Source organism: Corynebacterium sp. UBA2622 (assembly GCF_002339505.1).
Classification (GTDB): Bacteria; Actinomycetota; Actinomycetes; order Mycobacteriales; family Mycobacteriaceae; genus Corynebacterium.
The window spans coordinates 1-56,317 of sequence record NZ_DDJO01000012.1 but is presented as its reverse complement, the minus strand read 5'-3'; the positions used below and the strand labels follow the sequence as shown (position 1 = coordinate 56,317).

At 68.7% G+C, this 56,317-nt stretch carries 54 protein-coding genes (1 of these 54 cut by a window edge); 21 read left to right on the top strand and 33 right to left on the bottom strand.

Translation table 11 applies throughout. The features are described 5' to 3' along the window. The 7 genes from B3611_RS04680 to B3611_RS04650 form a co-directional block, all read right to left on the bottom strand. A protein-coding gene (locus B3611_RS04680; protein ID WP_291313924.1) for a DUF732 domain-containing protein crosses the window boundary here: on the bottom strand, positions 1-154 show its start. 380 nt of this gene lie to the left of the window's left edge; the window shows 154 of its 534 coding nt (coding positions 1-154); its start codon is at positions 152-154; its stop codon lies off the left edge, out of view. Beyond that, a complete protein-coding gene (locus tag B3611_RS04675) occupies positions 154-2,091 on the bottom strand; it encodes an alpha/beta hydrolase-fold protein (RefSeq protein WP_291313923.1) in 1,938 nt (645 codons plus the stop codon). Before B3611_RS04675 ends, B3611_RS04680 begins: the two co-directional genes overlap by 1 nt. 512 nt (positions 2,092-2,603) lie before the next feature. Beyond that, complete coding sequence (locus B3611_RS04670; protein ID WP_291313922.1) at positions 2,604-3,617, bottom strand: alpha/beta hydrolase; 1,014 nt, start codon at positions 3,615-3,617, stop codon at positions 2,604-2,606. Between the two features lie 66 nt (positions 3,618-3,683). Continuing rightward, positions 3,684-5,519, bottom strand: a complete 1,836-nt coding sequence (gene zomB / locus B3611_RS04665; RefSeq protein ID WP_291313921.1) for a flagellar motor control protein ZomB — start codon at positions 5,517-5,519, stop codon at positions 3,684-3,686. Between the two features lie 10 nt (positions 5,520-5,529). After that, positions 5,530-6,513: a decaprenyl-phosphate phosphoribosyltransferase gene (locus B3611_RS04660; RefSeq protein ID WP_291313920.1), complete on the bottom strand. Its 984-nt coding sequence runs from the start codon at positions 6,511-6,513 to the stop codon at positions 5,530-5,532. Then, positions 6,510-7,013 (bottom strand): phosphatase PAP2 family protein, encoded by a 504-nt coding sequence (locus B3611_RS04655; RefSeq protein WP_291313919.1) that lies wholly within the window; start codon positions 7,011-7,013, stop codon positions 6,510-6,512. The genes B3611_RS04660 and B3611_RS04655 overlap by 4 nt, the downstream gene beginning before the upstream one ends. Continuing rightward, positions 7,000-8,994: a glycosyltransferase gene (locus B3611_RS04650; RefSeq protein WP_291313918.1), complete on the bottom strand. Its 1,995-nt coding sequence runs from the start codon at positions 8,992-8,994 to the stop codon at positions 7,000-7,002. The genes B3611_RS04655 and B3611_RS04650 overlap by 14 nt, the downstream gene beginning before the upstream one ends. A 93-nt stretch (positions 8,995-9,087) precedes the next feature. Here B3611_RS04650 and B3611_RS04645 point away from each other — a divergent pair, with 93 nt between their 5' ends. Further along, positions 9,088-9,246 (top strand): hypothetical protein, encoded by a 159-nt coding sequence (locus tag B3611_RS04645; RefSeq protein WP_291313917.1) that lies wholly within the window; start codon positions 9,088-9,090, stop codon positions 9,244-9,246. A gap of 13 nt (positions 9,247-9,259) precedes the next feature. Here B3611_RS04645 and glf read toward each other — a convergent pair whose 3' ends face one another. Next, positions 9,260-10,438 carry a UDP-galactopyranose mutase gene (gene glf, locus B3611_RS04640; RefSeq protein WP_291313916.1) on the bottom strand — a complete coding sequence of 393 codons (1,179 nt, stop codon included), beginning with the start codon at positions 10,436-10,438 and terminating at the stop codon, positions 9,260-9,262. Positions 10,439-10,586: 148 nt separating this feature from the next. Between glf and B3611_RS04635 the strand changes: the two genes are divergently transcribed. After that, the gene (locus tag B3611_RS04635) at positions 10,587-12,467 is read left to right on the top strand and encodes an N-acetylmuramoyl-L-alanine amidase (protein ID WP_291313915.1); all 1,881 of its coding nucleotides are present in this window, start codon (positions 10,587-10,589) and stop codon (positions 12,465-12,467) included. Between the two features lie 3 nt (positions 12,468-12,470). On the opposite strand, the gene glpK is transcribed toward B3611_RS04635, so the two are convergent. The 4 genes from glpK to serS are packed head-to-tail and all read right to left on the bottom strand — an operon-like array spanning position 12,471 to position 16,934. Further along, a complete protein-coding gene (glpK, locus tag B3611_RS04630) occupies positions 12,471-13,946 on the bottom strand; it encodes a glycerol kinase GlpK (protein ID WP_291313914.1) in 1,476 nt (491 codons plus the stop codon). Positions 13,947-13,994: 48 nt separating this feature from the next. Continuing rightward, positions 13,995-14,819, bottom strand: coding sequence for a Cof-type HAD-IIB family hydrolase (locus tag B3611_RS04625; RefSeq protein ID WP_291313913.1), 825 nt, complete (start codon positions 14,817-14,819; stop codon positions 13,995-13,997). Between the two features lie 7 nt (positions 14,820-14,826). After that, entirely contained in the window at positions 14,827-15,681 is an 855-nt protein-coding gene (locus B3611_RS04620; RefSeq protein WP_291313912.1) for a lysophospholipid acyltransferase family protein, read from the bottom strand. Then, positions 15,681-16,934, bottom strand: a complete 1,254-nt coding sequence (serS, locus tag B3611_RS04615; protein WP_291313911.1) for a serine--tRNA ligase — start codon at positions 16,932-16,934, stop codon at positions 15,681-15,683. The genes B3611_RS04620 and serS overlap by 1 nt, the downstream gene beginning before the upstream one ends. Positions 16,935-17,036: 102 nt before the next feature. Between serS and B3611_RS04610 the strand changes: the two genes are divergently transcribed. Genes B3611_RS04610 through B3611_RS04600 form a run of 3 tightly spaced genes read left to right on the top strand, consistent with a single transcriptional unit; the run spans position 17,037 to position 19,194 of the window. Then, on the top strand, positions 17,037-17,759 hold the full coding sequence (locus B3611_RS04610) for a GntR family transcriptional regulator (RefSeq protein WP_291313910.1): 723 nt from the start codon (positions 17,037-17,039) through the stop codon (positions 17,757-17,759). Between the two features lie 18 nt (positions 17,760-17,777). Further along, a complete protein-coding gene (locus B3611_RS04605) occupies positions 17,778-18,836 on the top strand; it encodes a septum formation family protein (protein ID WP_291313909.1) in 1,059 nt (352 codons plus the stop codon). A 10-nt stretch (positions 18,837-18,846) separates the two neighbouring features. Further along, positions 18,847-19,194 (top strand): metallopeptidase family protein, encoded by a 348-nt coding sequence (locus B3611_RS04600; protein WP_291313908.1) that lies wholly within the window; start codon positions 18,847-18,849, stop codon positions 19,192-19,194. 19 nt (positions 19,195-19,213) lie between these two features. Here B3611_RS04600 and B3611_RS04595 read toward each other — a convergent pair whose 3' ends face one another. After that, positions 19,214-19,819, bottom strand: a complete 606-nt coding sequence (locus B3611_RS04595) for a histidine phosphatase family protein (protein WP_291313907.1) — start codon at positions 19,817-19,819, stop codon at positions 19,214-19,216. Continuing rightward, a complete protein-coding gene (pheA, locus tag B3611_RS04590; protein ID WP_291313906.1) occupies positions 19,820-20,719 on the bottom strand; it encodes a prephenate dehydratase in 900 nt (299 codons plus the stop codon). 16 nt (positions 20,720-20,735) lie between these two features. Between pheA and B3611_RS04585 the strand changes: the two genes are divergently transcribed. Beyond that, a complete protein-coding gene (locus B3611_RS04585) occupies positions 20,736-21,449 on the top strand; it encodes a CPBP family intramembrane glutamic endopeptidase (protein ID WP_291313905.1) in 714 nt (237 codons plus the stop codon). A gap of 425 nt (positions 21,450-21,874) precedes the next feature. Further along, complete coding sequence (locus tag B3611_RS04580; RefSeq protein WP_291313904.1) at positions 21,875-22,831, top strand: LCP family protein; 957 nt, start codon at positions 21,875-21,877, stop codon at positions 22,829-22,831. 125 nt (positions 22,832-22,956) lie between these two features. Here B3611_RS04580 and B3611_RS04575 read toward each other — a convergent pair whose 3' ends face one another. The 3 genes from B3611_RS04575 to B3611_RS04565 all read right to left on the bottom strand — a co-directional run bounded on the left by B3611_RS04575 (position 22,957) and on the right by B3611_RS04565 (position 27,065). After that, on the bottom strand, positions 22,957-24,537 hold the full coding sequence (locus B3611_RS04575; protein ID WP_291313903.1) for an alanine/glycine:cation symporter family protein: 1,581 nt from the start codon (positions 24,535-24,537) through the stop codon (positions 22,957-22,959). A gap of 140 nt (positions 24,538-24,677) precedes the next feature. Beyond that, positions 24,678-25,631, bottom strand: a complete 954-nt coding sequence (gene hutG, locus B3611_RS04570) for a formimidoylglutamase (RefSeq protein ID WP_291313902.1) — start codon at positions 25,629-25,631, stop codon at positions 24,678-24,680. A 9-nt stretch (positions 25,632-25,640) separates the two neighbouring features. Beyond that, positions 25,641-27,065 carry an amino acid permease gene (locus tag B3611_RS04565; protein WP_291313901.1) on the bottom strand — a complete coding sequence of 475 codons (1,425 nt, stop codon included), beginning with the start codon at positions 27,063-27,065 and terminating at the stop codon, positions 25,641-25,643. A 223-nt stretch (positions 27,066-27,288) separates the two neighbouring features. On the opposite strand from B3611_RS04565, the gene B3611_RS04560 reads away from it, so the two are divergent. The 6 genes from B3611_RS04560 (at position 27,289) to B3611_RS04535 (ending at position 33,632) form a co-directional block, all read left to right on the top strand. Further along, positions 27,289-28,032 carry an IclR family transcriptional regulator gene (locus tag B3611_RS04560; RefSeq protein WP_291313900.1) on the top strand — a complete coding sequence of 248 codons (744 nt, stop codon included), beginning with the start codon at positions 27,289-27,291 and terminating at the stop codon, positions 28,030-28,032. Between the two features lie 124 nt (positions 28,033-28,156). Further along, positions 28,157-29,707: a histidine ammonia-lyase gene (gene hutH, locus B3611_RS04555; protein ID WP_291313899.1), complete on the top strand. Its 1,551-nt coding sequence runs from the start codon at positions 28,157-28,159 to the stop codon at positions 29,705-29,707. 273 nt (positions 29,708-29,980) lie between these two features. Next, on the top strand, positions 29,981-31,675 hold the full coding sequence (locus B3611_RS04550) for a urocanate hydratase (RefSeq protein ID WP_291313898.1): 1,695 nt from the start codon (positions 29,981-29,983) through the stop codon (positions 31,673-31,675). A gap of 43 nt (positions 31,676-31,718) precedes the next feature. Continuing rightward, positions 31,719-32,906 carry an imidazolonepropionase gene (gene hutI / locus B3611_RS04545; RefSeq protein WP_291313897.1) on the top strand — a complete coding sequence of 396 codons (1,188 nt, stop codon included), beginning with the start codon at positions 31,719-31,721 and terminating at the stop codon, positions 32,904-32,906. Next, a complete protein-coding gene (locus B3611_RS04540; protein WP_291313896.1) occupies positions 32,903-33,340 on the top strand; it encodes a hypothetical protein in 438 nt (145 codons plus the stop codon). Before hutI ends, B3611_RS04540 begins: the two co-directional genes overlap by 4 nt. Positions 33,341-33,413: 73 nt before the next feature. Further along, positions 33,414-33,632: a hypothetical protein gene (locus B3611_RS04535; RefSeq protein ID WP_291313895.1), complete on the top strand. Its 219-nt coding sequence runs from the start codon at positions 33,414-33,416 to the stop codon at positions 33,630-33,632. 356 nt (positions 33,633-33,988) lie between these two features. Here the strand turns inward: B3611_RS04535 and B3611_RS04530 are convergent, their stop codons facing one another. The 6 genes from B3611_RS04530 to B3611_RS04505 form a co-directional block, all read right to left on the bottom strand. Continuing rightward, positions 33,989-35,125 carry an ABC transporter ATP-binding protein gene (locus B3611_RS04530; RefSeq protein ID WP_291313894.1) on the bottom strand — a complete coding sequence of 379 codons (1,137 nt, stop codon included), beginning with the start codon at positions 35,123-35,125 and terminating at the stop codon, positions 33,989-33,991. Positions 35,126-35,134: 9 nt separating this feature from the next. Next, positions 35,135-36,442, bottom strand: coding sequence for an ABC transporter substrate-binding protein (locus tag B3611_RS04525; protein WP_291313893.1), 1,308 nt, complete (start codon positions 36,440-36,442; stop codon positions 35,135-35,137). Between the two features lie 34 nt (positions 36,443-36,476). After that, positions 36,477-37,442 (bottom strand): carbohydrate ABC transporter permease, encoded by a 966-nt coding sequence (locus B3611_RS04520; protein ID WP_291313892.1) that lies wholly within the window; start codon positions 37,440-37,442, stop codon positions 36,477-36,479. Next, positions 37,443-38,399 (bottom strand): carbohydrate ABC transporter permease, encoded by a 957-nt coding sequence (locus B3611_RS04515; RefSeq protein ID WP_291313891.1) that lies wholly within the window; start codon positions 38,397-38,399, stop codon positions 37,443-37,445. It abuts the gene before it with no gap. Between the two features lie 137 nt (positions 38,400-38,536). Then, positions 38,537-39,451: a DUF5926 family protein gene (locus B3611_RS04510; RefSeq protein ID WP_291313890.1), complete on the bottom strand. Its 915-nt coding sequence runs from the start codon at positions 39,449-39,451 to the stop codon at positions 38,537-38,539. A gap of 11 nt (positions 39,452-39,462) precedes the next feature. Further along, the gene (locus tag B3611_RS04505) at positions 39,463-40,296 is read right to left on the bottom strand and encodes a glycerophosphodiester phosphodiesterase (protein ID WP_414646297.1); all 834 of its coding nucleotides are present in this window, start codon (positions 40,294-40,296) and stop codon (positions 39,463-39,465) included. A gap of 88 nt (positions 40,297-40,384) precedes the next feature. Between B3611_RS04505 and B3611_RS04500 the strand changes: the two genes are divergently transcribed. Then, positions 40,385-42,316, top strand: a complete 1,932-nt coding sequence (locus tag B3611_RS04500) for an alpha/beta-hydrolase family protein (protein WP_291313889.1) — start codon at positions 40,385-40,387, stop codon at positions 42,314-42,316. Here the strand turns inward: B3611_RS04500 and msrA are convergent. Then, entirely contained in the window at positions 42,313-42,954 is a 642-nt protein-coding gene (gene msrA / locus B3611_RS04495; RefSeq protein ID WP_291314106.1) for a peptide-methionine (S)-S-oxide reductase MsrA, read from the bottom strand. The genes B3611_RS04500 and msrA overlap by 4 nt on opposite strands. 127 nt (positions 42,955-43,081) lie before the next feature. Between msrA and B3611_RS04490 the strand changes: the two genes are divergently transcribed. Then, positions 43,082-43,684 carry a superoxide dismutase gene (locus B3611_RS04490; protein ID WP_291313888.1) on the top strand — a complete coding sequence of 201 codons (603 nt, stop codon included), beginning with the start codon at positions 43,082-43,084 and terminating at the stop codon, positions 43,682-43,684. A 97-nt stretch (positions 43,685-43,781) separates the two neighbouring features. Further along, the gene (locus B3611_RS04485) at positions 43,782-44,978 is read left to right on the top strand and encodes an MFS transporter (protein ID WP_291313887.1); all 1,197 of its coding nucleotides are present in this window, start codon (positions 43,782-43,784) and stop codon (positions 44,976-44,978) included. A 19-nt stretch (positions 44,979-44,997) separates the two neighbouring features. Here B3611_RS04485 and B3611_RS04480 read toward each other — a convergent pair whose 3' ends face one another. After that, positions 44,998-46,494, bottom strand: a complete 1,497-nt coding sequence (locus B3611_RS04480) for a TM0106 family RecB-like putative nuclease (protein ID WP_291313886.1) — start codon at positions 46,492-46,494, stop codon at positions 44,998-45,000. An 82-nt stretch (positions 46,495-46,576) separates the two neighbouring features. On the opposite strand from B3611_RS04480, the gene B3611_RS04475 reads away from it, so the two are divergent. Next, entirely contained in the window at positions 46,577-47,212 is a 636-nt protein-coding gene (locus tag B3611_RS04475; protein WP_291313885.1) for a DUF6474 family protein, read from the top strand. A gap of 13 nt (positions 47,213-47,225) precedes the next feature. On the opposite strand, the gene B3611_RS04470 is transcribed toward B3611_RS04475, so the two are convergent. Further along, a complete protein-coding gene (locus tag B3611_RS04470; protein ID WP_291313884.1) occupies positions 47,226-47,864 on the bottom strand; it encodes a LuxR C-terminal-related transcriptional regulator in 639 nt (212 codons plus the stop codon). Beyond that, positions 47,861-49,099 (bottom strand): sensor histidine kinase, encoded by a 1,239-nt coding sequence (locus B3611_RS04465; protein ID WP_291313883.1) that lies wholly within the window; start codon positions 49,097-49,099, stop codon positions 47,861-47,863. The genes B3611_RS04470 and B3611_RS04465 overlap by 4 nt, the downstream gene beginning before the upstream one ends. On the opposite strand from B3611_RS04465, the gene B3611_RS04460 reads away from it, so the two are divergent. Both B3611_RS04460 and B3611_RS04455 read left to right on the top strand, forming a co-directional pair. After that, positions 49,098-49,670: a DUF2020 domain-containing protein gene (locus B3611_RS04460; RefSeq protein WP_291313882.1), complete on the top strand. Its 573-nt coding sequence runs from the start codon at positions 49,098-49,100 to the stop codon at positions 49,668-49,670. The two genes, B3611_RS04465 and B3611_RS04460, sit on opposite strands and share 2 nt — an antisense overlap. A gap of 12 nt (positions 49,671-49,682) precedes the next feature. Beyond that, entirely contained in the window at positions 49,683-50,684 is a 1,002-nt protein-coding gene (locus B3611_RS04455; protein ID WP_291313881.1) for a TIGR00730 family Rossman fold protein, read from the top strand. Positions 50,685-50,705: 21 nt separating this feature from the next. On the opposite strand, the gene B3611_RS04450 is transcribed toward B3611_RS04455, so the two are convergent. Beyond that, a complete protein-coding gene (locus tag B3611_RS04450) occupies positions 50,706-50,858 on the bottom strand; it encodes a hypothetical protein (RefSeq protein ID WP_291313880.1) in 153 nt (50 codons plus the stop codon). Then, complete coding sequence (locus tag B3611_RS04445; RefSeq protein WP_291313879.1) at positions 50,859-51,650, bottom strand: class E sortase; 792 nt, start codon at positions 51,648-51,650, stop codon at positions 50,859-50,861. It abuts the gene before it with no gap. A gap of 51 nt (positions 51,651-51,701) precedes the next feature. Between B3611_RS04445 and yidC the strand changes: the two genes are divergently transcribed. Beyond that, positions 51,702-52,895: a membrane protein insertase YidC gene (gene yidC, locus B3611_RS04440; protein ID WP_291313878.1), complete on the top strand. Its 1,194-nt coding sequence runs from the start codon at positions 51,702-51,704 to the stop codon at positions 52,893-52,895. On the opposite strand, the gene B3611_RS04435 is transcribed toward yidC, so the two are convergent. From B3611_RS04435 to B3611_RS04420, 4 genes are all read right to left on the bottom strand, one after another. Further along, positions 52,892-53,554 carry a TetR/AcrR family transcriptional regulator gene (locus tag B3611_RS04435; RefSeq protein WP_291313877.1) on the bottom strand — a complete coding sequence of 221 codons (663 nt, stop codon included), beginning with the start codon at positions 53,552-53,554 and terminating at the stop codon, positions 52,892-52,894. The genes yidC and B3611_RS04435 overlap by 4 nt on opposite strands. A gap of 156 nt (positions 53,555-53,710) precedes the next feature. Continuing rightward, on the bottom strand, positions 53,711-53,980 hold the full coding sequence (locus B3611_RS04430) for a GlsB/YeaQ/YmgE family stress response membrane protein (protein WP_291313876.1): 270 nt from the start codon (positions 53,978-53,980) through the stop codon (positions 53,711-53,713). 145 nt (positions 53,981-54,125) lie between these two features. Continuing rightward, positions 54,126-55,019 carry a universal stress protein gene (locus B3611_RS04425; protein WP_291313875.1) on the bottom strand — a complete coding sequence of 298 codons (894 nt, stop codon included), beginning with the start codon at positions 55,017-55,019 and terminating at the stop codon, positions 54,126-54,128. A gap of 124 nt (positions 55,020-55,143) precedes the next feature. Beyond that, the gene (locus B3611_RS04420) at positions 55,144-55,290 is read right to left on the bottom strand and encodes a hypothetical protein (protein ID WP_291313874.1); all 147 of its coding nucleotides are present in this window, start codon (positions 55,288-55,290) and stop codon (positions 55,144-55,146) included. Positions 55,291-55,337: 47 nt separating this feature from the next. On the opposite strand from B3611_RS04420, the gene B3611_RS04415 reads away from it, so the two are divergent. Then, positions 55,338-56,267 (top strand): pseudouridine synthase, encoded by a 930-nt coding sequence (locus B3611_RS04415; RefSeq protein ID WP_291313873.1) that lies wholly within the window; start codon positions 55,338-55,340, stop codon positions 56,265-56,267. The last annotated feature ends 50 nt before the right edge of the window (positions 56,268-56,317 follow it).

Sequence of the window (56,317 nt, the reverse complement as noted above, 5' to 3'; positions counted from 1 at the left end):
AGGAGGACTCGGACGTCGCCGACGTGGGCGCGGAGGACTTGGTCACGTCCGAGCTGTCCACCGTCTCGCCCCCGCACCCGGCGAGCCCGAGACCCGCCGCGGTGACGGCGACGAGGGCCGCGGCTTTCGCGGATGTCGTGGCTCGTAGCCGCATTAGCGCCTCTTTTCGTTCACGGTGCCGTTGATCTGCTCAAGGGTGCCGTGCTGGAAGTCGATGGTCTTTCCGCCCGCGGGGATGTCCTTCATGTCGGAGGTGGGCCAGCCGAAGCGGCCCTGCTCCCAGCGCTCCTTGCCCCACGCGTCGAAGATGTCGCCGTAGTAGATGACGTGCGCGCCGGTCGCGGGGGACCAGTAGATGTTGCCCTTCTCAAAAGCCTGGAAGGCGCCGCCGTTGACGGCGATTTCATCGCTCGTCGGGTAACCGAGACCGGAGGCCGCGGTGTTCATCTCGCCGTACTTCTTGGCGATCTCACCGTGGACGATGTGGTGGTCCCTGCCGCCCGGGTTGCGGGTGAGGTAGCCGCCCTGGAACTTCTGCACGTAGCCGTCGCCCACGCTCTGCGCCTCGGCGACGGGGTACCCGAGGTCTCCCCTTTCCCAGCCGCTGGCGCCCCAGACCTGCAACATGTCGCCGGGGATGGCAAAAGCACCGGTATTCGGGGTCCAGTAGATGGAGCCGTTTGCGAAGTGGACGAAGCGTCCGACCCCGTCCGGGGTCTTCGTCTCACCGGTCGTGGGGAAGCCCAGCCAGCCGGTCGCACCGCCGAGGGTGTTGTACTTCGCCAGGATCGCGCCGAAGAGGGCGTGCGCGCCGGTCTGGGGGGTCCAGAAGGCCTGGCCGTTGCGGAAGTCCTCGGCCTTGCCACCCGCGAGATCGTACTCGTTGTTGACGCAGGAGCCGATGACACCGTCCTTGGTGGCCTCGGCGATGGCCCCGACGGGGGTGCACTCCGCACCGCGGTCCGCCTGGGACACACCGAGGGTGTCGGCGATGTACGGCCACGCCTGGGCCATCTCGAACTGCCAGAACTCCCAGGAGTGGACGCCGGAGGGGCGGAACTGGGCGATCGGGCTCACCCCGGCCTTGGCGGCGTACTGGAGGAAGGTGTTGGTGGACATGCGGGAGATGACCTCGAGGCCCACGCCGGCCGGGTTGGCCGCGCCCTTGGCCACGGAGTCCGGGTTGCCGAAGTCGTCGCGCCCGGAGCCGGAGGAGACGTAGACGGTCTTGCCCTTGAGGTTCTCAATGCCCAGCTTGGGGTCGTGGTCGATCCAGTCCTGGGAGCCCTCGGGGCCCCACATCGCGTCCGTGTTGTACCCGCCGGCGTCCTTCTGCGCGGCGCGGATCGCCACGGGCATGCCCGGAGTGGTGGTGTCCAGGTAACCGGAGAAGGATCCGACGAAGTCGAACAGGTTGGGGTTGCGCTCACCGAGGTTCATCGCCGCGGTGCCGCCCATGGAGATGCCGGTGACGGCGCGCTTGCCGTTGGAGCGGAACTTGTTGTCCAGGACGGGGACGAGCTCCTTGGTCAGGAACGTCTCCCACTTGTAGTTCTTGCCGTTGTCCGGGCGCTGCCAGTCGGAGTAGAAGGAGGACTCGCCGCCGACGGGCAGGATCACGTTGACGTTCTTGTCCGCGTAGAACTGCTCGATATTGGTCTCGATGGTCCAGCCGTTCTCGTCGTCGCGGGCGCGCAGGCCGTCGAGGGCCCAGACCTCGGGGAACTTGGCGTTCGGGTTCGAGTTCCAGTCGCGGGCCAGGAGGATCTGCACCTGCATGAGCTGCTCCGGCATTGCGGCGGACTTGATGAACACCGCCACGCGGCGGTTGTTGATCCATTCAATGCGGTCCACGGACACACCGGCGGGCAGACCGGGCACCTGCGGGTGCTGGTCGACCTCGATGGGGGTGCGCTGCGGCGGATCGGAGGGGCGGATGTTGTCGGAGAAGCCACCGGAGGAGCTCAACGGGAGGCCGATCTGGGCCATTGCCGGGGTGGCGCCCAGCCCCACGGCCGCCGCGGTGGGGATTGCGGCTGCCACAAGCCACGTGCGTCGCATCTGTCGACGCGGGGAACGGTGATCTCGCATGGTTATCCTGCCTTTTCCTGGATCTGGGCCACGATCGGTGCCGCGGCTGTAAGTCGCGTGAGATTGCTTCCATCGCACCCGGCTTCCGAGGGTTCCCCTCCCCCGGCGGACGCGCACGGTGAAAATATCGGCTACTTCGGTCGTGACGTTACTGTACACGAAACTTTAAGTCTAACTTTAGACTTTAACGCACGACACGCCAGCATTCCCGAAGTTTAGGCCGCGCGCGGCGGCACCCCACCCCGCAACACGGTGCGCAAGGGCCGTACCCGCGCGAGTGCGACGACGAGGAGGGACATCAAGCCGGTGGGGTGGGCCACCCGTCACGGAGCCCACGCTTGCCGGCATCCACCACTCGCGCCCCCGGGCTGCTGCGACCGCGCCGACCCCGTCCGGCACCCCTGGGAGGGACGCACCCCCTGCCGGGCATGCCCCAGGCGCGCGAAACGCCGCCGCCCGAAACGAGGTTGCTCCGGGGGCGGCGGCGTGGGGCTGAACTTTTTCCTGTGTTCTTACCAGGCGTTCATGACGTCGAGGACGCGGTTGCGCGTGGCCTCCATCTGGCCGCCGAACTGCTGCCAGTTGTGCAGGCCGGTCGGGGTGTAGACCTCGGTGAAGTTGAGGCCGGTGGCGCGGGCCTTCAGCGCCCAAACGCGGGTGGTGAGGTTGGAGTAGGACTCCAGTGCGACACCGGAGGCGACGTGCTCCGGCTTGTAACCCGCGTCCGCGGGGCCCGGCACGGCGGAACCGGCGGAGATGTAGACGTCCGAGTTACGCAGGCCCTCCATGTTGAGGAAAGGGTCGTTTTCGAATCGGCGCGGGCTGATCACGGGGCCGTACATCGCGTTGATGTTGTACAGGCCTCCGTCGAGGAGCGCGGCGCGCAGCGCGGTCTGGTTGCCCGGCAGCGTGGTGGTGAGGTAGCCGGAGAAGGAGAGGACTTGGCGGAACTGGTCGTGGTGCTTGGCGGCCAGGTTCATCGCGGCGGTCGCTCCCATGGACAGGCCGAGGATGGAGTTGTTGTCGCGGGCGACGCCGAAGTTCTGCTCGAGGTAACCGGGCAGCTCGCGGGTGAGGAAGGTTTCCCACTCGTAGATGACGGGGTTGTCGAAGTCGTAGGTGGCCGGAGCCTCCCAGTCGGCATAGAAGGAGCTGGCACCACCCACCGGCATCACGAGGGTGATGTTCGAGTTGTCGTAGGTCTGGGCGGCATTGACGTCGTTGACCCAGGCGCTGGTGGCCTCGGTGGCGCGCAGACCGTCGAGCATGTACAGGCCGGCGTTGCCGCCCCGGGTGGCGGGCTGGATCTGCACGGTGATGTTGCGGTTCATCGCGGGTGACCAGACGTCGCAGCGCTGAACCCAGAACTTCACCGGATCCCAGTCACAGGTGCCGGTGTTGTCGGGGCGAAGCCAGTCGCGATTGTCCGCGTGGGCGCTGGGGGCCGTGGCCACCAGTCCGAGCGCAGTTCCTAGCGTGACAAGCAGTGCGATCAGGGCTCGCCTGATGGTACCAGTCGCGTTCACAAGACCCCCTCAGGGTGTTTGACAGACAAAAACTAACGCGATGTTATCAAATCGTTGTTTTTTGCGCTAGCCCCGGCTACGGGGCCACGCCACAGGGGCACCCGCGCGGCCGACATCCTCCCCGTCGGCGATCCTGCGGAGGGTGTCTTCGTCGAGGTAGGTGGAGGGATCGTCGTCAAGCTGGAGCGTGCGACCGGCACCGAGGGAGTAGCGCACGTTGGCCCAGAACCGCGCCGGCGACATCGGCTCGCGCGAGGAGGCGAGCAGCTCGGCGAGGGCCGGGGTGCGCAGCGCGGCGCGTGCCTGCTTCGCCTTTTCCTTGTCCACCCAGTCGGGCAGGCTGTCAAGGTCCGTGGCAGTGTCGGCGACCTGCCACTCGATCTCGAGGGACTTGTCGTGCCCGACGCGCCCCTCGGGGTCCCGGGGCATCCGCGCAGCGAGGGGGGTGGTCAGGCCGACGGTGTCCAGTACACGCGCGTCGAGGTCGGAGTTCATCCCGGTCATCCCGAGGTTGAGGAAGTACGCGGTCAGCGGCTGGTTCTGCAGGTCCGAGTCCCCGTCGAAGCGGGGGCGGTAGAACCAGGCGTACTTCACCGGTTCCTTCTGCACCCGGGCAAGGAACATCTGCCCGCCGTCGTTCTCCTCCGCCTGGGCGAGAGCGTCGGTCCAGTTGGCCATGAGCGTGGAGCTGAGGAAGTCCTCAGCATCCCGGGGCGGGTGGCCGGGATCGCGGTTCACGGCCATCGTCCAGAACTCCCGCTCGTCCACGACCCCGAGGTTGGCCGCCGTGCGCTCCTTCAGGTCGGACGGCAGGGGGTGGCCGCGGACAATGACCACGCCCACCCACAGCACCGCGGCGGCGGTCGCGGCGGCGGTCGCGGCGGCGGTCGCCGGGCGGGCCGGCACGGTCATCACCGGCAGGAGGAGGGTGAAGAGCGGAAGCAGGAGCATCCGGCCGTGCATGAAGTCCCCGCCGAGGCGCAGCACATACAGCACATGCACCAGCGAGCACGCCACCGCAACCAGCACGATTGCCCTGCGGCGTCCGGTCTCACCGCGCAGCAGCCATACCCCGAGCCCGGTGGCGACCAGCAGCGGCGCCCACAGGGCGTAGGGGCCGAGGAAGTCGCCGATGTATGACGCCCCTTGCGCCCACTCGGAATCGGCCGCCGACTTGGCCACCGCCGTGTGCGGGGTGAGCAGGCCGTAGTAGCCCATGCGGAAGATCTCGTAGGCCAGCGGCACCGGCAACGCCGCGCCGAGGATCCCCGCCGCGCGTCGAGGCGTGCTCACCAGGAGCAGGATCCCCGTCACCCCGCCGTAGAGTGCCAGCTCGGGGCGGACGAGCCAGGACAGCCCGCACCAGAAAGCTAGCCCGTAACCGGCCGCGGGTGCCGCCCGCCGGCCCGTCGGGGTGGACCAGGAGACGAGCAGCGCCCACCACCCGGCCAGCCATGCCAGGCACAGACCCCACTCGAGGCCGGAGGTGGAGAAGTCCCGCGCAGGTGGAAGGGCGAAATAGAGGATGACACCGAAGGGAATGACGAAGGTGGATCGGCCCCAGAAGCGCCCGCTGTAGAACGTCGACAAGCAGGCGGCGGCCACCGAGAGGAGCAACGCGAGCCACGTGGCGACGTCCTCCAGGCGCGCGCCGGTGAGCCAGCCCAAGACGGCGATGAGGTACTGCCATAGGGCGGAGGTGTTGGCCTCGACGCGCTCGCCCGCGTTGAACACGGGCCCGTTGCCGGCGAGGATGTTCCGCACCGTGCGCAGGACGATGAGCCCGTCGTCGCTGATCCAGCGCCGCTGCCACCCTCCCGCGAACGCGAAAACGCCCGCCCCCGCTGCGGAAAGCAGCGCGGAGGTGCGGGCGTTGACGGCGGTCCGGGCGTTGAAGTTCACCCGGGAGAGCTTAGTGCGTGAGAACGGGTATGACGTAGACGGCCATGACGATGCAGAAAATCCACAGAAGGGCGAGGAGCTGCAGCACCCGGTCCTCGAGGGCGATCTCGTCGGGCGCGCCGCCGTGGCCGCTGTCGACCTTGGCGGCGTAGCGCAGGATGGCGATGACGAAGGGCACCATCGACACCTGGTACCAGATCCCCGCGGTACCGTGGACGGTGGAGGAGAGCTGGAAACCCCACAGCGCGTAGGACATCACCACAGCGGTGGCCGAGAGCGTCCACACGAAACGCAGGTACGTCGGGGTGTAGCCCTCGAGGGCCTTGCGGATCTTCGCCCCGGTCTCCTGCGCCAGCAGCATCTCGGCGTAGCGCTTGCCGGAGGCCATGAACAGGGAGCCGAAGGCTGCGACCAGGAGGAACCACTGGGAAAGGGCAATGCCCGCCGCCACGCCGCCGGCCATGGTGCGGAGCATGAAGCCGGAGGAAACGAGCGCGATGTCGATCACCGGGATGTGCTTCCACCCGAAGCAGTAGCCCAGCTGCAGCACGATGTAGACGCCGATGACGATGGCCAGCGAGGTGCCGTCGGTGGCCAGGAGCGACAGACCCAGCGCGGCAAGGATGAGCACCACCGCCATCGCGTAGGCCAGGTTGACCGGCAGCACGCCCGAGGCGATGGGGCGGAAGCGCTTGGTCGGGTGTTCGCGGTCGGACTCGATGTCGCGGGCGTCGTTGACCAGGTAGATCGAGGAGGCGCCGAGACAGAAGACGATGAAGGCGAGGGCGACGTCGAGGAGGGTGCGCGAGGTGAAGGAGTCCATGCCCGCCGCAAGGGGTGCCGCGAGGACGAGGACGTTTTTCACCCACTGCTTGGGACGCAGACCCTTGACCATGGCATCCGGCAGGTTCTTCGGCGGGGTGCGCTTCTGGTCCGTCTGCACTCCCTCGGTATGGGGCTCCGACGTGAGTAGTGGCTCGTGGGTCTCGCTCACCGCGTCTCCTTCTCCACCTGAATGGTTGCTGTGGCCACTCCCGCACCCAGGAGGGCTCCCGCGAGGGTGTCGGTCGGGTAATGCACGCCAAGCACCATACGCGAAAGCATCATGATCGGAACCGCGACATACGGCACCGGGGAGCCGGTGATCGCGGCCAGATGCACCGCCGCCGCCGCGGTGTTTGTCGCGTGCGAGGAGGGAAAGCTCAGCTTGGAGGGGGTTTTCACCCCGATGCGCACCCGGGGGTCGTGGGGGCGTTTGCGCCGCACTATGCGCTTGATCACCACGGATGCCGCGTGCGCGGCGAAGGTGCCGGCACCCAGGGCCGCCCACTGCCGCCTCCGCCGCTCGTCGACGGCCACCCCGACGCCCGCCACGGCCAACCAGCCGAGGTCGTGCTCGCCGAAGTGGCTGAGGGTCCGCGCCACGCGGGTGACCCCGGACCGGAACGCCAGCGCCTGAAGGTCAACGAGGAGGTCGGTTTCAGTTCTGCTCATCAAAGACCTTTCCCCAGTTCTCGTGGCTGGTCAGCTCGGGCATGGCGTCGCGGTAGGCGCGCTTCAGCTCGGGCCAGCGGTCCTTGATCTGCTTCTGCAGGTCCTTCGTTTGCGCCAGGAGGTCGTCGGCAAGCTGCTTGTCGCGCTTGCGGAAGGCCACGCCCGTGCCCCCGGCGGTGGAGACGGTCGCGGAGTCGACGCACCCCAGGGTGAACCAGCGGGCCTCGTCGGCGGCGAGGTTGAGCTGCGGAACATCCCAGTGGGAGCGGTCCTCGCGGGAGCGCTGGTGGCGCAGGGTCTTCACGGCCCAGGGGATCTTGCGCACCCTGGCCACCACGCCCCTCTGCTTCGGGTTGGGGATGCCCAGGTAGCGGCGCGGGGTTCCGAGCTTGCCGGTGGGCATGCCCGGCCCGCCGGTGGGGGCGGGCAGATCGGAGGCGGACTCGATGACCTGCGCGTCGGTGTAATCCTTCCGCACGTTCTGCACCCGCGGCAGGCTGGATTCGAGGATGTCGAAGAGCTGGTCTGGGCCCTTGAGGAAGTCCTTCATCGCCTCGAGCTGGATGGCGATGGTGGAGTACTCCATGCACATGATGTGCTTGTAGGTGGACTTGAGCATGTTCTTCAGAATCCCGCTCGGGTCCTCCCCACCCTGGTAGACCGCCGCGACGATGAGACGGTTGCGCAGGTGGAAGTACGCCTGCCAGTCGATGGCGTCGTCCTTGTCGGCCCAGGCCATGTGCCAGATGGCCACGCCGGGCCAGGTGGCCGTGGGGAAGCCCGCGGCGTTCGCGCGAAGGGCGTACTCCGTGTCGTCCCACTTGATGAACAGCGGCAGGGGCAGGCCGAGCTGCTCCGCCACGACGCGCGGGAAGAGGTTCATCCACCAGCCGTTGTAGTCCACGTCGACGCGGCGGTGCAGCGGGACCGAGGTCTTCGCAGTCGGGTCCAGCTGCTGCTCCTCCGTACCGATGTCCCCCAGCGGGTGCTCGGCGAAGTCGTGGTCGTACACGGCGTGCGCGGCGGCCGTCCACATGAAGGTGTGCTGGTCCACGGCCTCTCCCGTTGTGCGCAGCTGGGCGCGGTCCTGCAGGTTGAGCATCTGGCCGCCGACGAGGATTGGGCTGGCGGCGTAGCGCGCCACCTGCACCGCGCGCAGGATCGAGTCCGGCTCGATGGCGATGTCGTCATCCATGTACAGGATGTACGGCGCGTCTGTGCCGTTGATCGCCTCGTACATGATGCGCGAATAGCCGCCCGAGCCGCCGAGGTTGCCCTGCGGGAAGATGCGGAGCCTGCCGTCGAGCTTGCCCTCTACCTCCGCAAAGTCGGGCTCGTCCGCCGGGTGCCGGTTGCCCTGGTCGGGCATGAGCACGCTGGTGATGGCGCCCAGTACCACGGGGTCCTCGGCCAGGGCGTGCAGCGCGTTAACGGCGTCGCGCGGGCGGTTGAAGGTGGGAATGCCCACGGCCACTTCCTTCGGGAAGGGCCCGACCTGCGTCCCGTCCGGCATTACCTGCGGCTGCGGGTGCTGCGCGGCGCACCAGCCCGCGTTGTCCACGGTGGCGTCGGTCTCGGCGGTGATGTCGAACCAGAGCCAGCCGCCGTCCTCGAAGTTGCGCAGCTCGAGCGGGATTTCGATGTGCTCGTCGCGCGCCTCCACGTTGACCACGGAAATGCGCACACCGTCGTGCTTGGAGCGGTACACCGAGATCGTGGCCGCGCCCTCCACGTCCAGGGCGAGGATCACCGAGTCCAGCTGGGACCAGCGGCGCCAGTACGACGCCGGAAAGGCGTTGAAGTAGGTCTGGAACGAGGCCTCTGCCCCGGCCGGGACGCTCAGGCGGGTGCGCCCGGTCCAGTTCAGCCGCTGCTTGTTCTGCTCCGCCTCGATCAGGTAGAGCATCCGTACGTCGTGCGGTTCGCCCTTGCGGGGCATGAGAATGCGCTGCAGCACATCGACTGCGGGTTCGGCGTTCACAGATCTCACTTTCGGGTTGGCGGTCTCACTGCTGCCATAAACAGTAGCGCCACACCCGGACCCCGACGCAGCCCCACGCGGGATAATGGGCCCATGGCCTCCTACGCATCCAGCGGAATTCTCGCGCTCGCCGCCGTCATCTGCTTTTCGCTTCTCGACGGCCCCACAGCCGTCTTTTCCGGCATTGCCTGCGCCCTGGGTGCTGCGGTGTGCCTCATCCACGGGGTGCAAGAGGAAGGCGGCCGGAGGTAGGAGGCCCGATCAACTAGTGCCCGCGCCCCTGGTTGATCGGCTCGCCGCCTTCGAAGTGCGGGCGCAGATGGTTGTCGAACAGCGACAGTGCGGCACCGATGGCCATGTGCATGTCGAGGTACTGGTACGTGCCCAGGCGCCCGCCGAACAGCACGCCGCGCTCGCGGGATTCGGCGGCGGCTAGGCGTCGGTAAGCGAGGAGCTTCTCCCTGTCCTCGGGCGTGTTGATCGGGTAGTACACCTCGTCGTCCTCCCCGGCGAAGCGGGAGTACTCCTTGACGATGACCGTCTTGTCCTCCGGGTAGTCCCGGCGCTCCGGGTGGAAGTGGCGGAACTCGTGGATGCGGGTGTAGGGCACGTCGGCGTCGTTGTAGTTCATCACCGGGGTGCCCTGGAAGTCGCCGGTGTTGAGCACCTCGCGCTCGAAGTCGAGGGTGCGCCAGCCGAGGCGGCCCTCGGAGTAGTCGAAGTAGCGGTCCACCGGGCCGGTGTAGACGACGGGAATGCCCTCGTACCCGGCGCGGATGTCGAACCAGTCGGTGTTGAGCTGGACGTCGATGAGCTCGTGGTCCGCCATCCTCTCCAGCCAGGCGGCGTAGCCGTCGACGGGCAGGCCCTCGTGGGTGTCGTTGAAGTAGCGGTTGTTGAAGGTGTAGCGCACGGGCAGCCGCGAGATGATCTCCGGCGGCAGGTCGGTGGGGTCGGTCTGCCACTGCTTGGCGGTGTAGTGCTTGACGAAGGCCTCGTAGAGCGGCTTGCCGATCAAGGCGATGCCGCGCTCCTCCAGGTTCGTCGCCTCGGCCGGGTCGCGGCCCTCGCGCTGCTCCTCAATGAGGGCCCGGGCCTCGTCCGGCGAGTAGTAGCGTCCGAAGAACTGGTTGATCAGGCCCAGGCCCATGGGGAACTGGTAGGCCGTGCCGTCGTGCATGGCGAAGACGCGGTGCTGGTAATCGGTGAACTCGGTGAAGCGGTTGACGTACTCCCAGACGCGCTCGTTGGAGGTGTGGAACAGGTGCGCCCCGTACTTGTGCACCTCGATGCCGGTCTCGGGGTCCCTCTCGGAGTAGGCGTTGCCGCCGATGTGGTCGCGCTTCTCCACCACCAGCACCCGCTTGCCCAGCTCGGCCGCGGCCCGCTCCGCGACAGTGAGTCCGAAGAACCCGGATCCAACAACGATGAGGTCATAAGTCATGGGCCCCATCTTCGCATATCCGCTTTACGACGCCCCGCCCGGCGACACACCCGGTGCCGCGAAAAGTCTCAATCCTTCCTTTAACCTTGGAATTGCTTTACACTGCACTTTGATTAACCCTTTTCACACACGCAACAGGAGCTGAACTGTGCATCAACGACGACGACTGACCCGGTCCACCCCGCGGGTCAAGCCCGTGATGGCCGCCTTCGTATCGGCGGCCCTCGTTGCCGTTACCGCCGTCGGCGGCAACCACATCCTCCAGGTCCAGTCGATCGGCCAGGGTGCAACCCAGGTGGCCACCTCCACCGCGTCCTTCGCGGACGGTGCCGACGTCACCGTCGATGACGCAGCCGTGAAGACCCAGGGCGTCGACGGCGCGGAGCGCCGCGTGGTCAAGGAGTTCACCCGCGACACCCCGTTCTCCCTGTTCGGCCTCACCTGGACCGGCGACCGCGACATCGTGGCCTACGTCCGGTCAGCGCGCGGGGACGGGTCCTGGTCCGAGTGGTTCCAGATGGACCACGCGGACTCCAACCCGAACGCCGCCAAGTTCGGCACCGAGCCGATCTATGTCGAGCCCACCACCCGCATCCAGGTCTCCACCGGCAACGTGGACCTGATGGAGGACGGCCGGGCCGCGTCCGAGGCACCGACCACCGCCAAGGACCTCGAGGCCGTGTTCCTCGACGGCGGTGAGGGCACCGCCCAGGGCGACATCGCCCCGGTCGCGGAGACCTACACCCAGGGCATGCCCAAGGTCATCTCCCGCGCCCAGTGGGGCGCCGGCGCCGGCCCGGGTGCGACCTACACCGAGCCCGTCTCGGCCGCGACGGTGCACCACACCGCGGGTTCCAACGACTACACCCCGGCCCAGGCCGCCGGCATCGTGCGCGGCATCTGGGACTACCACACCAACACCCTCGGCTGGGGTGACATCGGGTACAACGCCCTGGTGGACAAGTTCGGCAACATCTACGAAGGCCGCGCCGGCGGCATGGACAAGGCCGTCGAGGGCGCCCACGTGGGCGGTTTCAACGAGAACACCTGGGGCGTGTCCATGATGGGCGACTACCAGAAGGCCCAGCCCTCCCCCGCCGCCATCCAGGCGATGGGCGAGATCATCGGCTGGAAGGCTGCCGTGGCCGGCTTCGACCCGCTGGGCAAGACCGACCTCTACGCGGACTTCAACTTTGGCGGCAGCCGCTACGCCGCCGGCCAGGGCGGTTCCTTCAACACCATCAACGCACACCGCGACTTCCACTACAACACCTGCCCGGGTGACAACCTTTACGCGCAGCTGGGCACCATCCGCACCATCGCGGCCGCCAAGGCCGCCGCGGTGAAGACCGGCGGGGCCGTGACCAACCCGGCTCAGCCCACCGTCCCGGCCAACCCGACCCCGCCGGTGACCACCGATCCTTCCCGCAAGAAGGGCACGGTGACCAACGCCGACGGCACCATGACCACGGTCACCTCCCCGGACGCGTCCAGCCAGGCGCGCGGGCTCGACCTCGCCGGCCTCGCCAGCGGAGACCCCGTCGCCGTGGCCACCGCTGCCGGCACCATCGCGGGTGTGCTCGTGCTCTTCGCCAACCAGTACGGTTTGTTGCCCGGCGGGGCGAAGAGCGTGGGCGGCATCGAGATCCTCCCCGGCCTGACCCTCGCCTCCGTCACTCCGTACATCGGGCCGATCCTCAAGTTCGCCGGCCAGGGCGAGGCCGCCGACATGTGGAAGCAGTTCGAGCCGACCCTGGGCATGATCACCGGCACCACCGGCGGCGTGGGCGGCAACAACTACGCCTTCTTCGAAAACGGCATCGCCATCCAGAACAGCAGCGGTGACATCCACACGATGCCGGGTGAAATCGCCGACGCATGGCTGCAGCAGGGCCTCGACGGCGGACCGCTTGGCCTGCCCACCTCCGATCAGTACTCGCCCACCAAGGACGAGGTGAAGGTCGACTTCCAGGGGGGCAACATCAGCTTCAACCCGCAGACGGGTGCCGTCGACATCAACGTCGACTAGCCGCTAGCCGCCCAGGCCGTAGGAGCGGCGCACGGCGTCCTCCCACGCGGCCACCAGCCGGTCCCTCCCGGGGCCGGCTTTTTCGCTGTCCCAGGTGGTCGGCTCCCCGAGGGTGAGGGGGGCGTCGATAAGCGATGCCCCGACCCCCGCCGCCGAGGCGGCGCCCATGACCGTCGTCTCGATGTTGCCCGGGCGCACGACACGGGCGTCGAGGATGTCCGCCTGCATCTGCATGAGCAGGTCGTTGTCCGTCATGCCGCCGTCGACCCGCAGCTCGTCGATCGCCGTGCCCGCGTCCTGTTCCATCGCGCGCACCACCTCGAGCGTCTGCAGGCAGGTGGCCTCGAGCGCGGCGCGGGCGATGTGGCGGCGGTCGGCGAAGCGCGTGAGCCCGGTGATCACCCCGCGCGCGTCGGGGCGCCACCGCGGGGCGAACAGGCCCGAGAACGCGGGGACGATGACCACGCCGGCGCTGTCCGGCACCTGCCGCGCCAGGTCCTCGGACTCTGCGGCGGTGCGCAGGATGCCCAGCTGGTCGCGCAGCCACTGGATGAGCGAACCGCCCATCGCCACCGACCCCTCCAGCGCGTAGACGGGGTCCTCCCCCACCTCCTGGTAGGCGACGGTGGTGAGCATGCCGTGCTCGCTGAGCTGGCGGCGCCCGCCCGTGTTGAGCAGCATGAACAACCCCGTGCCGTAGGTCATCTTCGCCGCCCCCTCGGCCAGGCACCCCTGCCCGTAGAGCGCGGCCTGCTGGTCGCCGAGGACGCCGGTGATGGGGGTGTTGGCGAAGGGCCCGCGGGGGCGGACCCGCGCGAACTCGCCTATCGACGCCCTTATTTCCGGCAGCACGGCCCGCGGCACGCCGATTTCGTTGCACAGACCCTCGTCCCACTCGAGGGTCTCCAGGTCCATGAGCAGGGTGCGGCTGGCGTTGGTCACGTCGGTCAGGTGCGCCGCCCGCTCGGGGTCCTGCGCACCGCCGGTGAGGTTCCAGATCAGCCAGGTGTCCATCGTCCCCGCGAGCAGCTCTCCGCGCTCCGCGCGCTCGCGGGCGCCCTCCACGTTGTCCAGGATCCACGCCCATTTCGGCCCCGCCGGGTAGGAGTTGTGCAGCAGGCCGGTCTTCCCCAGGAAGCGCGCCGGGTCGCCGTCGTGGTTGGTTCGCGTGTCCTGCCAGACGATCGCGTTGTAGATCGGCTTGCCGGTGGCTTTCTCCCACACCACCGCGGTCTCGCGCTGGTTGGTGATGCCCAGGGCCGCTATCTCACCCTCGGCGATGTCCTTTTCCGCCAGCGCCTCCGCCACCGCCCGGCGCGTGTTGCGCCATATCTCCAGCGGGTCGTGCTCCACCCAGCCCTGCCGCGGCATGATCTGCTCGTGCTCGAACTGGGCCTGCGAGATCACCCTGCCCCCGGTCGTGGTGACGATGAACCTCGTCGATGTCGTCCCCTGGTCGATGGCGGCGATGTACGGCATAGGCACATTGTAGGGGGCGGCCGCGCCCCGAAATTCCACTACGCCCGGTTAAAACCAGTGCTCGAGGACCTGTGCCACGCCGTCCTCGTCGTTGGACGCCGTGACGTAGTCCGCCGCGTCCAGGGCGGCCGGGGCGGCGTTGCCCATGGCCACGCCCATCCCCGACCAGGCGAGCATCTCGCAGTCGTTCGGCATGTCGCCGAAGGTGACCACCTCATCCGGCTCGACGCCGTAGTGGGAGGCGAGGATGGACACCCCGGTCGCCTTGTTCACGCCGGGGTGGGACAGCTCGATGAGGCCCTCGTCCATGGAGTAGGTCACGTGGGCGGCTTCCTCGTCGATCACCGGGGCGAGCAGGTCGAACATCTCGGCCGACATGAGCTCCGGGCAGCGGACGAGGAGTTTGGCCGCGGGGACGTCGATAAGTTCGGCGATGGGCACGACCCCGAAGTTCGAGTCCCAGGCGTCCGGGTTGTAGGCGGGGGTGATGAGGAAGACCTCATCCTCGGGGTCAAGGGCGGACTGGCCGACGCGTTCCGCGCCGTAGCCGTACGGCAGACCCAGCGGCCGCATGACGGAGTCGACCGCCTCGACGATCTCACCCATCGTCTCCGTGTCGAGCTCGAAGGAGCGCATCACGGTGTCGGAGGACGGGTCGTAGACCACCGCGCCGTTCGCACACACGCAGATCGGGGTGACGGGGATCTGGTCCAGAACCGGCAGGAGCCACCGGTGGGGCCGGCCGGTGGCCAGGCCGAAGTGAACGCCGGAGCGCACGGCCCGCATCACGACGTCCCTCAGCCGCGGGGTCACGCGCCCGTTGCTGTTGAGGAACGTGCCGTCGATGTCGCTGACGATCAGACGCGGGGCCATGGCTCACTCACGCTTTCTCTGTGTCCGTCTTCTTCTTGTTCTTTTTAGCCGCCCTCTCGCGTTTCTCGCGCGCGTAGATCTCCTCCGCCTCGGCGAGCGTCGGCGCGGAGCCGCCCAGGGACCGCGGCATCCACCGCTCCCCCTGCGGGAACGGTCCGAAGGTGTGCGCGTACTCGGCGCGGGACTCGTCGAGCAGCCCGGCCATCGCGGACTTCAGCCGGTCCGTGACCTCGTCCGGGGTTCCCTCGAGGGGGACGGGCGCGCCGTAACGGACGATGACCGGGGTCTTCGTGCGCCCGAGGCGCTTGGGCAGGTCCTTCGTCCAGATGCGCTGCGAGCCCCAGATGACGCACGGGATGAGCGGCACCCCGGCGCGCTGCGCGATGCGGGCGCCACCGGTCTTGAAGTCGGAGAGCTCGAAGGAGCGCGAGATGGTGCCCTCGGGGAAGATGCCCACCAGACCTCCCTCGCGCAGGAAGTCCACCGCGGCGTCGATGCTGCCGGCCCCGGCGGAGCGGTCCACGGGCACGTGGCGCATGCCGCGCATCAGCCAGCCGATCACGGGCATGCCGAACACCTCGCTCTTGGCCATGAAACGCACGAGGCGCCGGCCGACGAGGTGCGGGCCCATCCCCGCAAAGATGAAGTCGAACCACCCGGTGTGGTTCACGGCCAGGAGGGCGCCGCCCTCGCGCGGGATGTTTTCCAGGCCGTGGACCGTGGTGCGCGTGCCCTGGGCACGGAACACCCCCTTGGCCACGCGGATGACCCGCTGGTAGAAGGGCTCCCCCGCCTCGCTCGGGTGGTCGGGACCGGCGGCGTAGGCAGGGTCGACGACGAAGAGTCCCTGGAGCGTGCGCATTACGGGGTCAGCACTTCCTTGCCCACCCACGGCTGGAGGGCCTCGGGGACGCGGACGGAGCCGTCTGCCTGCTGGTTGTTCTCGATGATGGCAACGAGCCAGCGGGTGGTGGCGAGGGTGCCGTTGAGGGTGGCCACGGTCCGGGTCTTTCCCTCTGCGTCGCGGTAGCGCGTGGCCAGGCGGCGGCCCTGGAACGTCGTGCAGTTCGAGGTGGAGGTGAGCTCGCGGTAGGTGTTCTGGGAGGGCACCCACGCCTCGGTGTCGAACTTGCGCGCGGCGGAGGAGCCGAGGTCGCCGGCGGCCACGTCGATGATGCGGTAGGGCACCTCGACGGCGCCGAGCATCTCACGCTCGAGGCCGAGCAACTTCTGGTGCATCTCCTCGGCCTGCTCCGGCCGGCAGTAGACGAACATCTCCAGCTTGTCGAACTGATGGACGCGCAGGATGCCCTTGGTGTCCTTGCCGTAGGAGCCGGCCTCGCGGCGGAAGCAGGAGGACCAGCCGGCGTAGAGCAGCGGGCCGTCGCTCAGGTCGATGATCTCGTCCCGGTGGTAGCCGGCGAGCGCCACCTCCGAGGTGCCCACCAGGTAGAGGTCGTCGCGCTCGAGGTAGTAGATCTCCTCGTCGTGCTCATCCAGGAAGCCCGTGCCCTGCATGATCTCCGGGCGCACCAGCACCGGCGGGACCATGACCTTGAAGCCGGCCTGGCGGGCCTTCTGCGCCGCGAGCATGAGCATGCCCAGCTGCATCCACGCGCCATCGCCCACGAGGTAGTAGAAGCGCGCGCCGCCGACCTTGGTGCCGCGCTTCATGTCGATGATGCCCAGGGCCTCACCGAGATCCAGGTGGTCCTTGACCTCGAAGTCGAAGGTGGGCACCTCGCCGACGTGCTCGAGGACGACGAAGTCCTCCTCCCCGCCGGCGGGCGCACCCTCGATGACGTTTGGGATGGAGTAGCGCAGCACCCGCACCTGCTCCTCCGCCTCCGCCTGCGCCGCCTCGGCGGCCTTGACGCGCTCCTTGAGCTCGTTCGACCCCTGCAGCAGGGCGGGGCGGTCCTCCGGGGCGGCCTGGCCGATCTTCTTGCCGAAGGCCTTCTGCTCGGCCCGCAGTTCGTCGGCGGCCTGGATGGAGCTGCGGCGAACCTCGTCCGCGGCGATCAGTTGGTCGACGAGGCCGGGGTCCTCGCCACGGGCCCGCTGGGATTCGCGGACGGTGTCGGGGTTTTCGCGCAGGAACTTGAGATCAATCACGCCTACATACTCTAGCGTGTCGCCCGGTGCGGAGACGGCGCTCCGGCCGTCCGCCCGCGCGGCGCCTGGGCTGGTCATAACCACCTCCGGTAGAATGGCACCATGCAGATCTCCGACGGGCCGGTGCCCAAGCACGTCCAGCTCCGCCTCATCCTGGAGCACATGTGCGACGAGGAGCTCACACCCGGCGACCCCATCCCCGGCGAGCGGGCCCTCGAGGACACCTACGGCGTCAGCCGCATCACCGTGCGCCGCGCCATCGGCGACCTCGTGGCCATGGGCAAACTGCGCCGCGTGCGCGGCAAGGGCACCTTCGTCGCGCCCAGCCCGCTGGTCAGCCACCTCCACCTCGCGAGCTTCTCCGACGAGATGAAGGCCCAGCACGTCGAGGCGTCGTCGAAGATCCTCCTCTCCGGCCGCGCCACCCCGCCCGAGAACGTCGCGCGTTTCTTCGGCACCGACCCGCAGGTGGCCCACATCCACCTGCGCCGGCTGCGCCTCGGCGACGGTGAGCCCTACGCCATCGACGACGCCTGGTACAACTGCCGCCTCGTGCCCGACCTGCTCGAAAACGACGTCTACAACTCCGTGTACACGCTCCTCGAGCAGGACTACGAGCTCGGCATCACCGAGGCCGACCAAACCGTCACCGCGGTCGAGGCGAGCGATTCCAACGCCGCGCTTCTCGACGTCCCCGCGGGCACGGCACTCCTTCGCATCCTCCGCTACGCCCGCAGCGGCGAGCACAACGTCGAGCTGTGCTCGTCGGTCTACCGCACCGACCGCTACCGGCTGACCACCCGGGTGGGGCGCTCGGCGGAGTAGGTGAGGCAGAATAGGCCCATGGCATCCTCAACCACCGGCGCCCGCGCCGCGCTCCTCGCCGTGCTGGCGGGCGCGGTCGGTGCAGCCTCCTACGCTGCCGTGTCCGACTCCCCGGCTGTCACGGGCCAGGGCGGCGCAAGCGCCGTCTCCAGCTCCGCCTCGTCGAGCACGGGCGTGCAGCCGGCCGCCCCGTTCACCACGGCGGATGCCGGATCCTGCCTGACGTGGCAGGTGGGCCAGGACGGCGCGATCTCCGGCTTCGAGCAGACCTCCTGCGACAGCGAGCACCGCTTCGAGGTGGCCACCCGCGAGGACCTGGCCACCTTCCCGTCGTCGGAGTTCGGGCCCGATGCCCAGCCGCCGAACCCGACGCGCCAGGCTCAGCTGCGCGAGGAGCTGTGCGGCGCGTCCACCCTGCGCTACCTCGACGGCGTCTATGACCACAACGGGCGCTACTCCATCGCCTCCATCCTCCCGCCCGCCGACGCGTGGGCGCGCGGGGACAGGACGATGCTCTGCGGCCTGCAGGTCACCGACGCCGCGGGGGCACCCACCCTGACCACGGGCAATGCCGCCCACCAGGACCAGGCGCGCGTGCTTCCCACCGGCGAGTGCGCCGCCGTGGACGCCGCGAACTCCGTCAACCCGGTGGACTGCACCGAGCCGCACCAGATGGAGATCACCAAGACGATCAACCTCGCCGAGGTCTTCCCCGACCACACCCCGACCATCGAGGAACAGGACCACCACCTGGGGGACGCGTGCACCGCGGCCGCCCAGGACTACCTCGGCGGGGAGGAGAACCTCTACCAGGTCGCGCTGCAGCCATTCTGGACGGCGCTGCCGGCCGCCGCGTGGGAGGGGGGCTCGCACAGCGTGAACTGCGCCCTCGTGTTCTCGAACGGCGGCAAGTTCGCCACCCTCACCGGCTCCGCCACGGGCGGGCGCGACGCGCTGCGCATCGACGGCAACCCGCCGCCCCCGCGCCCGGAGCGCCGGCCCCTGCGCGACCAGCCGGCGGCCCCGGCGGCCCCTGCAGCGCCGGCTGCTGAGCCGGCCGCGCCCGCAGCCCAGTAAAGCGCCCCCGATGGACCCGGTTGACCAGGAGGAGTTCGAGGGCTACATCAACGATGCCCTCGACGAGATCCCCGAGGACTTCGCCCGCCACATGACCAATCTGGTCGTGCTAGCGCGCGGGGAGAACGAGGACAACCCGGAGCTGCTCGGCCTGTTCGAGGGGGTGCCTCTGCCCGAGCAGCACTCCAACCACGCGGGTTACCTGCCGGACGCCATCTTCGTGTACAAGAACGCTCTCGAAGCCGTGTGCGCCGATGCCGCGGAGCTGCGGGAGGAGGTCCGGGTTACGGTGTTCCACGAGGTGGGCCACTATTTCGGCCTGGAGGAGCACGAGCTGCACCACCTCGGCTGGGGCTGATTCACCCGCTGCCCCGGGGTTATTCCGGCAGCGGGTACTGCGCCCACTTCTCCACGCGCCACGATCCGAACTCCCCCACCGGGTCAAGCACGACGTAGCTGCAGTTCGGCAGGTACGAGGCCTCAGCGAAGCCCGGGTCCACGCGCGCGGCGTTGGCCGCGTAGGCGCGGATCGCCCCGCCGTGGCTGACCACCACCGTGGTCCGGTCCGGGTCGATCCAGGGCTCCAGGCCCTCCCTGTAGCGGGTGAGGAAGGTGTCGAGGGAGTCGCCGCCGTCGATGAGCGATGCCGCGTCACGCCTGTAGAAGCCGCGGAACGCCCCCAGGTACGCCTCGTGGGCTTCGCGGGTGTTCATCATCTCCCACCGCCCGGCGTGGATCTCCTGCAGCCCGGGGACCGCGGGGATGGGCCCGAAGGCGGTGCCGAAGGCCTCCGCGCCGGTCTGGCGGGCGCGCAGCGCCTCGGAGGTGATCACGCGGTCGACGTCGTAGGCCGACAGGATCTCCTCCCCCGCCTCGCGCGCCTGGCGTCGCCCGAGGTCCGTCAGCTCGGCGCCGGGGAGGAGGGTGTCCAGCTTGTGGTCGATGTTGGAGGTGGTCTGGCCGTGGCGCAGGAGGATGAGCATTTAGCGCCCCTCCTTAACGCGCTCGACCCACTGCTGCGCGGCATCGAGTGTGCGCTGGTCCATGCGTGCGGGATCCCCGTGGGCGCGCGGCCAGGAGCCGAGGAAAGTGATCTTCGAGGCCCGCAGGTACACAGCTCTCAGGGCCTCCTCCAGCGGCACGTCCTCTATGTGCGCCACAAAGTCAACGTGGAAGTCGTAGGTGTTGCGCTCCTCCTTGGTGGGGCGCGACTCGATGCGGCTCAGGTCCACCCCCCGGTAAGCGAACTCCTGCAGCGCGCCGACCAGGGTTCCCGGCTCGTTGGGCAGGCGGAAGACGACGGTGGTGCGGTCGTTGCCCGTCCGCGCCGGGGACCGCCCCGTGGGCCCGACCAGCACGAAGCGGGTGCGCGCCGTCTCCAGATCGGCCACGCCGTCGGCGTGCACCTCCAGACCGAAGATCTCCGCGGCGCGGCGCGGCGCGGCGGCCACGTCGGCCTCCCCGTCCGCCACCATGCGGGCTGCGGCCCCGTTCGATGCGGCGGGCACGAACGCGGCACCGGGGATGTGCTCCCCCACCCAGCACTTGACCTGCTCGTAGGCCACCGGGTGGGTGGCCAGGGTGGTGGCGTCGGAAAGCGCGAACCCGGGCCGCGTCATAACGGCGAATGCGATGTCGAGCTCCGTCTCGGCGTAGATCTGCACCCCCGGCGACTCCACGAGGGCGTCGGCGGTGGAGGTCACCGTGCCGTCGACCGAGCTCTCGATGGCGGCCACCGCGTACTCGACCTCCCCGGCGCGCACCGCGTTAAGCGCCGCCGCGGGCGACTCCGCAGGCACCGGCTCGGTGCCCGGCAGCCCGAATTCCCACAGTGCCTGCTCCGTGAACGTCCCGGCCGGGCCCAGGAATGCGATGCGCGTCATGCCTTAAAGTTATCCCATGCCCACCAGCGACCGGCCCCGCCTGCGCGCGGAGATCCTCATCGTCCTGGCCGTGACCTTCGGCACCAGCGGGCTGCGCTCCCTGCTGCGGCTCGTCGACTCGCTGCTCGCCCCCGAGCCCCTCAACACCCAGAGCGTCACGCTTAACGACGCCCAATCCACCCTCTCCTGGCTCGACCTCGCCCTCCAGGCAACCTCCGCCCTCGTCCTCTTCTCCTGGGGCGCCCTCGCGCTCCACCTCCTCGGCCGCCGCCTCCCCCGCCCCGGGTGGGGTGATTGGCTGCGCGGCGCCGGTCTTGCCGCACTGATCGGCATCCCGGGGCTGGCGCTCTACGTGGCCGCGCTGCACTTCGGCTGGAGCAAGGAGGTGGTGGTGGCCACCGAGGCGGCGCGCCTGCCGACGCTCCTGCTCTGGTCCGCCGCCAACGCCTTCGCCGAGGAGACCGTTGTGGTGCTGTGGCTGAGCGACCGGCTGGGCCGCCTGGGGTGGAGGCCCGCCGGGATGATCGCGGCCTCCGCCGTCCTCCGTGGTTCCTACCACCTCTACCAGGGTGTTTCGGCGGGCTTCGGCAACATCGCCATGGGCGTCGTCTTCGCCTGGTACCACCACCGGACCGGGAAAATCTGGCCGCTCATCCTGGCGCACTTCCTCATCGATGCCACGGCCTACCTCGGCTATCAGCTCCTCGACCTCTCCTGGCTCGGTCTTTGAGCGGTGGTTTAGGCTAGTCGCATGCCAAGCACCCCCCACTCGCAGGACCCCCGGGACAACCTGGGGGACTACCTACTGGGCAAAGACGGCAAACCCATCGTCGACCGGTACGGCCGGCCCATTCGCCGCCGGGGCGCGGGTGGCGGCCGCGCGCCGCGCGTGGAGCGGCCAGCGCCGGCCCAGCGGGGGCGGCGCCCCGCGGGGCCCCAGCCCCCGGTGGGAAACATCGGAAGAGCACACGTNNGACGCGATACGAAGCGCCCCGTCAGGAGCCGCGTTACGAGACCCGCTACGAGCCCCGGCGCACCCCCGAGGTTCCGTCGCGCGGCACCGGGGCCGAGCAGCGGCCCGGGCAGCAGCGACCGGCGGTCGAGCGGCCCTCCCAGCGCCGGGTGCCGCAGGAACGCCCGGCAGAACCGGTGCCCATGCGGGTGTCGCGCTCGCGCCAGGCGGGCCCGCCGCAGAAGCCGGCGGCGCCGCGGAGGAGGCGTCGCAAAGCCCCCGGGTGCGCGTCGCTGCTCGCGCTTCTTCTGGCGGTCGTCGTGGCCCTGGTGCTGTTCACCGATGCCCGCCTGACCCGCATCGACGCGCTGCCCGATCAGCGGATCAAGGACACTTCGGGCACGAACTGGCTGCTCGTCGGCTCGGACTCCCGGCAGGGGCTGAGCGAGAAGGACGCGGAGCGCCTCGGCACCGGCGGCGACATCGGCAGCACCCGCACCGACACGATCATGCTGCTCCACCTGCCCCGCACCGGCGAGGCAACGCTGGTGTCCATCCCCCGCGACTCCTACGTGGAGATCCCGGGTTACGGCACCGACAAGATCAACGCTGCGTTCTCCTACGGCGGGCCGAAGCTGCTGGCGCAGACGGTCGAGAAGTCAACGGGGTTGCGGGTGGACCGCTACGCGGAGATCGGCATGGGCGGCCTCGCCGGGGTCGTCGACGCCGTGGGCGGCGTGGACGTCTGCGTCAGCGAACCCATCGACGACCCCCTCGCGCACATCAACGTGCAACCGGGGTGCCAGAAGATGGACGGCCCCACCGGCCTGGGTTACGTGCGCACGCGCGCGACGGCCCAGGGCGACCTCGACCGCGTGCAGCGCCAGCGCGACTTCCTCGGCTCCCTCGTGCACAAGGCCACCTCGCCCGCGGTGCTGGCCAACCCGTTCCGCGCCATCCCGCTGGTGCTCGCCCTGCCGAAGATGTTCACCGTGAACACCAGCGACCACGTGTGGAACCTCGCGCGCATCGCCCTCGCCATGCGCGGCGGCCTGAAGACGGAGACCATCCCCCTGGGTGGCTTCGAGGACACCGAGGTGGGCAACGTCCTTCTCTGGGACGACAACGCGGCCGAGGCCCTATTCTCCTCGCTGCGCTAACCGCTTTCCCGCGCCCCGGGTACCACCCGGGGCACACAAAACCGCCCCTCCCCGCAGCCTTCCGGCCGGGGTGGGGCAGTTTCCGGTTGTGTTTCTGGCCCTGTTTCCGGTCCCGACCCGGCGGGTTACACGTCCGCGACTGTGGAACCGGAACCCGAACCGGAGGTCCGGGCAGCACCGGCGGGCACCTCACCCGGCCAGGTGCCGTCGGCGACCATGGCCGCCTTGCGCTCCTGCCAGAAGTCCGCGTTGCGGATGTCCAGGGCGTCCGGGTCGAACTGCGGGTCCAACCCGGCCTTCTTCTGGCGGCGGTAGTCCCACAGGCACTTCAGGGCGGGGCGCTGCAGGACGAGGATCGCGATGATGTTGAGCCACGCGGTCGTGCCCACGCCGATGTCACCGAGGGCCCAGGCGCTGCCCGGGGTGCTGGTCGCGCCAACGAAGACGGAGATGACGATCAGGACGCGCAGCAGCCAGATGAGCGCCCGGCGGGCGGTGACGTTGTGGATCCAGCGGTTGAGGTAGGCGAAGTTCACCTCAGCCATGTAGTAGTACGCCAGCACCGTGGTGAAGGCGAAGAACATGATCGCCAGGGCGACGAAGGAGGGGCCGATGCCCGAGGCGAAGGAGTCGAGGCCCTGCTGGACGAAGCCCGGTCCGACGGCGACGCCGTCGGGAAGCGAGCCCTGGTAGCGCACCGCGCCGTCCTCGCTCTGACCCTCGAAGACCTTGTACATGTCGGTGGAGATGATGATGAACGCAGTCGCCGAGCACACGAAGAGCGTGTCGACGTACACCGCGAACGCCTGGACGAAGCCCTGTTTCGCCGGGTGGGAGACCTCGGCGGCGGCGGCCGACTGCGGGCCGGTGCCCTGCCCGGCCTCGTTGGAGTAGATGCCGCGTTTGACGCCCCACATGATGGCCGCGCCGAGCATGCCGGAGAACGCCGCCTCCTTGTCGAAGGCGGAGCGGAAGATCAGGCCGAAGACCTCGGGGATCTGCGACGCGTTGGCGAAGAGCACGAGGATGGCCACCACGATGTAGATCACGGCCATGACCGGGACCACGAGGGAGGCGAAGGTGGCGATGCGCTTCACGCCGCCGATGATGATCACGGCCAAGAGCAGCGCCATGCCCAGGGCGGAGGCCCAGGTGGGCACGGACCAGGCGTTGTCCAGGGCCGCGGCCACGCCGTTGGCCTGGATGCCCGGGAGGAAGTAGGAGGTGGCCAGCAGCATGGAGATGGCGAAGACGATGGCGTAGACCAGCGCGAAGGAGCGGGCGCCGGTGTGGCGGTAGGCCTTTTCGATGTAGTACGCCGGGCCGCCGCGGTACTCACCGGTGTCGCGGTCCTTCTCCTTGTAGATCTGAGCCAGGGTGCACTCGATGAAGGAGGTGGAGGAGCCGAGCAGGGCAACGGCCCACATCCAGAACACGGCGCCCGGACCGCCGAAGGCGATGGCCGTGGCCACTCCGGCGATGTTGCCCACGCCGACGCGGCCGGCGAGCGAGATCATCAGGGACTGGAACGAGGAGATTCCCGAGTCGGACTTCTCTCCCTGCGCGATCTGCTTCATCATGTCGGGGATGCAGCGGATCTGCAGGAACACGGTGACGATGGAGAAGTAAGCGCCCGCGCCGAGGCACAGGTACACCAGCCAGTTCGACCAGACGAGGTCGTTGACGGTTGAGATGATCCCTTCCAAGGGTCCTCCTTAGGGCGTGGGAAAAGTTGGGCGACCAAATGAGATCCACCTCAGAATATGCAGTCACTCGAGTGATTTCCCCGTTTTGGGGAAATTGCTGTAATCTGCGTCACCACTCCCGCCCGGCCCGGGCCCGGGATTCAGCCCGTACACACCGCCGCGACGTGGGCATCGACGATCTCGTGGATCAGCCGGGCGGCGGCTTTCGCGGTGCGGCCATCCACGTCGAAATCGGGGTTGAGCTCCACGACGTCCACGAGTGCCACCCGCCCCGTCGCCGCCACGGCGGCGACCATGGCGCGCAGGTTCTCCATGGAGACCCCGAATCCCGCGGGGGCCGACACGCCCGGTGCGACGGCGGCCGGCAGGACGTCGAGGTCGATGCTCAGGTGGATGGGCTTGTCCCCCTCCACGGCGGCCACCGCCGCTGCCGCCGCTTCCCGGGGGGCCAGCCCGGCGAGATCCGTGTCCAGCACGGTGCGCACGCCGAGCGCGCGGGCGGTGTCGAAGAGCACCGCGGTGTTGTTGGGGCGGGAAATCCCGAACACCGAATAGTCAAACTCCCCGCCGACCAGCTCGGCGATCTGCCGGAAGGGCGTGCCGGAGGTCGGCCGGTCAGCCTCCCGGAGATCGAAGTGCGCGTCGAAGTTAATCACGTGCATCGGGCCGAGCGCCTCGTAGGCCCCGCGGTGGGAGGCGAACGACGTCTCGTGACCGCCGCCGAGGACGACCGTGACGTTGCCGGTCTCCGCCAGGGCGCGCACCCGGTCGCTGAGCTCGCGCTGGCTCTGCTCGAGGTCGCTGCCCTGCGTGGTCACCGTCCCGGCGTCGACGAGCGGGTAGTCGTGGTGCACCGCCAACCCGCCCAGGGCGGAGCGCAGGGCCGCCGGCCCCTTCGCGGCCCCCTGCCGGCCACCGTTGCGCTCCACGCCCTCGTCGCTGGCGAAGCCGAGCACGGCCGCGGCATCACGGACCCCGCGGGCGGCAGGGGCGCCGATCACGCTGTGCCAGCGGGCGTGCTCCGGCCCGGGGCCGTCGTCGCGCCCGGACCAGGGCGCGGGAGGGGTGTAGAGATCTCCGGTAACCGTGTTCATGAGCTCACCCTACCCGGCGAAACCGCCCGGCACGGGCTCGTCGACACCCTCCACGCGGTGGCGGCCGGTGGCGTAGTACATCGCCACGCAGGCGACGCTGAAGACAACCCCGACGACGAGGGCGACGCGGAACTCGGCCTGCCAGGCCATGATGCCGAAGGTGAACAGGATGAAGGCCACGGCGAAGTACTGGCCCCAGGGCCACAAGGGCACCCGGTAGGTCAGCGAGCTCTCCTCTGCGGGGGTCATGTGGCGTCGCGAAGCGATGTGCGCCAGGAGGATCATGAGCCAGACGAAGATGGTGGCGAAGGTGGCCAATGAGGCGATGATCTCGAAGACGGACTCGGGGATCAGGGCGTTGAGGACGACACCGACGGCCATGACCGCGAGGAGGGCCACGGTGGTCATGACGGGCACGCCGCGGACCGTCCTCGCCATCGCGGCCGGGGCGAGGTTCTGCTTCGCCAGGCCGGTGAGCACGCGGCCGGCGCCGAAGGTGTCGGCGTTGATGGCGGACAGCGCCGCGGTGATGACCACGACGTTGAGCAGCGCCGCGGCCCAGTGCACTCCGAGGGCGGAGAAAATCTGCACGAAGGGGGATTCATCGCCGGTGATGGAGCGCCACGGGTTGATCATCAGGATGACCACGATGGCCAGGACGTAGAACAACAGGATGCGCGCCGGGACGGTGTTGATTGCCTTCGGAATCGCGCGCGAGGGGTCCTCCGCCTCGCTGCCCGCCACACCGATGATCTCGGTTCCGCCGAAGGCGAAGAGCACGAGGATGAACGAGGACACGAGCCCGCCGAGGCCGTGCGGGAAGAATCCGCCGTCGTTGACCAGGTTCTGCGGGCCGGAGGTCTCCGCGGTGGACAGGCCGAAGACGAGCACGGCCGCGCCGGCGACGATCATCGCCACCACCGCACCGATCTTGATGATGGTGAACCAGAACTCCAGCTCGCCGAACACCTTGGTGGAAGCCAGGTTGGCCGCGCCGACGATGAGCAGCGCCGCGAGGATCCACACCCACCTCGAGACCCCGGGGAACCAGAACCCCATGTAGATGCCTATGGCCGTGAGGTCCGCCAGCGCCACGATGACCATCTCGAAGGCGAACATCCAGCCCGTGAGGTACCCGGATGCCCCTCCCAGGTGCGCGCGGGTGTACTCGGCGAAGGAACCCGTGACGGGGTGGCGCACCGCCATCTCACCGAGCGCACGGAGCATGAAGTAGACCACCGCGCCCGCCAGCAGGTAGACGAGGATCACGGACGGGCCCGCCGCCTGGATGGCTCCGGCGGAACCGTAGAAGAGGCCCGTCCCGATGGCGGAGCCCAACGCGATGAAGTTCAGGTGGCGGGCGGAAAACCCTCCGCTGCGTGCTGCGGGCGCGTCCGGGGTGCTTTTCCCGGGCGTGGTGTGGACGGTGCTCATTGCGGCTCCTTGCGGGTGCTCTCTGTGGTGCGGCGCCACGGCGGGGCGGGCAGCCGGCACCCGGCCGGGCCGCACCTCGGGGGAGGCCCACGCCACATTCCGTGGCGCGATGTGTCCCGCGTGGCACCCGATTAGTCTCGCATGCGGGCCTTCTGGAACGGTAAAGACGGTCCGGCCCGGCAGGCCCGGCGCCGACCCACGCGCCCGTCAAGGAGGAGGAAGAGTGAACAAACCGCAGGTCCCCGCCGCGCACAACGTCCTGCGCGTGCTCACCCTGCTCTCGAACACGGACGCGCCCATCTCCGCCGCCCGCATCCAGCGCGAGCTGGACCTGCCCCGCTCCACCACCTACCACCTGCTGCGCGAGCTCGAGGATTCCGGCTTCGTGGTCCACCTGCCCGACCCGGGAACCTACGGACTGGGCCTGGCCGCCTACCGGATGGCCTCGTCGTACACCACGCAGCAGCCGCTCGTGCGGCTCGCCGCGCGCGACCTGCAGCGCATCGCCACCTCTGTCGGAGGCTCCGCGCACCTGTCCCGCCTGGCCGGGTCCGAGATCGTCTACCTCCACGAGGCCCGCGCCCCGCGCGCCGTCTCGCTGGTCACGGAGGTCGGGGTGCGCCTGCCCGCCCTGTCCACCGCCTCGGGGCGCATCATGGTGGCGCACCTGCCCGATTCCGGGATGCGCGCCGTGTTCTCCTCCTCCGGCGAGCACGGCAGCTACCGCTCGGGGCGCGCCCGCTTGGCGACGGCCCGGCAACGCGGCTGGGACGACGAGTCCGAGGAGGTGTCCCGCGGCCAGGAGACCCTCGCCGTGGCGCTCCTGGACCACCTCGACCGCCCCGCCGCCGCCCTGGCTGCCACATTCGCCCTCGGTTCCCTCGACGCGGCGGCCCGGGCCGACCTGCTCACCCAGCTCACGGCGTGCTCCCGCCGCCTGGCGGACAGGTTCTTCGGATCCCGCTAGCGTCTTTGCCCGGCGCGACGCTAGAGTTGTGCGCGTCGCGTCCGGCTGTCGCGCGTTGAACCTGCTTTCCGCATGCCCGAAACGGGCGTGCGGTGCCCGTTGATTTCCCGAAAGAAGGACAGCCATGACCGTTTACCCCGCCACCGTTTCCGTGGGCGTCGGCCCCCTCTCCATCGACGAGGTCGTCGCCGTCGCGCGCCACGGTGCCCGCGTCGAGATCGAGCGGGCCGCCCTCGAGGGCATCGCCGCCACCCGCGCCCGCGTCGACGAGCTCGCCAACGATCCGACCCCCGTCTACGGCATCTCCACCGGCTTCGGTGCGCTCGCGCGCCGCCACATTCCCGAGGACATGCGCGCCCAGCTGCAGCTTTCCCTGGTCCGCTCGCACGCCGCGGGTTCGGGCCCGGAGGTCGAGGATGAGGTCATCCGCTCGCTCATGCTGTTGCGCCTGTCGACGCTGTGCACCGGCCGCACCGGGGTCCGCCCCGTCGTGGCCCAGACATACGCCGACGTGCTCAACGCCGGCATCACCCCGGTCGTGCGCGAGTACGGCTCCCTCGGCTGTTCCGGCGACCTCGCGCCCCTCGCCCACTGCGCCCTCGCCCTGCTGGGCGAGGGGGAGGTCCGTGTCAAGGGCGGGGATGTCCTCCCCTCGGCCGAGGCGCTCGTGGCCGCGGGCATCGAGCCTCTCGCCCTGCGGGAGAAGGAGGGCCTGGCGCTGATCAACGGCACCGACGGCATGCTCGGCCAGCTCTGCCTGGCCATCACGGATCTGCGCGAGGCCGCTAAGGTCGCCGACATCGCCACCGCCATGACGGTGGAGGGGCTCACCGGCACCCTGACCGTCTTCGCGGACGACCTGCAGCAGCTGCGCCCGCACCCGGGGCAGGCGGACGCGGCCGCGAACATCCGCGCGATCGCCGCGGGTTCGGAGATCCTCGCCGCCGCCGCGGAGGAGTTCAAGGAGAAGCAGGTGCAGGACGCCTACTCCGTCCGCTGCGCCCCGCAGGTCGCGGGCGGGTTCCGCGACACCCTCGCCCACGCCGAGGCGGTGGCCAACCGCGAGCTCGCCTCCGCCGTGGACAACCCGGTGGTGGCCCTCGACGGGCGCGTGGCGTCGAACGGCAACTTCCACGGCGCCCCGGTGGCGTACGTGCTGGACTTCCTCGCCATTGTGGTTGCGGACCTGGCGTCGATGAGCGAACGGCGCACCGACCGCTTCCTCGACCCCGCCCGCAACCGCGGCCTCAACGCCTTCCTCGCGGACGACCCGGGCGTGGATTCCGGGCACATGATCGCCCAGTACACCCAGGCGGGCATCGTCAACGAGCTGAAGCGCAACGCGAACCCGGCATCCGCGGATTCCATCCCCTCCTCCGCCATGCAGGAGGACCACGTCTCCCTCGGCTGGTCCGCCGCCCGCAAGCTGCGCCGCAGCGTGGACGGCCTGCAGCGCGTCCTGGCCATCGAGATCCTCACCGCGGCGCGCGCCATCGACATGCGCGAGCTCGCGGCCGCGCCCGGCACGCAGGCTGTCATCGACGTCCTGCGCACCGTCGTCCAAGGGCCGGGGCGCGACCGCTTCCTCTCCCCCGAGATCGAGCACTCCGTGCAGCTGGTGAAGGACAACGCGTACGTTGCCGCCGTGGAGGAGAAGGTGGGCGACCTGGTGTAGGCCACCCGGCCCCCGCGGCCGTCCCGCGCACCCCCGGGTGGGTGTCTCGAATCCGAGACACCCACCCGGGGTTTCGCCTTCCCGCCCCCTGTGTCCGCCGTTACCATCGGCCGCAGGCCACCAAGATCGTCACAACGCAATCGCCGCACCCCAGCGCACGGCCCGCGCGCTCGGCGGGGACAGCCCCGGGAAACCGGCCCGCCGGGCGGCACCGGCCAACGCGCACGGGGCGGGCGGGTTGCGCGGGGGCGTCGACAAGGAAGGGAAACCATCATGACGGAGAAGAACTGGGCGGAGGGGGCCCGCGAGGTGCACGCACCGCGCGGTACCGAGATCACCGCGAAGTCCTGGCAGACCGAGGCGCCCCTGCGCATGCTGCAGAACAACCTCGACCCGGAGGTCGCCGAGCGCCCCGACGAGCTCGTCGTCTACGGCGGCACCGGCCGCGCCGCGCGCAGCTGGGAGGCCTTCGACGCCATCATCGCCACCCTGAAGGACCTCGAATCCGACGAGACCCTGCTTGTGCAGTCGGGCAAGCCCGTCGGCGTGTGGAAGACCAACGAGTGGGCTCCGCGCGTGCTCATCGCCAACTCCAACCTGGTCGGAGACTGGGCCAACTGGGAGCACTTCCGCAAGCTCGAGGACGAGGGCCTGATGATGTACGGCCAGATGACGGCCGGATCCTGGATCTACATCGCCACCCAGGGCATCCTCCAGGGCACCTTCGAGACCTTCTACGCCGTGGCCAGGAAGCGCTTCAACGGCACCCTCGCCGGAACCCTCACCCTTACGGGCGGCTGCGGCGGCATGGGCGGGGCCCAGCCACTGTCGGTCACCCTCAACGGGGGCGCCTGCCTCATCGTCGATGTGGACGAGACGCGGCTGAGGCGTCGCCAAGCGAAGCGTTACCTCGACGAGGTGACCACCGACCTCGACGAGGCCATCCGCCTCGTCACCGAGGCGAAGGAGCAGCAGAAGGCCCTTTCCGTGGGCTACGTGGGCAACGCGGCCGAGGTGTTCCCGGAGATGCTGCGCCGCCACCGCGCCGGCGAGCTGACCGTGGACATCGTCACCGACCAGACCTCCGCGCACGACCCGCTGAGCTACCTCCCCTCCGAGATCACGCTCGAGGAGTGGCACACCGAGGCGGCTGCGGACCCGGTGACCTTCACCAAGAAGGCGCGCGAGTCCATGGCCGCGCAGGTCCAGGCGATGGTCGAGTTCCAGGACGAGGGTGCGGAGGTCTTCGACTACGGCAACTCCATCCGCGACGAGGCCCGCAAGGCCGGTTACACCCGGGCGTTCGAGTTCCCCGGTTTCGTCCCCGCCTACATCCGCCCCCTGTTCTGCGAGGGCCTCGGGCCCTTCCGCTGGGTGGTGCTCTCCGGCGACCCGGAGGACATCCGGGTCACGGACCAGGCCATCAAGGAGGCCTTCCCCGACAACGAGCACCTGCACCAGTGGCTCGACGCCGCCGAGGAGTACGTGGAGTTCGAGGGCCTGCCTGCGCGCATCTGCTGGCTCGGGTACGGCGAGCGCGCCAAAGCCGGGGTGATCTTCAACGACCTGGTCAAGGAGGGCAAGATCAAGGCGCCGATCGTCATCGGCCGCGACCACCTCGACTCCGGCTCCGTCGCCTCGCCCTACCGCGAGACCGAATCCATGCTCGACGGCACGGACGCGGTCGCCGACTGGCCGCTGCTCAACGCCATGACGGCGGTCTCGGGCGGCGCGACCTGGGTGTCCATCCACCACGGCGGCGGAGTGGGCATGGGCCGGTCCATCCACACCGGCCAGGTCACCGTCGCCGACGGCTCCGAGCTCGCCGAGGCCAAGCTGCGCGCCGTGCTCACCAACGACCCCGGCATGGGTGTCATCCGCCACGTCGACGCCGGTTACTCCCGCGCCTACGAGGTCGCGCAGGAACGCGGCATTCGCATCCCGATGGAGTTCAAGGCCCGCGACTAGAGCCCGCTTCACGACGTCCCGCCACCGCGCCAGAAAGGACCTCATGTCCACCCTTTTCACCGGCATCTCCGAGCTCCGCACCGTGTCGGAGCTCGGCACGATCAAGGACGCCGCCCTCCTCGCCCGCGACGGCGTGATCGAGTGGGTTGGCCCCGCCTCCGACGCCCCCGCAACCGGGGACGCCGAGGTGGTCGACCTCGGCGGGCGCGCCGTCCTGCCCGGTTGGGTGGATTCCCACACCCACATGGTCTTCGACGGAAACCGAGCCGATGAGTTCGAGGCGCGCATGGCGGGCGGCTCCTACGCCGCCGGCGGCATCGCGGTAACGATGGAGGCGACGCGCGCCGCGGGTGCCGAGCGCCTGCACCGGCTCGTCGCCCAGCGCGTCCGGGCCGGCCACGCGGGCGGCACCACCACCTTCGAGACAAAGACGGGTTACGGGCTCAGCGTCGAGTCCGAGGCGGAAGCGGCGCGGGTGGCCGCGCAACACGTCGACGACGTGACCTTCCTCGGCGCGCACCTCGTCCCGCCGGGTCGCGATGCCGAAGAATACGTCGCCGAGGTCGTCGGGCCGATGCTCGACGCAGTGAAGGACCACGTGCAGTGGATCGACGTGTTCTGCGAGCGGGGCGCCTTCACCGAGGAACAGTCGCGCCGTGTGCTCGAGGCGGGCCGCGAGGCAGGCCTGGGAGTGCGTGTGCACGGCAACCAGCTCGGAGAGGGCCCGGGCGTGCGCCTCGCCGTGGAGATGGGCGCGGCGAGCGTCGATCACGTCAACTACCTCTCAGATGAGGACGTCGAGCTGCTTGCCGGGTCGGACACCGTCGCGACCCTCCTGCCCGCCTGCGACCTTTCCACGCGGGAGGATCTGGCGCCGGGCCGCAGGCTTCTCGACGCCGGCGCCACCGTCGCTATCGCCTCCAACCTCAACCCCGGCACCTCCTTCACCAGCTCGATGAACTTCTGCGTCACCACCGCCGTGCTGCAGCAGCGCCTCACGCTTGACGAGGCCATCCGCGCCGCCACGAGCGGTGGCGCCCAAGCCCTGCGCCGCCACGACGTCGGCGGGGGCAAGGATCCCCAGGGGCGCCCCGCGAAGGGAACGCTCGTTCCGGGGGCCGCCGCGGACCTGCACGTTCTTGACACCAGCAACGCCATCGACCTCGCCTACCGCCCCGGCATGCCCCTCACCCGGCAGACGTGGGTGGCGGGGCAGAAGGTGTGGGGGTGAGCCCGGTTGCACCCCGTAGTCTCCGGCCTTCCCTTTCTGAGGGCGTTGTGAAAATTGTCAGGGATAATGACCCTGGGGGGGAATACGTGAATAAGGTGGAGAGAGTGACGGTGACGACGTTGTGGAAACTGATTGTTGCCCTCTCGGTCGGAGTGGCGACGTTTTCCGCGTGTGCGTCGATCACGCTTCCGGAGCACCACTTTTTCTTTCTTAGCCTGACACTCGCATCTGTCTTCGTCTCAGTTTTTGCCGTAATCAAGGGCAATCTTTTTGGAAATGAAAGCTCGGGGGCCAGTGGACTACTAACCGGGGTGTCGGTTCTTCTCATCGCCGGGTTCATAATCGCAGACGTCCGGGGAGTCCTCTGGTGCCTTTTTGCAGGGTTAGTGGCTTTCGTCGGAACCCTTGCCCCACTGTTCGGGGAAAGGAAATGACGTGAAGATCGCCGTTCAACTTCATCCGTCGCACATAGCGTGGCCCTTCCACAAGGTTTTCACGGTCCCTTATATGAAAGTCGACGATAAGGTCACCCACACGAAGTGGGGCGCGACAAACACGATCGATCTAGGGGAGGGTGACACGCTTTCCGCCGGGTTCTCCTACTGGTTCAATCTCGATCAAAGGCTCGCCGAGTCCCGGTTTGCTGTTCCTCGAGGAGGCGCGGCACGCATCACGGGGCGGCTCGGACCGTTCAACTCCTCGCCTTTCCATTTCCGGGCGGAGTAGGGTTGCCATCCGCACCGAAATGACCGGCCAAATACAGAGATCACACGGGAGCTGGCAGCTTCACCCACTACAGCATCCTCAAGGCAGTGCTCCCCATCAACGTTAGCGTCCCGCTCGTGCTGACGGCCGGAATGAGGGGTTGAAACCGCATGTTCCATCGACGCGGTCGCCCCGGTCGTTGACACGCGACTGTCTCCGGCGGGGTATCAGTGGCGCCTGCACCGGAAAAGGACGGAGCAATCCGCCCATCCACTCCTTCAGCTGCCCTGCCCGCCCCTTCCGGGGGCAAGGATGCTCCAACACGCCTCCTACGGGACTGCCGCCGCAGGCGCGGCCCGTTTCCGACGGTGCCCGTACTACAGGTAGTCGTAGTTGATCTCCGTCTCCGGCTCGAAGAAAAGAACTCCCCCAGCCTCCGGCTGGAGGTGCACGGTGTCGCCCTGTTCGACGGTTGCCCCGTGGGGTACCTTGACCGCGATGCGGCCCCCGCGCAGCGACACCCCGGCACCCAGCCCGTCATCCTCGCCGCAGGTGCCGTAGGCGTACTGCTCCGCGCCCAGGTGCTCCACGATTGCGATGTGCACGGGCAGCGCGTCCCCGCCGGCGGGGGTGCCCACGGAGACTATGCGCCAGTTCTCCGGGCGCACGCCGGCAATGACGCGCTCCCCCGCCACCTTCGCCGCGATTTCCCGCGGCATATGGAAGTCCAGCGCGCCTTGCGCACCCGCGAGGGCGCGGCCGTCGTGGACGGGGATGCCGTCGATAAGCGTGATGGCGGGCGAGCCGATGAAACCTGCGACGAAGGTGTTTCCGGGGTTGCCGTACAGGACCCGCGGGGTGTCCACCTGCTGGACGATGCCGTCCTTGAGAACGCACACCCGGTCGCCCATGGTCATCGCCTCCGTCTGGTCGTGGGTGACGTAGACGGTGGTGGTGCGCAGGTCGCGCTGCAGCTGGAGGATCTGCGCGCGGGTGGACACGCGGAGCTTCGCGTCCAGGTTGCTCAGCGGCTCGTCCATGAGGAACACCTTCGGCTGGCGCACGATCGCGCGGCCCATGGCGACGCGCTGGCGCTGCCCTCCCGACATGGCGGCCGGCTTCTTGTCCAGCAGGTCCTCGAGCTCGAGCATGCGTGCGGCGAAAGCCACCCGCTCCTCGATGACCGCCTTGTCCGTCTTCGCGTTCTGGAGTGCGAACGCCATGTTCTGCCGTGCCGTCATGTTCGGGTAGAGGGCGTAGGACTGGAACACCATGGCCACGTCTCGGTCCCGCGCCCGCGTCCCGGTGATGTCGGCCCGGTCGATGAGGATCTGCCCCTCGTCGACGGGTTCGAGGCCGGCCAGCATGCGCAGCGTCGTGGATTTGCCGCACCCCGAGGGACCGACGAGGACGAGAAATTCCCCGTCCTCGATGTCGAGGCAGATGCGGTTTACGGCGGGGGGCCGGGTCGGGTCGAAGATCCGGGAGGCCTGGCGGAATTCAACGGAAGCCATGGTGTGCCTTTACAGTTTCGGTTCGATGTCGCGCTTGATTGCGTCTTCGGTTTCCTTCTGCAGGTCGGTGAAGACCGTCTTCACGTCCTCCTTGCCCACGGTGATCCGGTCCAGGGCGGCACCGATCCGCTTGCCGCCGCCGGGCACGAACACGCGCGCGTAGTCCTGCGGCTTGGTGTTCTCATTGAGCTGCTTGATCGCGGTTTCCGCGTTCGGGTTCTTGTCCAGGAAGGCGCGCTCGTCCGGGTTCTCCAGGGCGTCCTTGCGCACCGGCATGTACCCGGTCTTCTGGGAGAAGGTGATTGTGTTTTCCGTGTTGGTCATGAAGTCGATGAACTTCACCGCGTTCTCCTTGCGCTTGTCGGAAATGCCGCTCGGAACCGCGAGGCCCGCGCCGCCCGTTGCGGCCGAGGGGCCGGGCCCGGGGAGGTAGGTGGTGGCAAACGGGATGGTGGCTGACTTGGTCAGGCCGCCGAGGGCGCCCGTGGATTCGAGCAGGGAGGACGCGTTGCCGTTGCCGAAGGCCACCGTCGGATCGGTGGCGATCTGGATGTGGCCCTTGTTCACCTGCTCCTGGAGGAACTCACCGGCCTTGATGGTCTCCGCGGAGGTGAACTTCGGGGTCCACTCTTCCGAGTAGCTACCGCCCTGGGCCCAGTTCATGCCCTCGAAGTACCAGTCGAGGTAGTGGGACCCGTCCGGAACCACCAGCGCCGGGTGGCCGGTCTTTTCCACCAGTTTGCCGGCCCACTCGTCGAACTCCCCCCACGTCTTGGGGCCGCGGTCCGTCGGAAGCCCCGCGGCGGCGAGATCGTTGGTGTTCCAGTACATGAGGTTGGTGGAGCGGGAGTACGGGACACCGTAGTGTTTGTCCTTGTACTTGTAGTCGTCCTTCAGCGTGTCCACGTAGCTGGAGGAATCAATGTTGTACTTGTCCCACAGTTCGTCGAGCGGGGTGGTGGCGTCGTTGAGGGCGAAGTTGAACCAGGTCACGTCGGAGGCCACGATGACGTCCGGCAGGTCCCCTCCCGCCAGGGCGGCGTTGAACTTCTGGGCGAGCTCCTCGTAGTTCGCGCCGGCGTCGACAAGCTCGACCTTGAGGTCGGGGTTCTTCTCCTGGAACTTGTTGATCAGTTCCACCTCGATGTCGCGCGATGAGCCGGGGTGGTTGGACCAGAACTTGATGGTGTTCTCGTTGGCCTTGTCGTCCTTCGTGGGGGCCGGGGTGCCCCCGCCCGCGCAGGCGGAGAGGGCGGCGGCGGTGGTGAAGGCCGCGGCCCCCAGGGCGAGGGCGCGGGTGAATCGGTTCAGAGACATGCGTGTTGCTCCTTGTGGAAGTGGGATAAGTGGGTCAGCCTTTGACCGCGCCGGCGGTCAGGCCCTTGATCATGGGTTTCTGCAGGATCAGGAAGATCAGCAGCATGGGTAGGGTGGTGAGGACCGTTCCGGCCATCACCGGTGCCCAGTTGGTCAGCCCCTCGGCGTCCTGCAGCCGCGTCAGCCCCACCGGCAGGGTCGCCGCCTGCGGGGTGTCCGTGATGAGGAACGGCCAGAGATATTCGTTCCATTCGTTGACCACCGTGATGAGCACGAACGCGGAAAGCGTCGGCCACGACATGGGCAGGACAACGCGGAACAGGGTGGTCAGGAACCCCGCCCCGTCCATGCGCGCCGCCTCCATGATCTCCGTGGGCAGGGATTGGAAGTGGTTGCGCATGAGGAAGGCCCCGAACGCGACACCCGCCAGCGGGACGATGACACCCGCGTAGGTGTCGCGCCAGCCCAGCGACGCCGTGAGGGCGTAATTGGAGATGATGGTGATCTGGTTGGGCACCATCAGGGCGGCCACGACCACCAGGAAGAGCAGGTTCCTGCCCGGGAAGCGGAGAAACGCGAAGGCGTAGGCGGACAGGACTCCGAGCACCACCTTCACCACGGTGAGGATGAGTGTGATGATGACAGAGTTGCGCAGGTAGCTGCTGAAGCTCGAGGTCTGCCAGACGTACGAGTAGTTGCCGGGGACCAGCGGTTTCGGCCAGAAGGTGATCGGATCGGAGTACACGTCCTGGTAGGTCTTGAACGAGGTGATCACGATGAAGTACAGGGGCACGAGAATCACCAGGACCGTGAGGGCGAGTGCGAGATAGCCGATCACCTTCACCGCCGCGGAGGGCCCGCCCGCGGCGGATCCCGGCGCAGTGCGCCGGGGAGGGGCGGGCTCCCCGGCGGGCTGATGCCCGGGCACCGGCGGCAGGGCCCGGGTCCCCGGTGTCGTGCCGTCCATCGGGGCGCCGCCCGGTACGCGCGTGGAAGCCATTTACTTGTCCAGCCTTTCCTGCAGCTTGAGCTGGGCCACGGTGAGCACGAGCACCACCAGGAACATGATGGTGGCCACCGCGGCACCGTAACCGGCCCGGTTGTTCACGAAGGTCTCCTGGTAGACCTGGAAAACCATGGTGGAGGTGCCGTAACCGAAGGGGCCTCCCCCCGTCATGGCGTTGATCATGTCGAAGACGTGGAAGGAGTTGAGCAGCACCGTGATGAGGAGGAAGAACGTGGTGCCGCGGAGCTGCGGGAGAACCACCCGGAAGAAGTGGCGCGCGGCGGGGGTGCCGTCGATCTCCGAGGCCTCGTCGAGGTCAGCCCGCCGGCTCTGCAGGGCAGCGAGGTAGATGACGAAGACGTAACCGACGTTCTTCCAGATGTAGGTGACGGTGAGCATGAACAACGCCCAGTTCTTGTCCTGGTAGAAGTTCGGGGAGGGGATGCCCGCCAAACCGAGGAAGTACTGGATCAACCCGTAATTGGGGTCGAAGACGAACTGGAAGGCCACGCCGATGGCCGCCCCGGCGATGACGTAGGGGGCGAAAGTGATGGAGCGGACCGCCGCCCGCCCGGCAAGCTTCTGGTCGAGCAGGAGGGCGAGGGCGAGCCCGATGATCATCGAACCCGCCACCGCGCACACCGTGAACACCACGGTGTTGAAGACCACCCGGGCAGTGTCGGGGGCGTGGAACCACTGCACGTAGTTGTCCCACCCGACAAAGGTCATGCGCGGTGAGGAGATGTTCCAGTTGTAGAAGGAGATACGGATGTTGTCCACCAGCGGGCGGTAGGTGAACAGGACAAGCAGAAGTAGGTTGGGCCCGATCAACAGGGCCGCCAGCCCAATCTCACGCCAGTTGAGGCGCGCCCGGCGCCGCCTTCCGCCCCCATCCCTGGGTGGTTCCGGCACCGCATTGACCGCCGGAATCGCAGGATGCAAAGAGCTCATGGGGGCAAAACTTATGGCCCACGGGTGAATACGCGGTAACCCCGGTGCTGCGGCCCGGCGAACAGGTGGCTAAGAACGGGTGACCCGGTGACAACCGGGCAAACGGGGGGTTACAAACCGGTTCTGAACCGGGGTATCTACAGCGTCACCTGGCGCGACTTGATGTTGTCGAGCTGGCGGCGCTCCTCTGCACTAAGCGGGGCATCGCTGCCGTATTCCGCCTCGATGCGCCCGTTGAGCGTGGTGAGGGCCTCCGCGTAGGACTGCGCCTCCACCGAGGGATCGAGGTCCCACACCGGAACCACCACACCGTGGGTGCGGAACGCGCCGGCGAACTTGGTGCCCTCGCCGAGGTGCAGGTCGCCGGCGGCCGCCACCCGTGCGAGGGCGGCGAGCACCCGGTCCTCGTCCTCCTCCGGGCGCACCCAGCGGATGTGCGCCTTGCCACCGCCGGGATTGACCCACCACGCCGAGCCCGGGACACCCGCCCGCACGCGCGTGGAGGGAATCACCGCGTCGTTGGCGCGGGCGAGCGCCTGTCGCACCTCGGCCGGGATCTGGGCACCCTCCGGGAACCACCAGGCGAAGTCCTGGTGCTCCGTGATGTCGGGGGTGGCGGCGGCGTCGATAAGCTCCCGCAGCTCCGGCTGGGTTCCGTCCGCGACGGTGGACTGGAGCGACTCTCCCGGGGCGGCGTTGACCACCCAGTTCAGGGCATAGGCGAGGTCGCGCCCCGGGTTCTGCGAGTGGGCGGCCACCTGCAGGGCGACGAAGCGCTCCCCGCCCTCGGCCTCGCCGCGCACGAGCGCGGCCCCGGCTCCCGGCAGAACTGTGACCACGTTGACGGGCACACCCCCGACCTCGAACGCGGCGACGGCCGAGGGGACGAACTCCTGCAGCGCGATGAGATCCGCCTCGGCGGCGAGGCCCCCGAAGGGGCGGGGGTCCTTCTGCAGCGCCTCACGCTCGGCGGCGCGGGCGGCGAGCTTCGCCTGGCGGCGGCTCATTCCCTCGGGGAGATTGTCCTGCTTTGTGCGGTTCTTCTTGGCCATGGGGCCACATGTTACGCGCCGGGTGCCGCCCCCAGCGGGCTTCCGGCGAAAGTCTCCAGGGCAAGGTGCGGCATGTCCGTGGCCATGACATCGACACCGTTGTCGCGGCACCACAGCATGTCCTTCGGCAGGTTCACCGTCCAGGTGTACGTCTTCAGGCCGCGGAACCCGAGCAGCTCCCGGCGCGCCTGGAGGTGGCTGATCGCCGGGCCGACACCGTAGGGGCGCGAGAGCATCCGGTTTTTCCGGTTCCACTTCTTCTCGCGGAGCCGAAAGAGGTAGAAGGTTTCCAGCTCGGGGGCGAACTCCGTGAAGTAGCGCATCGCCCGGTGGGAGAACGAGATTAGGTGGACGCGCTCCGACTCCCGCAGACCCGCGTAGGCGAGCATGCGCAGCGTCTGCTCATCGATTTCCGGTCCGTAGCGGGTGGGGTGCTTCGTCTCGATGTAGATGTGCTTGTCCGGGTGGTCCTGCATGAGCTCCAGCAGCTCCTCCAGCAGCATGATTCGCTGCGGGTTCTCCTTCGTGCCTACATTCAGCTCGCGCAGGTCCCGGAAGTCGGTGGCGGAGACCCGTCCGCGGCCGTCGGAGGTGCGGCCCAGCACCGCGTCGTGGAAGACCACGACCCGCCCGTCGCGGCTCAGACGGACATCGCACTCGATGCCGTGGATGTCCATGTTCAGCGCCGCGTCGAAGGCCTGGAAGGTCAGCTCCGGGTACAACCCCGCCGCGCCGCGGTGCGCGACGATCTTCGTCCGCCCCCGGTCAGCAGTGTCACCTCCACCCAAGTTGCCGCTGTTGCCACCGTTGCCGTTATCGCCGTTGCCGCCCAGCAGTGTCGTCACGTGTGCCTAACCTACAACCACTCCAGTGGGGGCGCGACCGCTGGAGCAATGTCGGCGCTCGCGGGACGGGTTTGCAAGAATGGGCCGCATGTCCCTGCGCGGCGCAATCAGGCGTTTCACCCACCGCATTGAGCGGTCCCCCGCCACGGCGGTGGAGGCGACGGTTGAGGCGGCCGTCGAAAAGGCGAGGGGGCGCTACTCCTTTGACCGCCATGGCCTGTTCATGGTGCCGCTCATTGCCGTCGAGGTGTGGGCGGACCTCACGCCCGTCATCCGCATGGGAGGGCTGCGCCGCCTGCCGAAGAGCTTCAGCGCCGGTGTGGTCGGGGCGGAGGTGGCCACGTGGGGCGCCATCTCCCCCTCACTGCTCCCCCACAGCTGGTGGGTTGTCGCGGCAAACGTGGCCATCTGCCAGGGCGCGGGCCACTTCGCGGGCACTCTGGTCAGCGAGGTGGGCCGCGGGGTTCGCCGTCTCCTGCCCCTCTCCGACCACCCGCGCGCCACCCGTACCGCGAGCACCGCGCTCCACCTCGGCCTGAGCGCGGTGACTGTGGGCACCTTCGTGATGTCGCGGCGCCGCCACATCCGGCAGATCGAAATGGTCGGGGGCGGCGAGGAGTTCAGGCTCGCGCGCTCCTTCACCGGCATCACCGTGGGCACCCTGGGTTACGGGGCCCTCCTCGCCATTGGGGAGACCCTCCAGGTGCTCACCGACCTGTTCAACGTCTTCTTCGGCAAGCGCCTGCCTCCCCTGACCTCGTGGCCCCTGGCCGTCGCCAGCGCCGGCGCCTTCTTCGTGGTGTTCACCGACCGTGTGGTCCTGCGCAACGCCCTGTCGCGGGTGTACCGCAACGCCGAGGAGCTCGACCGCCAGTTCATGCTGGGCGCCCCCCGCCCGGTAGAGCCGGAGCGTTCCGGCTCCCCGGCCTCCTTCGAGCCGTGGGACACGATGGGCCGCCAGGGCAGGGCGGTGGCGGCGGGCGGGCCCCGCAAGCGCGACATCGAGCTGCTTCTCGACAGCGAGGCAAATGAACCCATCCGCATCTTCATCGGCCTGCACAAGGACCGCGGCACCGAGGAAATGGTGGAGCAGGCGATGATGGAGCTCGACCGGACGAACGCCTGGTCCCGCTCCCACCTCGCAGTAATGTCCGCTGCGGGCACCGGCTGGATCAACGACTTCCACACCTCCGGCTTCGAGTTCATCGGCCGGGGCGACACCGCGATCGTCGCCATGCAGTACTCCTACCTCCCCTCGGCGTACTCCTACCTCGCCGACCGCGAGTCGCCGGTACGCTCCGCGCGCATGCTTCTCGACGCCATCCGCGCCCGCCTGGAGCACATTCCCGAGCCCGAGCGCCCGGCGCTCTACGTGGGCGGCGAATCCCTCGGCGCCTACGGCGTCTCGGACGCCTTCGACGACGTCGGGGAGTTCCTCTCCGGCATCGCCGGCGGCGTGTTCACCGGCGTGCCGGGCTTCGCCCGCAACCACGGCGAGCTGACCCGGGGCCGCGACACGGGCAGCCCGCAGCGCCTTCCCATCGTCGACGGCGGCCGCCACGTGCGCTTCTGCGCCCGGGCCGACCACCTCGCCCACGACTACCAGGGCAGGCCCTACGCCAACGAGTGGGAGTCCCCGCGCGCCGTGTTCGCCCAGCACGCCTCCGACCCCGTGGTGTGGTGGGACTGGGACCTGGCGTGGCGGGCGCCGGACTGGCTGCGGGAGCCCGGCTCACGCGGCGTGCCCGCGCCCCGGGCACAGCTCCTCGACGTCCCGGACACCATGCGCTGGTTCCCCTTCATCACCTTCTGGCAGACGGCCATCGACCAGCTCTCCTCGCAGAACTGCCCGTCGCCCCACGGGCACAACTACCACGACGAGACGGTGTCGTACTGGGCCGCGGTCATGCACAGCGACCTCGACGCCCCCACCCTGCACCGCATCAGCCTGTGGATCCACCGGGATGCGACAAAGCTGCGCCGCCCCGCGAGCGGGGGCCGCAAGCAGTACAACTACTAGATGCCGCAGGCGATGCCGGTGGAATGGTGCGGGCAGTACCCGCCGGGCACCTTGTGCAGGTACTGCTGGTGCTCATCCTCGGCCAGGTAATACGGGGCACCGCAGCCCACCTCGGTGGTGATCGGCCCGTAACCCGCCTCCTCCAGCTGGCGGCCGTACTCGGCGACCCACCCGCGGATCTGCTCGGCCTCCTCCTCCGTGTCGGTGTAGAACGCCGAGCGGTACTGCGTGCCCACGTCGTTGCCCTGGCGGAAACCCTGCGTGGGGTCGTGCGCCTCCAACCCGGCGCGCACCAGCTCCTTCGGGCTCACCTTCTCCGGGTCGTAAACCACCTCGACCAGCTCCACGTGGTTGGTCATGCCCGAGCACACCTCGCGGTAGGTCGGGTTCGGCGTCTGCCCTCCCCCGTACCCCACGGAGGTGGCCTCGACACCCTCCATCCGCCAGTACAGCTTTTCGACGCCCCAGAAGCAGCCCAGCCCCACCAGCAGCCGCTTCTGCCCCGGCCGCCACGGACCGGTGACGGGCGTGCCCAGGACCGCATGCGGGCGCGGGTGGGCAAGCACCGGTTCCGCGCGCCCCGGGAGCGTGCGGGCGGGGTCGACGAGTTCTGGAGTGCGGCCGAAGAGGAATCCCATACCCATGCCAACAGCGGGGGAGCTCGGTTGATTCCCCGCCCGGGACTTCACGGGAGGTCGTTGCGGGAAACGCTAATCGGTCTATCATGGGTGCCGTTAATCACTTTCCAACGAAAGGACGGCAATCATGGCTGTTTACGAGCTTCCCGAACTCCCCTACCCGTACGACGCCCTCGAGCCCCACATCTCCGCGGAGATTATGGAGTTGCACCACACCAAGCACCACGCGACCTACGTCAAGGGTGCCAATGCGGCGCTTGAGGCCCTCGAGGCCGAGCGCAACGGCGAGGCCAACCCGGACAAGCTGCGCGCGCTTTCCAAGAACCTGGCGTTTAACCTGGGTGGCCACACCAACCACTCCATCTTCTGGAAGAACATGACCCCCAACGGCGGTGGCGCCCCGACCGGAGAGATCGCCGCGGCCATCGACCGCGACTTCGGTTCCTTCGAGAAGTTCCAGGCTCAGTTCGAGGGTGTCGCCACCTCCCTGCAGGGCTCCGGCTGGGCCGTGCTCGGTTACGACCACATCGCCGATCGCCTGATCATCCAGCAGATGACCGATCAGCAGGGCAACATCTCGGTGGACTTCACCCCGCTGCTCATGCTGGACATGTGGGAGCACGCCTACTACCTGCAGTACAAGAACGTGAAGGCGGATTATGCCAAGGCGTTCTGGAACGTCGTGAACTGGGCGGACGTCAACGAGCGTCTCGCTTCCGCTTCCAAGTAAGCGCGTTGTAACACCCCAGTTCGGCGGGTGAGGCTCTCCGGCGTGGAGGGCCTCACCCTTTTGCATTTCCACGATACACAGGGAGGCGTCTTCAACGATGGGCGGCACGGGGATTCGGAGAGGAACCGCGGAGTTCCGGAGGGCGCAGCTCGCGATGCTGGCCGTGGGGCTGGCCATCTTCAACTCCCTCTACGCCACCCAGGCGCTCCTGCCCACCCTCACCGAGGAGCTCCACGTTCCCCCGTCAACCGCGGCCCTCACCGTCTCCGCCGCCACGGGCGCTCTCGCCCTGCTGGTGGTGCCCTTCTCCATCCTCTCGGAGAAGTACGGCCGGGGCCGCATCATCGTCATTTCGGCCCTCGCCGCGACGCTCATCGGCCTGACCCTGCCGCTCGCCCAGACACCCGCCCAGCTCATCGGGTTGCGCGCCCTGCAGGGTGCAATGATCGCCGGCACGCCGGCGGTGGCCATGACGTGGCTGTCCGAGGAGCTCGACGAGCGCGACCTGGCCGGCGCGATGGGCCTGTACGTCGCGGGGACGTCGATAGGCGGGCTGACGGGCCGCCTCATCCCGGCGGCGACCCTCGAGGTTGCCTCGTGGCGCTGGGCGCTCTTCGCCACGGCGACGTTCGCGCTGCTCCTCGCGGTGGCCGTTGCCCTGCTTCTGCCCAAGCAGCGGCAGTTTGTGCCCAAGGAGAGCATCCGCCCGGGCGTGGAGACGCGCGCGGTGCTGGGCCACCTGCGCAACCCGCGCTTGCTCGGCCTGTACGCCACGGCCTTCATCGGCATGGGTGTCTTCGTCTCGCTGTACAACTACTTCGGTTACCGCGCGGTGGACCACTTCGGGCTGCCCCCGGCCCTGGCGGGGCTCGTCTTCGTCATGTACCTCTCCGGCACGTGGTCCTCGGCGCGCGCCGGCGCCTACGTCACCCGTTTCGGCCGCGGGCGCGTCGTGCTGGCCTCCGCCGCCCTCATGCTGGCGGGCACCCTGATCACTGCGAGCCCCGTGCTGTGGATCGCCCTGGTGGGGATGCTGGTGTTCACCGCGAGCTTCTTCGCCATGCACTCCACCGCCTCCGGGTGGGTGGGGAACATCCCCGACCGAGACCGTGCGGAGGCTTCCTCTCTGTACGTGTTCTGCTACTACATGGGCTCGTCCATCCTGGGCGCGGCGACCGGCGCAGCCTTTGAGGCGCTCTCCTGGGGCGGCTTCATGGTCGTGCTCGCGCTCATCCTCGCGGTCCTGGTGGGCATCGCGGGCGCCCTGGCGCTGGCGGAAAAGCGGGCGGGGTGAGCCCCCGCCCAGCCTCCGTCTACAGTTCCGGCACCCCGGGCGCGCCGGCGGCGAGGAACTCCCGTACCGCGCGGGTGCCGCGGCAGTCGTCCTCGTTGTAGCGCAGGAGCATCTCCCGCGCCGCCGCGTCACCCCGCCGCGCCGCGAGCCTGAGGGCCACGGAGCGCTCGCCGTCGACGTCGTCGTCCTCCCACTCGAACCCCGCCACGGGGCCCAGCACCTTCAGCCCGAGGCCGTCGGTGCCCACGAGGTGGCGCCGGGCGAAGGCGAACACATCCACCCACTCGTCGGAGGAGATGAAGGCCTGGACTTCCTCCAGCGTCACGGAACCGAAGCGCTTCGCCGAGGACTTCAGCCAGTGGTTCTCCCCTCCCGCGGCGTAGCAGTAGGCGGCGAAGGTCCGCCCCTGCGCGTGGGCCGCGTCGCGCACGCCCATGAGCCACGCCCAGAAGGCTGCGAAGTTGGCCTCCTCGGCCTCCCCGCCCACCTCGTCCCAGGTCACGAAGGCGCGGTACGTCTCCCCGTCGTACGCACCCCACAGGTAGGCGCCCTGGTCCAGGTAGGCCTCCATGTCCACGTCCACCTCCACGTCCGCCCGCGGCACGGGGTCCGCGCCCGGGCGCTTGAGCACCGGAACCCCGGCGCGCCAGGCCTCCGCGACGCGCGACGGCTCCCCGAGGCCGGCGGCGATCAGCCCCCCGACGGTGCCGATGCCGCGGTCGCGGAAGGTGTCGCCGCGACCGCCCGGGTACACCAGCGAGATGTCGTCGAGCTCGCGCAGCCGCGGCTCGCACAGGGGCCAGAACCGGCAGGACGCGCACTGCTTCAGGCGCTTCGGTTCCTCGGGGGTGGGGGCCGCGAGGGCGTCGAGAAGCGGGGCGACGTAGCGCCCGGGATCCGCGAGGTAGGCGCGCGACCTGTCCTGGCCGATGACTCCGGCCACACCCGCCGCGCGCGGGCCCAGAAGCAGGTGGGCGAGGGCCAGGCGGTAGCCGTCGACGGTGTGGTGGCGCGGGCGCGCCGGTGCCTCGATCGGCCGGCCCAGGCTCAGCCGTCCCGTCGGGATGAAGCGCATGCCCTCGCCCGTGGCGACGTCCGCGGCGCGCGCGACGCGGTGGTTGGAGATCATCACGGGCATGTACCCCGCGTCCGCGCGCACCAGCACGTCGATCTCCGCCAGCAGCTCCACACCCGCAACATCGCCCGTGAGCACGGCGTTGGTGATCAGGTCCGCGCCCCTGGCCATCGCCGCGCGCGTGGCCTCTTCCGATTCCGCCGCAAGGGCCGGGTCGAGGTCGACGCGGAGGAAGCGGCGGGAACTGCCGTCGCCGAGCGCCCGTTTGACGGGGAGGGCAGCGAACACCGCGGCACGCGCGGCGTCGATCTGCGGCTGGCGCGCGAGGGCGTCGGGAAGCTGCGGGGTGTCCGGGTGGGCGAGGCGCTGCCGAAGGCGGTAGCGGCACCCGACGAGGTCGGACGCGCGTACCAGTAGGGGGGAATCACCTGCGGAGCTCACGACGCCCCCAAGCCTATCGCCTCGCCCGGGGTAAAGTGGAACACCATTAACGAACCCGCACGAACCCTTTGGAGAAACCACGATGGGAATCTACGAGACGATCCGCAAGTCCCGCGCCAAGACCAAGGCCGAGATCAAGGCGGCCCAGGCGCGCGCCCGCCAGGCGGCGAAGGAGGAGGCGAAGAACGACCGCCGCACCGCCGAGCTGCTCGACAAGGCTGAAAAGCGCCTGATCAAGGAGGAGAAGAAGGGCCTCAAGCGCAAGCGCAAGCACGAGAAGAAGCTTGCCGACGCCCACCTCAAGCGCATCGAGCAGTCCGGCCTGACCAAGAAGAAGGCGAAGAACTGGATGGGTGCCGCGCGCGTGCTCGTTCCCGTGCTGGCCCCCCTGGCCTACCGCGCGATGACGACCTACCAGCAGCAGCGCATCCAGAGCCGGGCCAACTCCCTGGGGCTGAGCACCCAGGACCTCGCCCGCCACTCCGGCCCCGGCGCAGAGCTCAAGGCGCGCATCGAGGCGATCCGGGACAACGCCGCCCACAACGACGCCCTGAGCAGCGGCTTCCGCAAGGACCTCGACGTCCGTCTCGACGAGCTGAGCGTGGCCGTGCGCAATGCCGAGCACATGAACCCGGAGCAGCAGCGCCTCGCCCACAACTCCATCGACCGCGAGATCAACGACCTCACCGCGGAGATCCAGGGCAAGATCCGCCACTAGCGCGCGGCGGCGTCTAGAGGACGCCCTGCTCCCGCGCCGACGCCACGGCGGAGGTGCGGGAGCGCACACCCAGCTTGTCGTAGATATGCACGAGGTGGGACTTCACCGTCGCCTCGGAGAGCATGAGCTCCCGGCCAATCTCGCGGTTGGAGGCGCCACCCGCCACCAGCTGCAGCACCTCCAGCTCGCGCGGGGTGAGCGAGGACCGAGGGGTGCGGTCGCGGGTTTCGAGCCGGTCGCGAACGATCGGGCTCATGGCGGGGTCGCCCTTGGCGCAGGAGCGCACGGCGGAGAGGAGCTCCTCGGGCGGGGCGTCCTTGAGCAGGTACCCCACTGCCCCGGCCTCGATGGCGCCGAGAATGTCGGCGTCGGTGTCGTAGTTGGTCACCACCAGCACCTTCGGCGGGTGGTCCATGGAGCGGCGGATCTCGGCGGTGGCCTCCGCGCCCGTGGTCACCCGGTTGCCCTCCGGGCCCGCCCCGAAGCGCAGGTCCATGAGGATGACGTCGATGCCGCCGGCCTGGGCCGTTGAGATCGCCCCCTCGGCCGTGGCCACCTCGCCGACGACCATGATGTCGTCGGCCTCCTCCAGCACCGCCCGCAGGCCCAGCCGGACAATTTCGTGGTCGTCCGCGAGCAAAACCCGAATCATGTGTGATCCTCCTTTCGGTTGATGTTACCCGGGATCGCCACCGAAACCGCGGTCGGCCCGCCGGGGGCGGATTCGACGACGAGCTCGCCCCCGAGCTCCGCTGCGCGGGTGCGCATCGCGTCGAGCCCGAGGTGCCCCAGCCCGGTCGGTTTCACCTCCTGGGCCGCCACGTCGAAGCCGCGCCCGTTGTCCACGACATCCAGGCGCACCTCCTCCGGGTTGTAGGTCAGTGTCACGCGCACGCGGGTCGCCCCGGAGTGCTTCACCGCGTTGGACACCGCGCCCTGGGCGATGCGCAGGAGTCCGGCCTCGGCGCGCATCGGCAGCTGCGTGGCCTCCCCATCCGTCTCCACCTCGATCGACGGTCCCCCGGCGGCGGAGAGGTCGGCGGCGATCCTGCTCAGTGCTTCGCCCAGGGAAGTCTCCGTCAGCGGTGCCGGGGTTAGGGCGGCAATCATCGCGCGGGTTTCGGCGAGGTTGTTCGAGGCGGCCCGGCGCGCCGTCTCCATGCGCCGCTTCGGGGCCGCGAGCTGCTCGGGGTCCAGACCCGTTGCGTCGAGGTCGCGCTCCGCGGCGTGCAGGAGCATCTGGATACTGGACAGCCCCTGGGCCACCGTGTCGTGGATTTCGTGGGCGAGGCGCTCGCGCTCCTGCGCCACCCCGGCCTCGCGCTCGGTGTCGGCGAGCTGTTTGCGGGTGGCCAGGAGCTCGTCGATAAGCTGCTGCCTCTCCTTGCTCACGCGGGCGATGGTGGTGAAGGCGTAGTTCGAGGCCACCACCACCAGGGCCGAGAGGATCGGCCCGACGACTCCCCCGAGCGTGAGGCCGCCGGGTATCTGAATCCCGATGGAGACACCCAGCCCGAGGCCCACCCAGGTCAACCCCACCCAGTCGTTGAAGGCACGCATGTAGACGAAGAAGAGGATGAACACCCAGTACACCGCCACCGGTGAGACCAGGGAATCGGCCACCCACACGCCCGTGAGCACCATCAGCCAGAGGGACTGGCCGACGCGGTGCCAGCGGTGCATCTCCACCATCCCGTAGAACAGGAGGAACGAGAACACCGAGACCAGGACGATGTGCAGGAGCGCGAAGTCGAGCGGCATGCCGAGCAGCGCACCCAGGGAGATGACGAGCAGCGAGACGCTGAGAACGGTGATGCCGGTGTCGAGCGCCTTGTTGTCCGGGATGTCGGTGGGGCGCTGCTCCAGCATCACTAGTCTTGAGCTCATGCGCCTTACCCTACCCACCGCCCTCGCTGCTGCCGCCCTCGTTCTGGCGGGGTGCGCGGGCGGGTCCGACGCACCCTCCCCCACGCCCGAGCCACCGCTTGCCGACGCCCCCGCACCCGCCCCGGACCAGGGCCTGCCCGTCGACGCGATGCCGGCCACCGACCGCGCCGGCTTCACCGAGTGCCCCTACCTGGACACGCAGTGGGTGGCGGACACGAACGGCCAGCGCGTCACCGGCGCGGGGACCGACACACGCTTCGACACCCCCGCGTGCCAGTTCTGGTCCTATCCGGAGGAACCGCAGCTCACGGTGGTGGTGCGGCACATGCGCTCGCCGGAGGAGGCGAGGGCGGTGGTGGATTGGGCCACTCCCGTCGCGGTGACGGACCCCGCTTCCCAGCCCTCGGGTTGGAACGGCGGACGCGCCGGCGGCGGCCAGGTACCGGGCTACGCGGGCGCGATCTACTCCGTGGCCAAGGGCCCCGTCGCGGTGAGCGTGTGGAGCAACCAGCAGGAGTCCGTCAAGACGCAGGCGGTCGCGGAGGAGACGATTGCCAGGCTCGGTCTCTAGGATGGGCCCGTCATGACACATTCCACCCCCGCACCGGATACCCCGCACCAGCCCTCCGTTCATGTGGCCGCCGTCGTCCTCCGGGACCCCGCCGGCCGCGTGCTGTGCGTGCGCAAGCACTCCAGCCCCCGCTACCAGCTGCCCGGGGGCAAGTTCGAGCCCGGGGAGACGCCGCTCCAGGCGGCGGTGCGCGAGGTTCGGGAGGAAGTCGGCCTGGCGCTCGACCCCGCCGAACTCGTCGCGCTGGGGACCTTCACCGCCGCCGCCTCAAACGAGCCCGGCCACCAGGTCCACGCCACCGTCTACACCCTGCGCGGCGCGTCGCGGGCGGGCAAGCCCCGCGCCTCCGCCGAGATCGCCGAGCTGGCGTGGGTGGATCCGGCCGACCCGGGCGGGACCGTGCTCGCCCCGCTGCTCTCCGGTGCCATCTTCCCCGCCCTCCTGCCGCGTGAGCTGTGTTCCGTCGCGGTCTACGCGGGTGCGAGCACGGGGACCAACCCCGCCCATCTCGCGCTCGCCGACTCGTTCGGGACAGCACTTGCCCGGCGCGGTGTCGCGCTCGTCTACGGCGGCAGCCGCGTCGGGGTCATGGGGCGCGTCGCCGCGGCGGCGGTGGCGGGCGGCGGGGAGACCGTCGGGGTTCTCACCCGCCACCTGGCCAGCTACGAGCTGCGCTTCGAGGAGCTGACCCGCCTGGAGGTTGTGGAGACCATGGCTGAGCGCAAGGCGCGCATGAGCGTGCTCGCCGATGCCATCGTCGCCCTCCCGGGCGGCGCGGGCACGCTCGACGAGCTCTTCGAGGAGTGGACCAACCAGCAGCTCGGCCTGCACCGCAAACCGATCGGGCTTCTGGGCGCGGACTTCTGGGCGCCGCTGGTCGCGATGATCGACCACATGGTGGCCGAGGGTTTCATCCGCGCCGCGGACCGCGAGGCGCTCGTGCTTGCCGACGATCCCGAGGACTTCCTCGACGCCCTCGCCTCCTGGACCCCTCCCGCCCCGCGCTGGGCGTGAGCCCCGGACCCTACGGGGCCCCTACACCGCCACGTCGTTGTAGGGCATCAGCGTGGACACCCACGGGAAGACCACGTTCATGAGCAGGAAGAACACACCCGCGAGCACGATTAGGGCGATCAGCGTCTTCACCGCAGGCCCGCCGGGCAGCATGCGCCACAGGTAGGAATACATCTAGGACACCTCCGTCATCGCGGCCGGTTTACCCGCCGACTTGTCCACGGCCTCCGTCTGCACGGCGTGGATGATCATGCGCTCCGCGTTGGAGAACTGCGGGTGGCAGGTGGTGAGGGTGATGATCCCCTCCAGACCCGGCTCCACCTCCATCGCGTCCGACTCCGGCATGGGGTTGATCACCGTCACGTCCGTCGGCGTCGTGATGTGTCTTCCCTGCACATGCGCGTAGTCCCCGGAGGCGACGCGATCGACCTGCGGGCCGGGCAGGCAGGGTGCAGCCTCCACCGCGCGCTGCGCCGGATCCTCCGACATGGGCAGGACCCGGTAGGTGACCCACTGGTTCTGGGTCTCCACCACGATCGCGTCGCAGGTCTTCAACCGGCCGAGGTCGTTGAAGGGGGCGCCCTTGCCCACGCGGTGCCCCGCGATGGCGAAGTTGCCCGGCTGGCCCGGCATCTGGGTGTCGGGGTAGCGGCCGGGCCCGGAGAGGAGCTCCTGCTCTCCCACGCCCTCCACGATGGCGAACTGGTAATCGGGGCCGAAGGCCGGGATGTACATGCGCGCGAAGGCGTCGCCAAGCGCCGGGGCCCTCATCTCCCGCGGATTGACCCACTGCTCCTCGAGCTGCTGCTTCGCGTCGTTCTGCAGGTGGCGGGAGTGGAGATTGGTCCAGTACGACTCGTAGAAGGCGAAGAGAAGGAGGAGAACCCCGGCCGTGAGGAGGAGCTCGCCGAGAACCTGGCTCGCGGTGGCCCGGGGGCCGGCGTGTCTGGGCGGGGTCGTGCTCATGGCCTAACATTAACGCAGTACTACGGACGAGGAAACAGGTGGTTCGCGCACATGATGGAGGCTTTTGTCTACCCAGTGTCGGCGGTGATGAAGCTGTGGCACTGGCTGCTTGCTTCCGTCTTCGACGTCTCCAGCTCGCACGCCTGGGTTGCCTCGGTCATCCTGCTGGTGGTCACCATCCGCGCGCTGATCGCGCCGCTGATGTGGATCACTTACAAGACGAACCGCCAGATGGTCCTCATGCGCCCGAAGCTCGCGGCGATCGAGGAGAAGTACGGCACCGACACCACCCCCGAGGGCCTCCGCGAGCAGGAGCGCGCCCGCAAGGAGGTTCACCAGGAGCACAGCTACAATCCTGTCGCGGGCTGCCTTCCGGCGTTCATCCAGATGCCCTTCTTCCTCGGCCTGTACCGCCTGTTGTTCTGGATGGCGCTTCCCGACCGCGCGGAGGGCCACTCCCTGGGCGTGCTCTCCCCCGACGACGTCGCCTCCTTCCAGAGCGCCTCCTTCTTCGGGGTCCCCCTTCCCGCCTACGTCTCCATGGAGCCGGACCAGTTCGAGCTGCTGGGCACGACGCTTGCCGACGTCCGCTCCGTCGCCGTCCCCATGATGGCGTTCGCGATCTTCTTCACCACGTTCAACCTCGTCCTCTCCCAGATCAGAACCCGGTCGACCCTGCAGTGGGACAGCCGCGTCGCCCGCGGGATGTACCTGATGATGTGGTCCTTCGTTCCCCTGGTCCCGCTTTCCATCGGCATCGCGGGTATGACGGGGCTGGTTCCCATCGCGCTGCTTCTCTACTGGTTCACCGGCAACCTCTGGACGCTGGTGCAGACGGTCGTCCTGTGGTGGCTCATAGTCAGGTCCTACCCGCTGGGTGACGACGCCCGCTCCCACATCTTCTCCACCCGTGACGTGGCCCTCGCCGAGCGCAGGGAGAAGAAGCAGCGCAAGCGATCCCGCCGGCGGCGGCGGGCGTCCGCGCTGGTCCGCCCGTCGTCCCTCGGCGACGTGCGCCGCGAGCTCGCGGAGGAGAAGGCGGCGCTGAAACGCGCCCGGGCAAAGAAGAAGGCTGAGAAGAAGGAGCTCAACCGGCAGCGCAACGAGGCCCGCAAGGAGAACATGCGGATCGCCCGGGAAGAGGCGGCGAAGAAGCGCGCGGAGAAGCAGGGGGAGACAGCCCCCGGGGGCTCCACGGTTGCCGAGCCCGCCCAGGCGGATGAACCCGCGGGGTCCGGGGACTAGATGGAGTAGTCGGCCGGCGGTTCACCCAGCAGCTGGGTCGCCAGCTCGCGGGCCGTCATCAGGGGTGAAACATCGCGCACGAAACGCGCTCCCGCGAGACCCCCGTCAAGGAAGATGAGGAGCTGGTTCGCCTCGTTCTGTGAGTCGTAACCGTTCTTACGCCGCAGCAGCTCGGACATCGTGGTCCGCATCCACCGGCGGTGTTCGAGGCAGGTGGCCACGATCCGCTCCTCCGATTCGGTCTCCGGACGCGGATATTCGTTGGCGGCGTTGAAGAACGGGGAACCGCGGAAATCCTTTCCCGGCTCGTCCTCTATCGCCATGTCGAAGAAGGCGAGGATCTCGTCGTCGATGTCGGCGAGCTTCGACACCCGCTCCTCCCAGCGCGCCCGGTAGTCCGCATCGAGGCGCTCGAGGTAGGCGATGACAAGGTTGTCCTTCGACCCCAGGAGGGAGTAGAGCGAAGCCTTGGCGACGTCTGCCTCGCGCAGAATCCGGTCGATGCCGATGACGCGGATGCCCTCCTCCGTGAAGAGCTTGGTCGCGGCGTCGAGAAGCCTCTGGCGCGGGCTCGGACGGTTGCGCCGCCGGGTGGCCGTCTTCTTCTTGGCGGGACCTGCGCCCTTTTTCGGGCCCGTCTCGGCGCTCGGGTCTGCCACGTGGGGTTCACTCCCCTCTCGAATTCGAATGGCTGGACGTGCCTGCCAAGCATACAACATAGACCAACCGGTTCGTCTGTGGTGTTCCACAGCTGGGAACGGGCAAAGAAATACCCCGGTGCGGTGCACCGGGGTGAAATCTTTGGGCCGCGCGGCTTAGCGCCTGCGGGCAGCAACCATGTTGACGATCCACAGCAGGATAACCGCGCCAATCAGGCAGGTGATAAAGCTGAAGATCCAGCCACCGTTGGCCACATCCACGCCGAACAGGCTGAGGAGGAAACCGCCGAGAAGGCCACCGATGATACCGACGATAATGTTGGCGATGATGCCCATGGAAGCGTCGCGGTTCATGACCATGGACGCGACCCAGCCAGCGAGGCCACCGATGATGATCCAGCCGAGGAAGCCGAGGGTAGGAGTCATTGTTCTAGATCCCTTCGAAAGATGTTTACTTGCGGACAAGTAGATTATTCCTCATAAATCGCTGTATCGCCACCACGGCAACGCTGCGATTGGGTAACAGCTCTACAACATCTGCCCCAACTGTCACACGGCACGGATACCGCCCTTAATCCTCCGGGCGCACGACCATCATCGGGCAGGGGGCGGACTGGAGCAGCGCGCGGGACGTGGAGCCGAGGAGCATACCCTTGAAGCCGCCGCGGCCGTGCGAGCCCGTCACCAGCAGCTGGGCGCCCTGGGCGGCCTCAGTAAGGGCGTGGACGGGGCGGTCACGCGCGATGATGGTGCGTACGCGGACGTCCGGGTGGGCCTCACGGTAAGTGGCGAGGTACCCCTCCAACACCTCACTCTTCTCCGCTTGGACGGCATCCCAGTAATCATCGGTGACGGTGAAACCGGCACCCGGGCCCTGAACCTGGGTATCCACCCAGGTGTGTACCGCGACGAGCTCCGCGCCCCGGGCCTCGGCCTCCTCGAACGCCATCTGCGTGGCGCGCTTGGAAATGTCGGATCCGTCGACACCCACGACGACGGGACCGTACTTGTTGTCATCACCCACCGCGTTGTCCTCGCGGACAACCACGACCGGGCAGGAGGCGTGGGAGACAACCGCGCCGGACACGGAGCCCAGAACCATGCCGGACAGGCCACCCAGGCCACGCGAGCCCATGACGATCATGGTCGCTTCCTTCGACATTTCAAGGAGCATGTCAATCGGGGAGCCTTCCGCCACCGCGTGGCCGATCTTCAGGTCGGGAGCCACCTCGAGGGCGGTGTCCCGGGCCTCGTCGATCTTCGCGATTGTGTCGTTCTGCAGGTCGTCGAAGAGTTCCTGCGGGGGAACCATGCCCTCGGCGTAGAGGAACTGCGGCATGGTGTAGCTCGCAGCCAGGCGGAGAGGGATGCCTCGCTTCATCGCGGTGTTCGCCGCCCACCGCACCGCGTTTTCCGACGCGGGGCTGCCGTCGACGGCAACAATGACGATATCTTCGTTAGTCATGCTCAGACCTTTCCGGATCTCGGACCGGCCCAGCATGTCGTGTGTACCGAATCACGCGAGCCGGCTCGCTGTGTACAAGTTAACTGTAGCGCGAAGCCAGCTCGCTCGGGTACCGAGGTCGGTACTACTTCGGGATCTCGATCGGGTGCGCGGCCGGTGCGTTGGACGGGTAGAGGAATTCGTAGACCGTGCGCAGAACGTCGGCAATGACCTTTCCGATGCCCTCAGAGAAGAACTTGATGACCGGTTCAAGAATCGCGTTGAAATCCATACAGATAAACTTAGCACGCGATGGTGCGAAGAAAACCGAGGAATGAGATGCCCCTGCCCGCCCGCGACGGGCTCGGGCCGAGCCGCGTCCGCCTGCCCGGGGAAGCTCCCGTCACCGCGTGGGACTTCATCCACAAGGTCATATCCGAACAACGGCACCGGCATCCCGCTGACAGGGAGCAGGCTCTCATCGAGCGCTTCGCCGCCGGCGAAGTCGTGCTTCGCGACGGAACCCCCCTCTCGCCGTCATCGCCCATCCAGCCCGGGACGGATCTCTTCTTCTACCGGTGCCCCGCGCCCGAAACCCCCGTGCCATTCGAGATCGACGTCATCCACGAGGACGATGACATCCTGGTTGTGAACAAGCCGCCTTTCCTGGCAACCATGCCCCGGGGCGCCCACATCACCGAGACCGTCACCGTCCGGCTGCGAAGGGCGACCGGGAACGAGGAGCTCACCCCCGCGCACCGCCTCGACCGTCTGACGGCCGGGGTGCTGCTCCTGACCAAACGACGGGAGGTACGGGGCCTGTACCAGGAAATGTTCGCCCAACGCGGCGTGAGCAAGCTTTATGAGGCCATCGCCCCTGAGGTGGGAGTGGCGGCGCCGACCCGGTGGGAGCACCACCTCGAAAAGACCCCCGGGGACATCGCCGCACGGCTCGTGGAGGGTACCGAACCAAACGCCGCGACAATTGTGCGCGAGGTGAGACCCCTCGGCGCCAGCGCCTGGGGTGCCGGGCTGGCCCGGTACCTGCTCGAACCCGTCACGGGTCGCACGCACCAGCTGCGCGTGCAAATGAACGCCGCCGGCTGCCCAATCGTCAACGACGACGTTTACCCGGTGATCAGGGACTTTGGTACAGACGACTACAGCAATCCGATGCTGCTGGCTTCGGTGGCCCTCGAATTCAAAGACCCGCGGACCGGAACGTCACGGCTCTTCAGCGCGCCCGGGTACTCCGGGCTGCCCGCCTGAGAAGGGGCCCGGGTCCTGCAAACGTAAGAAAACGCACCCTCCGTGTTCCC

Bases quoted from the DNA above. Each gene is read 5' to 3' on its own strand.
- B3611_RS04595 (WP_291313907.1), bottom strand. From the start codon at position 19,819: ATGCTCATCCTCCTGCGCCACGGCCAGACCACCTCCAACATCGACCAC.
- B3611_RS04490 (WP_291313888.1), top strand. From the start codon at position 43,082: ATGGCTGTTTACGAGCTTCCCGAACTCCCCTACCCGTACGACGCCCTC.
- hutG (WP_291313902.1), bottom strand. From the start codon at position 25,631: ATGAACACGGTTACCGGAGATCTCTACACCCCTCCCGCGCCCTGGTCC.
- B3611_RS04420 (WP_291313874.1), bottom strand. From the start codon at position 55,290: ATGGATTTCAACGCGATTCTTGAACCGGTCATCAAGTTCTTCTCTGAG.
- yidC (WP_291313878.1), top strand. From the start codon at position 51,702: ATGATGGAGGCTTTTGTCTACCCAGTGTCGGCGGTGATGAAGCTGTGG.
- hutI (WP_291313897.1), top strand. From the start codon at position 31,719: ATGTCCACCCTTTTCACCGGCATCTCCGAGCTCCGCACCGTGTCGGAG.
- B3611_RS04580 (WP_291313904.1), top strand. From the start codon at position 21,875: ATGCGGGTGTCGCGCTCGCGCCAGGCGGGCCCGCCGCAGAAGCCGGCG.
- B3611_RS04425 (WP_291313875.1), bottom strand. From the start codon at position 55,019: ATGACTAACGAAGATATCGTCATTGTTGCCGTCGACGGCAGCCCCGCG.
- B3611_RS04625 (WP_291313913.1), bottom strand. From the start codon at position 14,819: ATGGCCCCGCGTCTGATCGTCAGCGACATCGACGGCACGTTCCTCAAC.
- B3611_RS04415 (WP_291313873.1), top strand. From the start codon at position 55,338: ATGCCCCTGCCCGCCCGCGACGGGCTCGGGCCGAGCCGCGTCCGCCTG.
- glpK (WP_291313914.1), bottom strand. From the start codon at position 13,946: ATGCCGTACATCGCCGCCATCGACCAGGGGACGACATCGACGAGGTTC.
- B3611_RS04450 (WP_291313880.1), bottom strand. From the start codon at position 50,858: ATGTATTCCTACCTGTGGCGCATGCTGCCCGGCGGGCCTGCGGTGAAG.
- B3611_RS04430 (WP_291313876.1), bottom strand. From the start codon at position 53,980: ATGACTCCTACCCTCGGCTTCCTCGGCTGGATCATCATCGGTGGCCTC.
- B3611_RS04500 (WP_291313889.1), top strand. From the start codon at position 40,385: ATGTCCCTGCGCGGCGCAATCAGGCGTTTCACCCACCGCATTGAGCGG.
- pheA (WP_291313906.1), bottom strand. From the start codon at position 20,719: ATGACGCGCATCGCATTCCTGGGCCCGGCCGGGACGTTCACGGAGCAG.
- B3611_RS04460 (WP_291313882.1), top strand. From the start codon at position 49,098: ATGCGCCTTACCCTACCCACCGCCCTCGCTGCTGCCGCCCTCGTTCTG.
- B3611_RS04605 (WP_291313909.1), top strand. From the start codon at position 17,778: ATGGCATCCTCAACCACCGGCGCCCGCGCCGCGCTCCTCGCCGTGCTG.
- B3611_RS04455 (WP_291313881.1), top strand. From the start codon at position 49,683: ATGACACATTCCACCCCCGCACCGGATACCCCGCACCAGCCCTCCGTT.
- B3611_RS04620 (WP_291313912.1), bottom strand. From the start codon at position 15,681: ATGCGCACGCTCCAGGGACTCTTCGTCGTCGACCCTGCCTACGCCGCC.
- B3611_RS04530 (WP_291313894.1), bottom strand. From the start codon at position 35,125: ATGGCTTCCGTTGAATTCCGCCAGGCCTCCCGGATCTTCGACCCGACC.
- B3611_RS04520 (WP_291313892.1), bottom strand. From the start codon at position 37,442: ATGGCTTCCACGCGCGTACCGGGCGGCGCCCCGATGGACGGCACGACA.
- B3611_RS04550 (WP_291313898.1), top strand. From the start codon at position 29,981: ATGACGGAGAAGAACTGGGCGGAGGGGGCCCGCGAGGTGCACGCACCG.
- B3611_RS04675 (WP_291313923.1), bottom strand. From the start codon at position 2,091: ATGCGAGATCACCGTTCCCCGCGTCGACAGATGCGACGCACGTGGCTT.
- B3611_RS04565 (WP_291313901.1), bottom strand. From the start codon at position 27,065: ATGAGCACCGTCCACACCACGCCCGGGAAAAGCACCCCGGACGCGCCC.
- glf (WP_291313916.1), bottom strand. From the start codon at position 10,438: ATGACTTATGACCTCATCGTTGTTGGATCCGGGTTCTTCGGACTCACT.
- B3611_RS04470 (WP_291313884.1), bottom strand. From the start codon at position 47,864: ATGATTCGGGTTTTGCTCGCGGACGACCACGAAATTGTCCGGCTGGGC.
- B3611_RS04600 (WP_291313908.1), top strand. From the start codon at position 18,847: ATGGACCCGGTTGACCAGGAGGAGTTCGAGGGCTACATCAACGATGCC.
- B3611_RS04485 (WP_291313887.1), top strand. From the start codon at position 43,782: ATGGGCGGCACGGGGATTCGGAGAGGAACCGCGGAGTTCCGGAGGGCG.
- B3611_RS04510 (WP_291313890.1), bottom strand. From the start codon at position 39,451: ATGGCCAAGAAGAACCGCACAAAGCAGGACAATCTCCCCGAGGGAATG.
- B3611_RS04525 (WP_291313893.1), bottom strand. From the start codon at position 36,442: ATGTCTCTGAACCGATTCACCCGCGCCCTCGCCCTGGGGGCCGCGGCC.
- msrA (WP_291314106.1), bottom strand. From the start codon at position 42,954: ATGGGATTCCTCTTCGGCCGCACTCCAGAACTCGTCGACCCCGCCCGC.
- B3611_RS04535 (WP_291313895.1), top strand. From the start codon at position 33,414: ATGAAAGTCGACGATAAGGTCACCCACACGAAGTGGGGCGCGACAAAC.
- B3611_RS04610 (WP_291313910.1), top strand. From the start codon at position 17,037: ATGCAGATCTCCGACGGGCCGGTGCCCAAGCACGTCCAGCTCCGCCTC.
- B3611_RS04465 (WP_291313883.1), bottom strand. From the start codon at position 49,099: ATGAGCTCAAGACTAGTGATGCTGGAGCAGCGCCCCACCGACATCCCG.
- B3611_RS04655 (WP_291313919.1), bottom strand. From the start codon at position 7,013: ATGAGCAGAACTGAAACCGACCTCCTCGTTGACCTTCAGGCGCTGGCG.
- hutH (WP_291313899.1), top strand. From the start codon at position 28,157: ATGACCGTTTACCCCGCCACCGTTTCCGTGGGCGTCGGCCCCCTCTCC.
- B3611_RS04445 (WP_291313879.1), bottom strand. From the start codon at position 51,650: ATGAGCACGACCCCGCCCAGACACGCCGGCCCCCGGGCCACCGCGAGC.
- B3611_RS04585 (WP_291313905.1), top strand. From the start codon at position 20,736: ATGCCCACCAGCGACCGGCCCCGCCTGCGCGCGGAGATCCTCATCGTC.
- B3611_RS04645 (WP_291313917.1), top strand. From the start codon at position 9,088: ATGGCCTCCTACGCATCCAGCGGAATTCTCGCGCTCGCCGCCGTCATC.
- B3611_RS04515 (WP_291313891.1), bottom strand. From the start codon at position 38,399: ATGAGCTCTTTGCATCCTGCGATTCCGGCGGTCAATGCGGTGCCGGAA.
- B3611_RS04475 (WP_291313885.1), top strand. From the start codon at position 46,577: ATGGGAATCTACGAGACGATCCGCAAGTCCCGCGCCAAGACCAAGGCC.